Here is a 41,294-nt window from a genome sequence, read left to right as displayed (position 1 = left end):
CCTGGGGGGGGGCCCGCACCCCCGGGGGCCCCCGGCCCCCCCCCCCCCCCCCCCCCCCCCCCGCGCCCCCCCCCCCCCCGGGGGGGCCGGGCCGCTCGGGCATGCGCGTCAGCCCTTGACGAGGGTGATGTCCTGCTCTGCGGTGGCGTGGAAGAACGGCAGCGGCAGGCCGCCTTCGGGGCGCAGCTCCATGATCGTGGCCTCGACATGGGCCGCGCCGTGCCTGAGCTTCTCCGAGGTGACCCTGCCGGTGTTCTCCCAGTGGTGCTCGGAGCCGTCGCACACGGCCCGGGTGCCGCCGATGCCGTGCCGGTCGCTCGACGACTCCTGGCTGACCGACGAGCTGATGAACACCGGGCCCATGGCGCCGGTGCAGGTGTAGGTGCCGGAGAGGGTGACCGTACCGTCGGAGGCGAGACGACCGGTCGGGTCGACGGTGACGGACTCGGAGGAGGAGGCGGTCGCGGGGGCGACGGCGGCGCACAGCAGCGCGACGGAACCGAGGGCCGCGGCGAGGGCGGGGCGTACGGGCATGACTTCCTTCCCGGATCGGGGGGTGGGGGGCAAGCCCTGGATACCGGGCGGCCGAGGTACGACGCGTGACCGTCACCCCTTCGGTGGCGCGTCCCGGCGCGCCGGAACCGGCGGCGGTGTCCCGGAGGCGCGGCCACCGTCGTGGGAGCGTCCGGGAGTTGTCCGCGTGTTGTCACAGGTCACGGTGAGCGGTTCCCATGCGTTCACGGCGGGAGCATGGTCTGTGCATGGCTCCCGGCGAACACGCCGCAGGCAACCCGTGGAGGTGCGCCATGTGTTCACACCAGCTCCAGAGCGCTACGGCCGACCTCGGCCTTCCGCACATCGTCGCCGCCCACCCGGAGCAGGGCTGGACCCTGCTGTGCGACGGGGCGATCGTCTTCGACGACACGGGCGAGCTGCACGCCGACGGCAGCGTGGTCCCACCGCACCGCGCCCCGACCGACCGACTCACCGTCGCCGCCTGAACCACCCGATCGATCGGATCCACCCGATCCGCCGGATCCGGTTGCCGGGCGAGTCGCGCCACACCGCGACCCGGCCGACCGACTCACCGCCGCCTGAACCACCCGAACCACCCGAACCACCCGACCCGGTGCCGGGCGAGTCGCGGGGACCCCGGGTCGGGCCGCCGGCACAAAGGCGGGATGCCCCCCACCGGCATCGGACTGCGCGTCCACCGCGCCCCGGTCACCGCCGTCGACGCGGGGCTCGTCTGCTGCGCGGACCCCGCTTTCACGGACTCGCACCGGCGCTGGTCGCCGCCTGGGGGCGGGCCCCGCGGTCCTGACTCACATTCAGCCGGGCACCGAAGGTGACCAGCAGCGATGCCGGGGACCTAAAATGATCAACGTGTCCGAGCAACACGCCCCGAGGTCCCTCATCGTCACGCTCTACGGTGCGTACGGCCGCTTCCTGCCCGGCCCGGTGCCCGTCGCCGAGCTGATCCGGCTGCTGGCCGCCGTCGGCGTGGACGCCCCCTCCGTACGGTCGTCGGTGTCCCGGCTCAAACGCCGCGGGCTGCTGGCGCCGGCCCGCACCGCACAGGGCGCGGCCGGGTACGAGCTCTCCGCGGAGGCACGGCAGTTGCTCGACGACGGCGACCGCCGGGTGTACGCGGCGGCGCCGCCGGAGGACGAGGGCTGGGTGCTCGCGGTGTTCTCGGTGCCCGAGTCGGAGCGGCAGAAGCGGCATGTGCTGCGCTCGCGGCTGGCCGGGCTCGGCTTCGGCACGGCCGCGCCGGGGGTGTGGATCGCCCCGGCCCCGCTGTTCGAGGAGACCCGGCACACCCTGCGCCGGCTCGGCCTCGATCCGTACGTGGACTTCTTCCGCGGTGACCACCTCGGCTTCGCGCCCACCGTCGAGGCGGTCGCCCGCTGGTGGGACCTGACGGCCATCGCCAAGGCGCACGAGCAGTTCCTCGACGCCCACGAGCCGGTGCTGCGCGGCTGGGAGCACCGGACGGACACCCCGCCGGAGGACGCCTACCGCGACTATCTCCTGGCGCTCAACTCCTGGCGCCATCTGCCGTACACCGACCCCGGGCTGCCGACGAGCCTGCTGCCCGCCGACTGGCCGGGCACCCGCTCGGCCGCCGTCTTCCGGGCACTGCACGAGCGGCTGCGGGACGCGGGCGGCGCCTTCGTCGGCCTGTGAACCCGGCTGTGAACCCGGCCGTGAACGCACGGCCTTTTGTGAAATGTTCATTGCAGGACTGAGTGAACCCTTGCCCACCAGGAGTCACTCAGTCAAACCTCAGCTTCCTTGACCACTCCTCTCAGACTTCTTACCTACCCTTCGACAGGTCGTACGCGAGTTGGACGAACAGGTAAGGAAGAGGTCTGTTGCGCATGACCACCACGCCAAGGGCCCAGGGCGCCACGGTCTGGCTGACGGGGCTGCCGAGCGCGGGCAAGACGACGATCGCCCGCCTCCTCGGCGACCGGCTGAAGGCCCAGGGACATCGCGTGGAGGTCCTCGACGGCGACGAGATACGCCGTTTCCTCTCGGCCGGCCTCGGTTTCTCACGGGAGGACCGCAACACCAACGTCCAGCGCATCGGCCTGGTCTCCGAGGTGCTCGCGCGCAACGGAGTGCTCTCCGTGGTCCCGGTCATCGCCCCCTACGCCGACAGCCGCGAGGCGGTGCGCACCCGGCACGAGAAGAGCGGGACGCCATATCTGGAGGTGCATGTGGCGACCCCGGTCGAGGTGTGCAGCGAGCGGGATGTGAAGGGCCTGTACGCCAGGCAGGCCGCGGGGCGGATGACCGGGCTGACCGGTGTCGACGACCCGTACGAGCCGCCCGCCGACCCGGCGCTGGTGCTGCGCACCGAGCACCAGACCCCCCAGGAGTCGGCGGACGCGGTGCACGCGCTGCTGGTGGAGCGGGGGCTGGCATGAGCACCTTCACGCTGTCCCACCTGGACTCGCTGGAGTCCGAGGCGGTCCACATCTTCCGCGAGGTGGCGGGCGAGTTCGAGCGGCCGGTGATCCTGTTCTCCGGCGGCAAGGACTCCATCGTCATGCTGCACCTGGCGTTGAAGGCCTTCGCCCCGGCGCCGGTCCCCTTCTCCCTCCTCCACGTCGACACCGGCCACAACTTCCCCGAGGTCCTCGCCTACCGGGACCGCACGGTCGAGCAGCACGGACTGCGCCTGCATGTCGCCTCCGTGCAGGACTACATCGACCGGGGCGTGCTGCGCGAGCGGCCCGACGGGACCCGCAACCCGCTGCAGACGCTGCCGCTGACCGAGAAGATCCAGAGCGCGAAGTTCGACGCGGTCTTCGGCGGTGGCCGGCGCGACGAGGAGAAGGCCCGCGCCAAGGAGCGGGTGTTCTCCCTGCGCGACGAGTTCTCCCAGTGGGACCCGCGCCGCCAGCGCCCCGAGCTGTGGAACCTCTACAACGGCCGGCACGCCCCCGGCGAGCACGTCCGCGTGTTCCCGCTCTCCAACTGGACCGAGCTGGACGTCTGGCAGTACATCGCCCGCGAGGAGATCGAGCTGCCGCAGATCTACTACGCCCACCACCGCGAGGTGTTCCTGCGCGGCGGGATGTGGCTGACCGCCGGCGAGTGGGGCGGGCCCCGCGAGAACGAGACCGTCGAGAAGCGCCAGGTGCGCTACCGGACCGTCGGTGACATGTCCTGCACGGGTGCCGTCGACTCCGACGCCGACAGCATCGAGAAGGTGATCGCCGAGATCGCCGCCTCCCGGCTCACCGAGCGCGGCGCCACGCGTGCCGACGACAAGGTCTCCGAGGCCGCGATGGAAGACCGCAAGCGCGAGGGGTACTTCTAAGCATGAGCACGACCATCGACACCCTGCGGTTCGCGACCGCCGGTTCGGTCGACGACGGCAAGTCCACCCTCGTCGGACGGCTGCTGCACGACTCCAAGTCGGTCCTCGCCGACCAGCTGGAGGCGGTCGAGCAGGCCTCCCTCAGCCGTGGCAAGGACGCACCCGACCTGGCCCTCCTCACCGACGGGCTGCGCGCCGAGCGCGAGCAGGGCATCACGATCGACGTGGCCTACCGCTACTTCGCGACCCCGAAGCGCCGGTTCATCCTGGCCGACACCCCGGGTCATGTGCAGTACACCCGGAACATGGTCACCGGCGCCTCCACCGCCGAACTGGCGATCGTCCTGGTCGACGCCCGCAACGGGGTCGTCGAGCAGACCCGCCGGCACGCGGCCGTGGCCGCCCTGCTCCGGGTCCCGCAGGTCGTCCTCGCCGTCAACAAGATGGACCTGGTCGGCTACGAGCGGGCGGAGTTCGAGCGGATCGTCGCCGACTTCACCGCCCAGACCGCCGAGCTGGGGCTCCCCGAGGTCACCGCGATCCCGGTCTCCGCGCTGGTCGGGGACAACGTCGTCGACCGTTCCACGAACATGGACTGGTACGACGGCCCGGCGCTCCTGGAGTTCCTGGAGAACGTCCCGGTCGCGGCGGACGCGGCCGACGCCCCGGCCCGTTTCCCGGTCCAGTACGTCATCCGGCACGGTGACATCCGCCACTACGCGGGCCAGCTGGTCTCGGGCTCGCTGCGGGTCGGCGACCAAGTCACCGTCCACCCGTCCGGGGAGAGCTCCGAGATCACGGCGATCGACGTGCTCGGCACCGGGGTCGCCGCGGCCCACGCCCCGCAGTCCATCGGGATCCGCCTGGCCGACCAGCGGGACGTCTCGCGCGGCGACATGATCACCGCTGGACCGGAGGTGCCCGCCCTCACCCAGGACGTCACGGCGGCCGTGTGCCATCTGGCCGACCGGCCGCTCAGGGTCGGCGACCGGGTGCTGCTCAAGCACACCACCCGGACCGTCAAGGCGATCGTCCGGGACCTGGCGGGCGCGACCGAGCTGACCGCCAACGACCTGGGCCGGATCACCCTGCGCAGCGCCGAGCCGCTGCCCCTGGACGCCTACGCGGTGTCCCGTCGTACCGGCGCGTTCATCCTGATCGACCCGGCGGACGGCGCGACGCTGACCGCGGGGATGGTCGACCTGGCCTGACCTGCGAAAACACCGAGGAGCCCCTGGCGAGGACGCCGGGGGCTCCTTCGTGTTCGCCGCGGCCCCGGCGCCGGAGGGCCGTCACAAGGTCACGGCGTGTCAATAACGCGGTAACAGTGGAGCCGGATGTGCGAGACGGCCCGGCGGGCGGGGTAGCCACTCGTTACCGGGCCGAAGGTCCCGCGCCGGGGCCCGCCGACAGCCCCCGGAACGGGACCCGTACCATTCCTACAGTTGAAAGCAGGACAAGCAGTGATCGCCTGCTCCATGAACGGACCAGCCGTGTACGAACCACCTTCCTCCTCCGCCTCCTGGCGCATCGCGCTGCCGCACACCGTCGCGGCCGTGCCGGTCGCCCGTGCCCTGGTGCGTTCGGCGATGGAGGAGGCGGACCACGCGGCGGACGCCGACACCGCGGAGCTGCTCACGGCGGAGCTGGTGGCCAACGCCGTGGAGCACACCGCCGGCCGGGGGCCGATAGAGCTGGTCGTCGAGCTGATGCCGGGCGGCTGCAAGGTCGAGGTGCACGACCCCGACCCGGCCCCGCCGGCCCCTCTGACCCGGCCCACGATCGAGCCGCCGGACCCCTGGCAGGAGGGCGGGCGCGGCCTGCTGCTGATCCGCGCCCTGAGTTCGTCCTGCGGCCACCGCCCCACCGAGTCCGGCAAGGCGGTGTGGTTCAGGCTTCCTGTAGTACCGCGTCAGTGGCGTCCGGCGTAGTCACGGCGGCGGTGGCCAGCGTGGAGTTCCGGCGCCCGTAGCCGAGGTAGACCAGCAGGCCCACGACCAGGAAGACGGCGAACTGGATCCAGGTCGTCCACCCGGTCTCGTACATCAGGTACAGGCAGAAGCCGACGCCCAGCAGCGGCATGACCGGGTACAGCGGCACCCGGAAGGTGCGGGCGAGGCCCGGCTCGCGACGGCGCAGGGCGATCACCGCGATGTTCACCACGGCCATGATCGCGAGGGTGCCGATGGTGCACAGGTTCATCACCGCGTCCAGCGAGGCGAAGGCCGCCGGAAGCGCGAAGACGACCGCGACGATCAGGGTGCCGGAGACCGGTGTGGCGGTCCGCGGCGAGACCCGCTCGAAGACACGCGGGATCAGACCGTCCCGGGACATCGACATCAGGATGCGGGTCTGGCCGTACATCACGGCGAGCACCACGGAGGCGATGGCGACGACCGCGCCGAAGGCGATCACCCCGCCGCCGACCGTGGACCCGGTGACCTGGTTGACGACGTAGGAGAGGGCGGCGGGGCGGCCGGCGACCTGGTCGCCGCCGATGGCGCCGGTCGCGGCGAGGGCGACCGCGCAGTAGAGCAGGGTGACCACGCCCATGCAGACGAGGATCGCGACCGGGATGTCCCGGCGCGGGTTCTTCGCCTCCTCACCGGCGGTGGTGATCGCGTCGAAGCCGATGTACGAGAAGAACGCGGCGGTGGTGCCCGCGCCGATGCCGCCGAGACCGGCCGGGGAGAACGGCACCAGGTTGCCGTCCTTGAAGGCGCTGAAGCCGATCACGCAGAAGGCGACCAGGATGACCAGCTTCACGGCGGCCATCGCGGCGGTGGCCCGGGCGCTCTCCCGCACCCCGCGCACCAGCAGCAGGGCGGCCATGGCGATGACGATCACGGCGGGGAGGTTCACGATCCCGCCGTCGCCGGGGCCCGCGGCCAGGGCGTGCGGGAGCTGGAGGCCGGTGAGGCTGTGCAGCAGTTCGTCGACGTACTGGCTCCAGCCGACCGCGACGGCCGAGATCGAGACGCCGTACTCCAGGAGCAGGCACCAGCCGACCAGGAACGCGGTGGACTCACCGAGACCGGCGTAGGCGAAGGAGTACGACGATCCGGAGACCGGGATCGCACCGCCCAGCTCGGCGAAGGAGAGGGCGGTGAACACGCAGGTGACCGCGGCGAGGGCGAAGGAGACGACGACGGCCGGTCCGGCCTGGGCGACCGAGTCGGAGAGGCCGACGAAGATGCCGGTGCCGACGATCGCGCCGATGCCGAAGCAGATCAGCTGGAAGAGGCCCATGGTGCGGCGGAGGCCGTGGCCCGCCCGGTCGGCGCCGGATTCGGCGACCAGCAGGTGCGGGGACTTGATGCGGGGCATGCGGGTGGTGCTCGTTTCTGGTGGTGCGAACGTCCCTGATGGGGGCGTGGGTGCGGCCTCGGCAGGGGTGGCGCCGGGCCGCCGAAAGGATAGGGCCTGGTGAGGCCTTTGCGGTACGACGATCAGGCGAGCGTGGCCACCAGGACCGCCTTGATGGTGTGCATCCGGTTCTCGGCCTCGTCGAAGACGACCGAGTGCTCGGACTCGAACACCTCGTCGGTGACCTCCAGCTCGGTCAGTCCGTGCCGCTCGTGGATCTCGCGGCCGACGTCGGTGCCGAGGTCGTGGAAGGCAGGCAGGCAGTGCAGGAACTTGACGTCGGCGTTGCCGGTGGCGCGCAGCACGTCCATGGTGACGGCGTAGGGGCCGAGCAGCGCGATGCGCTCGTCCCAGACCGCCTTGGGCTCGCCCATCGACACCCAGACGTCGGTGGCGATGAAGTCGGCGCCGCGCACGCCCTCCTTCACGTCGTCGGTGAGCGTGATCCGGGCGCCGGACGCGCCGGCGAGCTGCTGGGCCAGCTCGATGATCGTGTCGTCCGGCCAAAGGAGCCGCGGGGCGACGATCCGGACGTCCATGCCGAGCAGGGCGCCGGTGACCAGGTAGGAGTTGCCCATGTTGTAGCGGGCGTCGCCGAGGTAGGCGAAGGCGATGTCGGTGAGCGGCTTGTCGCTGTGCTCGGTCATGGTGAGCACGTCGGCGAGCATCTGGGTGGGGTGCCACTCGTCGGTGAGGCCGTTGTAGACGGGGACCCCGGCGAACGCGGCCAGCTCCTCCACGACACCCTGGCCATGGCCGCGGTACTCGATCGCGTCGAACATCCGGCCGAGGACCCGGGCGGTGTCCTTCACCGACTCCTTGTGCCCGATCTGCGAGCCGGCCGGGTCGAGGTAGGTGGTGTGGGCGCCCTGGTCGGCGGCGGCGACCTCGAAGGCGCAGCGGGTGCGGGTGGAGGTCTTCTCGAAGACCAGCGCGATGTTCTTGCCGCGCAGGTGCTGCGTCTCGGTCCCGGCCTTCTTGGCCGCCTTCAGCTCGGCGGCCAGCTCGACCAGCCCGCGGAACTCCTCCTGGGTGAAGTCCAGCTCCTTGAGGAAGTGGCGGCCGGCGAGGGCGGTCGGGACTGTCGCCATGGGGGCGCTCCAGAGTACGGGTCGGCTTCAGGGACCATGGAAGTCTATACGATGCCTCACATTTCTATACAGTCGCCGTGGCGGCGGTTGCGTCACACCGCGTCCCGCTCCACCGGGCAGCTCATACAGCGCGGCCCGCCCCTGCCCCGGCCGAGCTCGCTGCCCGGGATCTCTATCACCTCGATGCCCTGCTTGCGCAGATGGGTGTTGGTGGTGGAGTTGCGTTCATAGGCGACGACGACACCGGGTTCGACGGCGAGCACGTTGCAGCCGTCGTCCCACTGCTCGCGCTCGGCCGCGTGCACGTCCTGGGTGGCGGTGAGGACCCGGATCTCACTGAGGCCGAGGGCGGCCGCGATCGCACGGTGCATGTGCTCCGGCGGATGGTCGGTGACCTTGAGCTCCTTGTCGGCCCCGCCCGGTTCGATGGTGTACGAGCGGAGCATGCCGAGCCCGGCGTACTGGGTGAAGGTGCCGCCGTCGACCATCGTCATCACGGTGTCGAGATGCATGAAGGCGCGCCCCTTCGGCATGTCGAGGGCCACGATCGTCCGCGCGGAGCCCGCCGCGAACAGCTTGTGCGCGAGCATCTCCACGGCCTGCGGGGTGGTGCGCTCGCTCATGCCGATCAGGACCGCGCCGTTGCCGATCACCAGGACGTCACCGCCCTCGATGGTGGAGGGGTAGGCGGCCTGCCCCTCCGACCAGACGTGGAACGTCTCGTCACGGAAGAGCGGGTGGTGCCGGTAGATCGCCTCGAAGTGCACGGTCTCGCGCTGCCGGGCGGGCCAGCGCATGGCGTTGATGGAGACCCCGTCGTAGACCCAGGCGGAGGTGTCGCGGGTGAAGAGGTGGTTGGGGAGCGGTTCGAGGAGGAAGTCGTCGAGGTCCATCACATGGAAGCGGACCGAGGTGGGCTCCTCGTGCGCGTCCAGGAACTCCCGCTTGGTCATGCCGCCGACCAGCGCCTCGGCCAGCTCGCGCGCGGGCAGCGCCTCGAAGGCGGCGCGCAGGTGGTCGGTGGCGAGGGGGCCGTACTCCTTCTCGTCGAAGACCCGGTCCAGGACGAGGGTGCGGGCGGCGGGGAGGTCCAGGGTCTCGGTGAGCAGGTCGCCGAAGAGATGGACGGCGACCCCGCGGTCGCGCAGCACGTCGGCGAAGCCGTCGTGCTCGGCCCGGGCCCGGCGCACCCAGAGGACGTCGTCGAAGAGAAGGGCGTCCTTGTTGCTCGGGGTGAGCCTTTTCAGCTCCAGGTCCGGCCGGTGCAGGATGACGCGGCGCAGCCGCCCGACCTCGGAGTCGACGTGGAATCCCATGTCTCCATCCTGACCATCGCCGACCGTCTTCACCCCCTGCTCGACCGTTTCTTGTTGTCGTCCCCTTGACGACAAACGAGAGCCAGGATTATGGTCATTATGACTCTAAAGACGAGGGGGCGGATTCGATGGCCGACATCACCCGCCGTCTGGGCTGGCGCCATCTGCGCGGGGCTCCGACGGCGCACGTCAGACACCACGGGGGCGGAAAGCTGCTGCACGACGGGCCGGGGCTCAGCTTCTGGTTCCGGGCGCTCAGCGCGGCGATCTCGGAAGTGCCGGTCGACGACCGCGAACTGGCCATGACCTTCCATGCCCGTACGGCCGACTTCCAGGACGTGGTGGTGCAGGCGACGGTCACCTACCGCGTCGGCGACCCGGCGGTGGCGGCCGCCCGCCTCGACTTCTCGATAGACCCGGACACGGGGGCCTGGCGGGGCACCCCGCTGGAACAGCTGGGCACCCTGCTCACGGAGACGGCCCAGCAGCACGCGCTGGACGTCCTGGCCCGGACCCTGCTGTCGGAGGCGCTGGTCGACGGGGTGGCGGCGGTGCGGGAGCAGGTCGCGGCCGGGCTGGCCGCCGAGCCCCGGCTGCCGGCGACCGGGATAGAGGTGGTGGCCGTCCGGGTGATGGCGCTGCGGCCCGAGCCGGAGGTGGAGCGGGCGCTGCGCACCCCGGCCCGCGAGCAGATCCAGCAGGAGGCCGACCGGGCGACCTACGAACGGCGGGCGGTGGCCGTCGAGCGGGAGCGGGCGATCGCCGAGAACGAGCTGGCCAGCCAGATCGAACTGGCCCGCCGTGAGGAGCAGTTGGTCGAGCAGCGGGGCACGAACGCCCGGCGCGAGGCGGAGGAGCACGCGGCGGCGGACGCGGTACGGGCGGAGGCGGAGGCGACCCGGACGGTGAAGCTGGCGGAGGCGGAAGCAACCAAGTCCGTGAAGTTCGCCGAGGCCGAAGCCACCCGGTCCGTGAAGCTGGCGGAGGCGGAAGCGGCCCGGTCCGTGAAGCTGGCCGACGCCGAGGCGGCGCGGTCCGTGAAGCTGGGTGAGGCCGAGGCGGCCCGGGCGGTCGCGCTCGCGCGGGCCGAGGCGGCGGGAGCGCGGGAGGTCGGCGAGGCCCGGGCCGCGGCACAGGCGGCCTGGCTGCGGGTGCACGGCGAGGTGGACGTGGCCACGCTGCACGCCCTCACGGGCACCCGGCTCGCGGAGAACCTCCCGCGCATCGACAGCCTGACCGTGTCGCCGGACGTGCTGACGGGGCTGCTGGCGAAGCTGGGCTCGGCGGAGGGGGCGTGAACACGGCGACCGGGTCCGCGGTCAGGGTCCGTACGGCGTGGCCGGCGGCCTCACCGGCCCCATGCGCACGGTTCCGCACTGCCGGCGAAACCGGGCTCGGCGCAGGGGGCATGAACACTGCGCCCGCGCCCGCGGTCAGGGTCCGTACGGCGTGGCCGGCGGCCTCGCCCGACCCGTCCGCCCGGTTCCGTCGAGTCCCGGAGGCGGCGCCATGAGCCTCGCGCCCCGTGCCGTGCTCGTCCACCGCACCAGCGAGTACGAGGAGTTGGTGGCCCACCACGGCACCCATGGCCAGGCCGCCTTCTTCCTCTCCTCCCGGGGACGGGACATCGAGGAGGTCGCCGAACGGCACCGGCGCACCCGGCGGGCGCTCGCCGAGGTGACCTCGGCGGTGCCGCTGACCTGGCGTCAGGCGCGGGTGGAGCGGGGCGACCTGGACCGTTTCCTGTTCGCCCCGGAGGACGTGGTCGTGGTGGTCGGCCAGGACGGGCTGGTGGCGAACGTGGCCAAGTACCTGGACGGCCAGCCGGTGATCGGGATCGACACCGACCCCGGCCGCAACCCCGGTGTCCTCGTACGGCACCGGCCCGCGGACGCGGCTGTGCTGCTGGGCTCGGCCGGGGCCACCGGCGTCGACGAGCTGACCATGGTCGAGGCGGTCGCCGACGACACTCAGCGGCTCGTGGCGCTCAACGAGATCTATCTGGGTACCGCCGGTCATCAGACCGCCCGATACCGCCTGGGCCTCGAGGACGACGGGGGTGTCGTCGAGGCCCAGGCCTCCTCCGGGGTGCTGGTGGGCACCGGCACCGGGGCCACCGGGTGGCTGCGCTCGCTGTGGCAGGAGCGCGGCGCCCGGCAGGCCCTGCCCTCCCCCACCGAGGACCGCCTGCTCTGGTTCGTCCGCGAGGCCTGGCCGTCCCCGGCGACCGGGACCTCCCTGGTCGCCGGGGAGCTCACGGCCTCCGCGGCCCTGACCCTCACGGTCGAGTCGGACCGCCTGATCGCCTTCGGCGACGGCATCGAGACGGACGCCCTGGAGCTGACCTGGGGGCAGACGGTCCGCGTCGGAGCCTGCGCCCGCAGGCTCCGGCTGGTCGGCTGACCTCAGAGCCGGGGGTCGACCGGCTCCGACTCCAGGGCCAGCACCCCGAACACCGCCTCGTGCACCCGCCACAGCGGCTCGCCGTCCGCGAGGCGGTCCAGGGCCTCCAGGCCCAGGGCGTACTCGCGGATCGCCAGGGACCGCTTGTGGTTGAGGAAGCGGCCCCGCAGGCGGGCCAGGTTGTCGGGGCGGGTGTACTCGGGACCGTAGATGATCCGCAGGTACTCGCGGCCCCGGCACTTGATGCCGGGCTGGACCAGCCGGCCGGCCGGGTCGCGCACGACCGCCCCGAGCGGTTTGACGACCATGCCCTCGCCGCCCCGGCCGGTCATCTCCAGCCACCAGTCGACACCGGCCCGCACCGACTCCGGGTCGCCGGTGTCGACGTACAGGCGGCGGGTGGTCTGCAGCAGACCCGTCGGGTCGTTCTCCACCAGCCGGTCCAGCAGGGCGAGTTGCTCGTCGTGCGGGAGCCCGGCGAGGCTGCGGCCCTGGACCGCGAGAAGCTGGAAGGGGGCGAGGCGCACCCCGTCCAGGCCCTCGGTGGTCCAGCAGTAACGCCGGTAGGCGTCGGTGAACGCGGCTGCGTCGGCGGCGCGGTCACGCTGCCGGTCCCGCAGCCCGCCGACGTCGACACCGCGCGCCGCCGCGCCCTCCAGGGCGGCCAGCGCACCCGGGAACACCGCGCGGGAGGCGGCGCCCACGGCCGCGTACTGCGAGCGCAGCAGTCCGGCGGCCTTGAGCGACCAGGGCAGCAGCTCGGCGTCCAACAGCAGCCAGTCGGTGGCGAGTTCGTCCCAGAGGCCGGCCACGTCCACCGCCGCGCGGATCCGGCCGAGGATCTCCTCGGTCACCGATTCGTCGTCGAAGAACGGGCGTCCGGTGCGGGTGTAGAGGGAACCGGTCGGCCCCGGGGCGATGCCGAAACGCTTGTGCGCCACCTCCGCGTCCCGGCACACCAGCGCCACCGCCCGCGAGCCCATGTGCTTCTCCTCGCACACGACCCGGGCGACCCCGCCCTCGGCGTACTGCGCGAACGCCTCCGCCGGGTGCTCCAGATAGCCCTCGACATGACTCGTGGCCGTGGGTGCCATGGTCGGCGGGAGGTACGGCAGCAGGCGCGGGTCGATCGCGAAGCGGCTCATGACCTCCAGAGCCGCCGCCGCGTTCTCCTCGCGGACGCCGACCCGGCCCTGGTGCCGGGTCTCGACGACCCGTCGGCCCTGGACGTCCGCCAGGTCCAGCGGCCGCCCGTCCTGACCGCCCGGCGCCTCGGCGCGCAGGGGCCGGGCCGGCTCGTACCAGACCCGCTCGGCCGGTACGTCGACCAGTTCCCGCTCCGGCCAGCGCAGCGCGGTCAGCTTGCCGCCGAAGACGGCGCCGGTGTCCAGGCAGATGGTGTTGTTGAGCCAGCTCGCCTCGGGGACGGGAGTGTGGCCGTAGACGACGGCCGCCCGGCCCCGGTAGTCCTCCGCCCACGGGTAGCGCACCGGCAGGCCGAACTCGTCGGTCTCGCCGGTGGTGTCGCCGTAGAGCGCGTGCGAGCGGACCCGGCCGGAGGTGCGGCCGTGGTACTTCTCGGGCAGCCCGGCGTGGCAGACGACCAGCTTCCCGCCGTCGAGGACGTAGTGGCTGACGAGCCCGTCGATGAACTCCCGTACCTGCTGGGTGAACTCCTCGCTCTCGCCGTCCATCTGCTCGATGGTCTCGGCGAGTCCGTGGGTGTGCTGGACCTTGCGGCCCTTGAGATAACGCCCGTACTTGTTCTCGTGGTTGCCGGGCACGCAGAGGGCGTTGCCCGACCGGACCATCGACATCACCCGGCGCAGCACGCCCGGGCTGTCCGGGCCGCGGTCGACGAGGTCGCCGACGAAGACGGCCGTACGGCCCTGCGGGTGCACGCCGTCCTGGTAGCCCAGCTTGGCGAGCAGGGTCTCCAGTTCCGAGGCGCAGCCGTGGATGTCGCCGACGATGTCGAAGGGACCGGTGAGGTGGGTCAGGTCGTTGAACCGCTTCTCGGTGACGACGGTCGCGGACTCGATCTCCTCGACACCGCGCAGGATGTGCACCTTGCGAAAGCCCTCGCGCTCCAAGTGCCTTATGGAACGACGGAGTTCGCGGATGTGGCGCTGGATGACCCGGCGCGGCATGTCGGCCCGGTCGATGCGGGCCGCGTTGCGCTCGGCGCATACCTCCTCGGGCACGTCGAGGACGACGGCGATGGGCAGCACGTCGTACTGCCGGGCCAGGTCGATCAGCTGCTTTCTCGACTCCTGCTGGACGCTGGTCGCGTCGACGACCGTGCGGCGGCCGGCGGCCAGTCGCTTGCCCGCGATGTAGTGCAGGACGTCGAAGGCGTCAGTCGTCGCGCTCTGGTCGTTCTCGTCGTCGGAGACCAGACCCCGGCAGAAGTCGGAGGAGATCACCTCGGTCGGCTTGAAGTGGCGGTGCGCGAAGGTGGACTTGCCGGAGCCGGAGGCGCCGACGAGAACGACCAGGGAGAGGTCGGTGACGGGGAGGACCCGTCCGGTGTGCTGTGCCTCGGTCATGCCGCCTTCGCCTCCTTCGCGGCGATCGTGGTGGTGCCGATCCCGAAAACGGCCATCTGGGTGGGTGGGCCGACCTCGGGGTCGTCCGGGCCCACAGGAGTGAACTCGACCTCGTAGCCGTGGAGTTCGGCGACCCGGTGGGCCCAGGCGCGGAACTCCTCGCGGGTCCACTCGAAGCGGTGGTCGCCGTGCCGCACATGTCCGGCGGGAAGGGTCTCCCAGCGGACGTTGTACTCGACGTTCGGCGTGGTCACCAGGACCGTGCGCGGGCGGGCGGCGCCGAACACGGCGTACTCCAGGGCGGGCAGCCGGGGCAGGTCGAGGTGCTCGATCACCTCGCTGAGCACAGCGGCGTCGTACCCCTTGAGCCGCTGGTCGGTGTAGGCCAGCGAGCCCTGGAAGAGCTTGACGCGGGCGGCCTGCCGCTCGCCCATACGGTCGAGCCCCAGCCGCCGGGAGGCGATGGTGAGCGCGCGCATCGACACGTCGACGCCGACGATCTCGGTGAAGGACGGGTCCTTCAGCAGCGCCTGCACCAACTGGCCCTGGCCGCAGCCGAGGTCGAGGACCCGGGCGGCACCGGAGCGCTTCAGCGCGCCGAGGATCGCCTCGCGCCGCTGCACGGCGAGCGGGGTCGGCTTCTCCTCCGCCTCGGTCTCCGCCTCGACCGCGTTGTCGAGTTCCTCGACCTCGCTGTCGTCGGACTCGGCGAGCCGCACCAGCTCCAGCCGCTCCATGGCCTGCCGGGTCAGCGACCAGCGGCGGGAGAGGTAACGGCTGGTGATGAGCTTCTGCTCCGGGTGGCCGGGCAGCCAGCCCTCGCCGGCGCGCAGCAGCTTGTCGACCTCCTCGGAGGAGACCCAGTAGTGCTTGGCGTCGTCGAGGACGGGGAGCAGGACGTAGAGGTGGCGCAGTGCCTCGGAGAGGGTGAGGGCCGAGGACTCCAGGACCAGGCCGACGTAGCGCGAGTCGCCCCACTCCGGGAACGCGGCGTCCAGGGCGACCGGTGCGGCGGTCACCGTCCAGCCGAGCGGCTCGAAGAGACGTCGTACCAGCTCCGGGCCGCCGCGGGCGGGCAGCGCGGGCACCTCGACGCGCAGCGGCAGCGGGGCTGCGGCCCGCTCGGGGCGGGCCTTGCACACACCGCGCATCGCGCTGGAGAAGACGTTGCCGATCGCCACGGCGAGCAGTGAGGAGGCCGCGTAGGGGCGGTCGTTGACGTACTGCGCGAGCGCCGCGTCGGGTGCCCCGCCACGGCCCTTGCCCTTGCCGCGCCGGACCAGCGCCACCGCGTCGACCTCCAGCAACAGCGCCGCCGTGCAGCGCGCGGTATCCGCCTCGGGGTAGAAGACGTGCGCGATGCCGTAGGAGGTCGAGAAGGTCTGCGCGTTGTCGGGGTGCTTGTGCAGCAGGAACCCGAGGTCGGTCGCGGGACGTTCGGCGGTGCCGGTGGTGGTGATCGTCAGGAACACGGTGGGTCGCCTCGAAAAGGGTCAGGGAAGGGTGCGAAAGCGCTGGTCGTGCGCTTGCCCGCGGTTCCAACGTACCTAGGTTCACGGGGCGGACGCGCGGAATTTTCCGCCGGGCCGGGCAGGTTCGGTTCGGCAGCGCCCCGAAGGGGCGCTGGGGGTACCCCCGGCCGAAGACTGGGGGAGGAACTGCACGACCCAGCCACGACGGCACCGCGGACGGCGGACGGCGGACGGCAGACGGCAGACGGCAGACGGCAGACGGCAGACGGCAGACGGCAGACGGCAGACGGCAGACGGCGAGCGGAACGATCAGCCGTCGGCTCGTTTCCAGGCACCGACGCCGAGTTTGCCCGTGGTACCGAGGTCCAGGCCCGGGGTGACCATCACGGGGTCGGCGCCGGGCTTCGCCAGGACACGGACGTAGGGCACGTTCACCGCGGTGCTGCCCGCCAGGGTGGTGTTGCGCCAGGTCAGGCCGGAGAGGGCGGTCTCACCGGGCTTGAGGGTGAGGGGAACGGGCGGTTCGTCGTAGCCGGTTCCCATGGCGATGGCGGCGCCTCCGTGCAGGACGCGTATGCCGTCGACGGGCCGGTGGTCCTCGTCGAGGAGGCTCAGCTCCGGATAGCCGTCGAGCGAGTAGTCCCGTTTCCCGCAGTTCTGCAGGTGGAGTCCTACGACACGCAGACCCATCGCGGCGTCGCCGTCGTCGGCCCACAGCCGTACTCCGGAGGAGGGGCAGGCGCCGGTCCGGTCCGGTGCCTCGTCGGCGGGGACCTTGGTGACCTGCTCGACCTTCACCCTGGTCACCGGGGAAGCGCTGGGGGTGAGCACGCCCAGGTCGACGGTTCCGCTCCGGCTGCGTCCGGGCGCGACCCCGGCCACGGTCACCTTCCTGTTCCCCATGACCGCGCCGGTGTCCGTGGTGAACGCGAAGATCACGGTGTAGGTCATGGCTTCGTCGCCGTCGTTGCTGACCTGGTAGGCGGCGGAGACACCCGAGTCACCGGGCAGCCGGTCCGCATGGACCGAGCCCGGCGAGGCGGACGGGGTCGGGGAGGCGGAGGGGATGGCGACCGAGGTGATCCGGACGCCGTCCACCGGGGGGTCGGTGACGGTGGCGCGGGGCGCCGGGACCGCCGCGCCGGGGCCGCCGCTCGTGCCCGCGTGCTCCCCGCCGCAGGCCGTGGCCAGGAGCAGGGCGGCGGCGGGGGCGAGGAGACGGGGGTGGGGTCTGCGCATCCGGTCACCTCATCAGGGCGGGCTCCGGACCACTGTGGTGGAAGCCACTCCTCCGGTCACAGCCGTGTCACAGCCGAACCGTGTCACAGCCGACCGGATGCGCGGACCCCCTTGCCGGTTACGACAGTTGGGACTGGACCTGGGCCGAGATCAGCTCCAGGTGGTCCAGGTCGGAGAGGTCGAGGATCTGGAGGTAGAAGCGCTGGGAGCCGATCTCGGCGTAGCGGCCGATCTTCTCGACGACCTCGGCCGGGGTACCGGCCAGGCCGTTCGTCTTCAGCTCGTCGACCTCGCGGCCGATGGCCGCGGCGCGGCGGGCGACCTCCTGGTCGTCCTTGCCGACACAGACCACGAGGGCGTTGGAGTAGGTCAGGTCGTCGGCCTTGCGGCCGGCCGCCTCGACGGCGGCGCGGACCCGGCCGAACTGGGTCTCGCTGTCCTCGACCGAGGCGAACGGCATGTTGAACTCGTCGGCGTGACGCGCCGTCAGCTTCGGGGTGCGGGTGGCGCCGTGACCGCCGATCAGCACCGGGATCCGCGCCTGGGCGGGCTTGGGCAGCGCGGGCGAGTCGGTCAGGTCGTAGTAGGTGCCGTGGAAGTCGAAGGTGTCGCCGAGCTTGGTCTCCCACAGGCCGGTGACGATCGCCAGCTGCTCCTCCAGACGGCCGAACTTCTCCTTCGGGAAGGGGATGCCGTACGCCTTGTGCTCCTCCTCGAACCAGCCGGCGCCCAGGCCGAGTTCGACGCGGCCGCCGGACATCTGGTCGACCTGGGCGACCTGGATGGCGAGCACGCCCGGCAGCCGGAACGTTCCGGCGGTCATCAGGGTGCCGAGGCGGATCCGCTTGGTCTCCCGGGCGAGACCGGCGAGGGTGATCCAGGCGTCGGTGGGGCCGGGCAGGCCGTCCACGTCGCCCATCTTCAGGTAGTGGTCGGAGCGGAAGAAGGCGTCGAAGCCGAGGTCCTCGGTGGCCTTGGCGACGGTGAGGAGGGTGTCGTAGCTCGCGCCCTGCTGGGGCTCGGTGAAGATGCGAAGATCCATGCTTCCATCCTGCCTGGCACGGGCCCCGTCAACAGCATTGGTACCGGCCGTCCCGCGCGTCCCCGCCCCGGGTGAATCTCGCCGACGGCGGGGCGTGGGGCGGGGCGGGCCAGTAATCTCCACGAGGAAGCGGGTCTTCCCTCCTCGGAATCCCAGGAGCGCCTCCGCAGTTCGGCGCGCGAATGACCATGCCGACGCCGGCCGCTCGTCGCGGTGGGCCGCCGTGAAGTTCCCCTTCCATCACGGCGATCCGGCGGCGAGGCCCAGCCACCCTCGTGATCGATCAGCGGAATCAGGCGGACGGCGTGCTGCTGAATATGACCATGTTGGTGCAGTCGTCGGGGTCGCCGATCCAGTCGTACAGTCGTGGATCCTCACGGTTGCCGCTGATGTCGAAGCCGGATCCGTAACCGTCCGAGCCGAGTTCGTAGTCATTGATCTCGGAGAAGGAGAGCGAGAGGTCCTGGTCGTCGGGGTCGGCCTCGTTGAGTTCCCAGCGACCGCTGCCTCTTCTCCCGTCCGTGGCTCCCGTCGCCCCTTCGAGGTCGGCGGGCCACGCGACCGTCGTGAAGGTGCCGTCGCCCCGCAGGGTCACGGTGCCTCCCCACGTGTTCCGGTAGCTGCCGACCAGGTCGTCGGCCTTCAGGCCGGCGGGGCGGCGGCCCTCCCCGGGACACGCCTCGTAACGAGCGAAGCACCCGGTCACCGTGGACGCGAGAACCACCATGACCGTGCAGAGCAACGCCCGATGTCCCCGCCGCATCGCACCCCCTCATACGTTCCGCCATGGATTCTTCCACGACGGACGAGAGGCTCAGCCGTCCCTGACCTCCTCCCGGGCCGCCAGTTTGCGGAGCATCTCCAGGACCCGGTCCCGGGATTCGTCGGCGGCGTCGATCGCCTCCATGCACTGCCAGTACGTCGTCTCGTCGGCCGCGGCGCTGGCCATGCCGACCAGCGCGATGCCGACCTCGGCGAGGAGGCCGCCGAGGGAGAGAAGCGTCTTGCGTGCGTCGTCCAGCTCCGTGAGCTGGGCGGCGCGCAGGGTGCCGGGGTCCAGGTCCGGGGTGGTGAGGACCCCGCAGCCCCGGCCCGCCAGCTCGGTCAGACCGAGGGCCTCGCCGCGCAGCTCGGGCGGGCCGGAGACGGCCAGCCTGCTGCCGATCGCCTGGGCCAGGGCCTGGGCCTGCCACACCTCGGTCATCAGTTCCGGTACACCCGCGCCGTGCGCCAGCGCCCGTCTGCTCGCCACGATGAGCCGCATCGCGTCCATCAGCCGCCCCGTCCCCGTCCGTCCGAACCGCCTTGCTGCACTCAGTAGTTCACTACCCAGAGTGAGGGCGTGCGAGACGTAAAGCCAGAGGAAGACGGAAATCTGTGGACAACAATTCGGATTCGGGCGAGGTTTTGGATACGGAGCGTTAAATCGGAGTGCGGTACTCCATCCCTGTCAGGCGGGCGGGAACCGCTTCTCGTTGCGGGCGATCTTCGCGTCCAGCGCGGCCAGCGGATCGATGCCGAGGACCTCGCAGAACTGCAGCAGATAGGACAGGACGTCGGCGACCTCGTCCGTGACCTTGTGGGCGGTGTCGGGGTCGTCCATCACCCGGGCCGACTCCTCCGGGGTCAACCACTGGAAGATCTCGACCAGTTCGGAGGCCTCCACGCTGAGGGCGGCCACCAGGTTCTTGGGCGTGTGGTACTGCCGCCAGTCGCGGGCGGCGGCGAACTCGGCCAGCCTGCGCTGGAGGTTCGCCACGTCGAGAGGTTCGTCGGTCACCCGTCCAGGTGTACCACCGTGATCGCTCCCCCTCCGACGGCCCAGGAGGCGTCGCTCAGCGCGCCGACAAAGCGGATGTGGCCGCGTTCGCCCATCAGGACTGCGGTGCGCAGGAGTTCGGTGCGCTGGCGGGGGTCGAGGCAGCGGTCGAAGCCGTCGGCGAGGACGGTGAGGCTGCGCATGGCGTCGGGGACCTCGCCGGGGGCGTCGACCTCCAGGACGCCGGGGCCGGTGAAGAGGACCAGTGCGAGGGCGAGCTGGCGCAGCTCGCCGTCGCCGAGCCGCGCCAGCTCCGAGCGGTGGCCGTCGCCCCGGTCGAGCAGCGCCCGTACCGTGCCGTCGCCCAGCGGTTCGGCGAGCAGGTCGGCGACGGGGCCGGCGCAGCCGGTGCGCACCGCGTCGACGAGCTGCGCGTGCCGTCGGCCGCATTCGGTACGGGTGCGCCACAGTACGTCGGCGAGGTTGCCGCACCCGCGCAGCAGGCGGCCGGAGCCGGTGCGGACGGGGGTGCGCATGTCTTCGGGCCGTGGATCGCAGGCGAACACCGACCGGAGGGCGACGACCATCTGTTCGGCGGCGGCGAGGACCTGCCGCTGGCCGTCCGTCTTCCCCGCCACCCGCAGGGGCAGCAACGCCGTACCGAGCCGGTCGTCAGGGAGCGGGGCCCGGGTCACGGGGGAGCTGCCCGCCGTGTGCCAGGCGGCCTGTACGGCGCGCCGGCCCGGGTCACGCAGGGCGGTCTCCAGGAGCACCAGGCCGCCGGCGGTCAGCCGCTCCCCCACGATCCGCAGTTCGGGCTCGGCCTGCACGGCGACGTCGAGCCGGACCGGGCCCTCGGCGCCGTCGGCCGTACACCCGATCCGAAACCCCCGCCGCCGCTGCGCGTCGGGCCGCGCCCGCTCCGGCACGAGTGCGACGGGATCGGGGAACACGTCCGCCAGCGCGGCCCCGCCCCCGAGCCGCGCCAGCGCCTCGTAGGCCGCGAGCACGGCGGACTTGCCACTGCCGCTGGGCCCCGTGAAGAGAGTCACCCGCCCCAGCGGAAAACTCGCACCCCGATGCCGGGCATAGGCAGAGAGCCGAAGCTCGATGACCCGGGGCCGGGGGTCACGGCGGGGGGTGGGGGCCGCGGGGGCGGCGTTCGTTGCCAGTGCGCGCGGTTGCTCGTCGGCAGCCGGCCCCCCTGGGCGGGCGCGCGGGACGGTCTGCGGCGACCGGCCGGACGTACCGGATCGGGACGGAGGAGGCCGTTCGGACGGCGGCGCCTCCGCCCCCGTCGGCATGCTCGCCGGCGCAGCGTCTTCCGGTGACGCGGACGGAACCGGCGTATCGCCCGGGGCGGGACGGGCGGGCGGAGAAGGACTGGACGCGGACGAGGTGGGGGGCACGGCCATATGCGGACCGTACGGGTCCGGCCGCCCGGCGAACCGTTCCGCCGTCCGGACCTTCCTACGATCGGGGGACGGCCACGCTCACTCGCCCTACGCCCGGGACCGGTGCACCCGGCCGCCCCGTACCCGGCCGGCGTCCCCGGGCGGCCTTCCGGTCGGTTGGGGCGGCTCAGCCGCCGGAGGCTCCCGCTCCCTCCATCAGGCCGCTGACCTCCGTGCCCGGCGGGGTCAGGAGGAAGACGTTGCGGTCGACCCGGTGCATTCCGCTGCCCAGACCGAAGACCACGCCCGTGCTGAAGTCGAGGACGCGCTTGGCGACCTCCGTCTCCGCGCTGGTCAGGTCGAGCAGGACCGGTATCCCCGCCATCAGCGTCTCCGCGACCTCGCGGGCGTCCGCGAAGACATTGACCCGCAGGACGACGAAACGGCGGCGCGTCTCGGTCTCCGCGTCCGGCAGCGCGCGATGGCCCACCGCCGAAGGCCACGCGTCGCGGCCCCGCAGCGGCACGACCTGGGCGAGCCCCTCCCACTGTTCATCGGTGACGTCGTAACGGCTCACCGGCTCCCCCTGACCTGACTCGCACTCAATGCCTGCACCAGCCAATTCTTACGCCAAGTCACCCGTTCGGCCCAACAGCGACACGAAGCGCGAGCGAATACGCGGGGCACTTGGTCACAGAAGCGGAGATCTTCCTACTATTCAGCCGATTGCCGCGCATTAGAGGCTTCTTACCGGCCTCTCACCGGACTCTTCTCCTCCGGCCATGCCCCGCTCACCACCCGCGATTACCGTCCGGTGCGTGCACTTGGCAGAAACACAACAGGTGACACCCGACCGGCGGACACAGTCGGCGGTGTCCGCCGCTCCGGGCAACTCCGGAGCCCCAGCGCAATGGCACCGCGTTCTGACGGTTCTCGCAGACATCAGTCTGTTCGTCGGCACCCGCTCGATCTGGACGCAGGCGGCGACGCACCACCTGCTCCTGGCGGCCATGATCTCGGTCTGCTACGCCTCGATCCTGGTGTCCGGCGTGCTGACGCTGACCGTCCGCACGACCCGGTCACTGGCCCGCCTCGACCTGGTGATCCTGGTCACGGCGGTGGTCCTCGCCCTGTGCGGCTGGGCGCTGAACCACAGCGGCGGCGACGAGGGCGTCCTCACCACCCAGGCCGCCAAGGCGATCGTGGCCGGCCACCCGGTGTACGGACAGCCCTGGCCCTGGCTGTTCGGCGGCAAGGGCGTCGCCCTCACGCCGACGATAGGCGGGAGCTACGACTACACGTACGGCTATCCCCCGCTGGCCCCGCTGCTGGCCGCCCCGCTGTTGTGGCTCGGCCACGACGGTGCCCCGGCCACGGCACTGTGCACGGGCGCGCTGATCGCCGGCACGATCGCGCTGTGGCGGATGCTCCCGGCACCGTGGCGGTCGGCGGCGACGCTGGCCTGCCTGGGCTTCGGTTTCCTGCCGACGTACGCCCGGGTCGGCTACCCGGCGATCATCGGCCTGGCGCTGCTGATCCCGGTGGTGGTGCGCTGGCCGCGGATCGGCGCGGGCGGCCGGCTGGGCGCGGCCGGGATCGCGCGGGCCGCGTGTCTGGGGGCCGCGTGCGCGGCGCAGCAGCTGCCGTGGTTCGTCACGCCGTTCCTGCTGGCCGGGATCTACGCGGTGCGGCGCGGTGAACTCGGTGGCCGGGCGGCCGCTGTGGTGGTCCTGCGGATCGTGGGCGTGGCGGCCACGGTCTGGCTGCTGATCAACACGTACTTCATCGTGTCCGAGCCCGGCCGCTGGCTGCGCGGGATCGCGCTGCCGCTGACCCAGGGTGCCGTGGTGCACGGCCAGGGTCTGGTGGACATCACGCTGTACTACACGAACGGCAGCGACCGCATCGACTGGTACTCACACGCCAGCATGCTCTTCGCGGCGGGCCTGCTCGCCCTGTTCGTGCTGTTCGTACGGCGGCTCGGCCCGGCCGCGACCGTGCTGCCCTGGCTGGCCTTCTACCTGGCGACCCGCTCCCAGGACGGCTACTACCTGATGATGACCCCGCTGTGGCTGACGGCCGCCGTCACCGCTCCGCTGCCGGAGTTCGAGCGGGCCTGGCAGCCGCGCCCGGCCTTCCTGACCGGGCCCCGCCGCCGCACCGCCCTGGTCGCCGCCGTCGTCCTGCTGCTCACCCCGGCGCTCGCGAGCGCGGTCGTCGCGGTGTCCGGCAGGCCGCCGCTGCGGATGACGATCACCGCCCTGCGCCGGGACAGGCAGTCGCCGGACGTCGTCAGGGAGATGACCCTGAAGGTGGTCAACACGGGGAGCGCCGCGCTCACCCCGCACTACACGATCACCACCGGTCAGGGCATGAGCATGTACTGGCAGCTGGTGCGGGGTCCGGCGACGATCCCGGGACACGGCACGGCGAGCGTCGAACTCAAGCCGCCGAAGGGCCGCTTCGGCGTTCCGGGCAAGCCGAGCACCCGGCTGCGGCTGCGCGCCTTCACGGCCGATCCGCAGACTTTGTCCAGCCAGGACGTCAAGATCCGCAGCACGGCGCGTTAGCAGGACGACGGGCCAGCAGGACGACGGGTCGGCAGGACCACGGCTCAGACCGCCGCGCGCGTGAAGCGGAGGGTCGCGACCACCGTGGTCGGGCCGCCCATCATGCCCATCTGGTTGAACGTGACGCCGAACTCCTCGCGCACCACCTGGAACTCGGCCTCCAGCGTGAGCCCCTCGGCGTCCGCCGAGACCAGCTTCGCGGTGACCTTCTGGGGCCTGCTGATGCCCCGGACGGTCAGCTGACCGTCGACCTGCACCACGTCACCCGCGCCCCGCTCGGCACCGCGCACCGCGAAGGTGATCTCCGGGTGGTTGTCGGCGTCGAAGAAGTCGGCCGAGCGCAGGTGGTCGTCGCGCTTCTTGTTCTTGGTGTCGAGCGAGGTCGCGTCGATCACCAGGGTGCCGGCGGCGGTGCCGTCGGCGGACACCTCGCCCCGGCCGCTGACGCCCGTGAAGGTGCCCTTGACGGTGACCAGGCCCCAGAAGGACTTGTGCCGGACGGCGACGGCGGAGGCGGTCGGGTCGAGCTGCCAGAGGCCGGTTTCCACGGTGACGGTCATGGCCGCACTCCGATCAATTGATGGTTCAAATTTGGATGACCTCACGCTAGCCCAATATTCAAATTTGGACAACAGGTAGAATCGACGGCATGGCCGCGCCCGAGGAACACCCCGCCGAGCTGCCCGAATGCCCGTCCGTCACGGGCGGCGGGCTGCTCCCCGCCGAGCTGCGCGCCTGGATGCTGCTGCTGGCCGCGACGGGCGCGGTGGAGCAGCGGCTGCGGTCGGTCGTGAAGGAGACGCTGGACGTCTCGCACGACGAGTTCCTGATCCTGTGCCTGCTGGCCGAGCGGCCTCGCGAGGGGCTGCGCATGACCCGGATCGCCGAGCTCCTGGGCCGCCCCAAGACCCGCCTCACGTACCAGATCGCCTGCCTCCAGCACGCCGGTCTCGTCACCCGCAAGGCCGCCTGCGGCGACAAGCGGGGCATCGAGGTCACCCTCACCGACAAGGCGCGCCGGCACTTCCAGGACGCCTCCGCCGCCCTCGCCGAGGCGGTCGGGCAGGCGGTCGGCCATGTCATCGGTCCGGAGCAGCGCGAGGCGCTGACCGCGCTGATACCGGAGCTCGCCGACGACACGCCCTGACGGTACGAATCCGGCCACTTCACCCCCGGGAGGCCCAGGTCACAGCCACGGAGAGGGCAAGGTCACAGCCCCGTCACCCGTGCACTTCTGACGGTCTGGCCTAGCATCCGAGCATGACGGTCCTGCCTGACGACGGGCTCCCACTGGCCGCCGAGTTCCCTGACGCGACACACGAGCAGTGGCAACGCCTCGTCGAGGGTGTGCTGCGCAAGTCGGGCAAGGAAGTCTCGGGCGAGGCCGCTGAGGACGCCCTGTCCACGACGCTGGAGGACGGGCTGCGCACCCGTCCCCTCTACACCGCGCGCGACACCGCGCCCGACCCCGGCCTGCCCGGCTTCGCGCCGTTCGTGCGCGGTGGCCGTCCCGAGGGCGGCGCCGAAGGCGGCTGGGACATAAGGCAGCGGCACGCGGCGGCTCCGGACGGCGCGGTCCTGACCGACCTGGAGAACGGCGTCTCCTCGCTCTGGCTCGTACTGGGCGAGGGCGGTATCCCCGTCGACGGGCTGGGCCGGGCGCTGGAGGGCGTCTACCTCGACCTGGCGCCGGTCGTCCTGGACGCGGGCCGGGAGGTCGAAGCGGCCGCCGGCGCGTTGTTCCGGGTGTACGACGAGAAGGGCGTCGACCCCAAGGCCGTCCGCGGCAATCTGGGCGCCGACCCGCTCGGGTACGAGGCGCGCACCGGTACCGCCCTCCCCTTCGCTCCCGTCGCCGAGCTGGCGAAGCGGTGCGCCGAGGAGTACCCGGGGCTGCGGGCGCTGACCGTGGACGCGCTGCCGTACCACGAGGCCGGCGGCTCCGCCGCGCAGGAACTCGGCGCCTCGCTGGCCACCGGGGTGGCATATCTGCGGGAGCTGACGGAGGCCGGGCTGGGCATCGAACAGGCCCTGGCCCAGCTGGAGTTCCGGTACGCGGCGACCGCCGACCAGTTCCTGACGATCGCCAAGCTGCGCGCCGCGCGCCGGCTGTGGGCGCGGGTCGCCGAGGTGAGCGGGGCGGCCGACGCGGGCGCCCAGGTGCAGCACGCCGTCACCTCGCCGGTGATGATGAGCCGCCGCGACCCATGGGTGAACATGCTGCGGACGACGGTCGCGACGCTGGCCGCCGGGGTGGGCGGTGCCGACTCCGTGACCGTGCTGCCGTTCGACCATGCCCTCGGCCTGCCGGACGCGTTCGCCCGCCGGATCGCCCGCAACACCTCGACGATCCTGGTCGAGGAGTCGCACCTGGCCCGGGTGATCGACCCGGCCGGCGGTTCCTGGTACGTCGAAAAGCTGACCGACGAACTCGCCCACGCGGGCTGGGAGTTCTTCCGGACGATCGAGCGCGACGGCGGCCAGGCCGCCGTACTGCGCTCCGGCCGGCTGCGCACCGACCTCGCGACGACCTGGGCCGAGCGCTCCAAGAAGCTCGCCAAGCGCCGCGAACCCATCACCGGCGTCAGCGAGTTCCCGCTGCTGACCGAGAAGCCGGTGGAGCGCGAGCCCGCGCCCGAGCCGCCGTCGGGAGGCCTGCCCCGGGTCCGCCGGGACGAGGCGTACGAGGAGCTGCGCGCTCGCTCGGACGCCCATCTCGCGGCCACCGGCGCCCGCCCCCGGATCTACCTGGCGACGCTCGGCTCGGCCACCGAGTACACGGGCCGCGCGACCTTCGCCTCGAACCTCTTCCAGGCCGGCGGCATCGAGCCGGTCACCGGGGGAAGCTTCGAGGAGAGCGGTGCCACCGAGGCGGTGCTCTGCTCCAGCGACGCGCAGTACGCCGAACAGGCCGCACGGACGGCCGAGTCGCTGAAGGCGGCCGGTGCCCGGCACGTGGTGCTCGCCGGCCGGGGCGACCACGCCGGCATCGACTCGTACGTCTTCGCGGGCTGCGACGCCGTCGCCGTGCTGTCCGAGACCCTCGACCGCATGGGAGTGTCCTGATGGGAATCCCCGACTTCTCCGGCATCGAACTGGGGACCCCCGTCACCGAGGGCAGCGCCGAGGAATGGCGGGCGGCCGGCGGTGACCTGCCCCTGTGGGAGACCCCGGAGGGCATCGGGGTCAAGCCGCTCTACACCGGCCGCGACCTGGAGGGCCTGGACTTCCTGGGCACCTACCCGGGCATCGCGCCGTATCTGCGCGGCCCCTACCCGACGATGTACGTCAACCAGCCCTGGACCATCCGCCAGTACGCGGGCTTCTCCACCGCCGAGGAGTCCAACGCGTTCTACCGGCGCAACCTGGCGGCCGGCCAGAAGGGCCTGTCGGTCGCCTTCGACCTGCCCACGCACCGGGGTTACGACAGCGACCACCCGCGGGTGACCGGTGACGTCGGCATGGCGGGCGTGGCCATCGACTCGATTCTCGACATGCGCCAGCTCTTCGACGGCATCCCGCTGGACCGGATGACCGTGTCGATGACGATGAACGGCGCGGTGCTGCCCGTGCTGGCGCTGTACATCGTGGCGGCGGAGGAACAGGGCGTCGCGCCCGAGAAGCTGGCCGGGACCATCCAGAACGACATCCTCAAGGAGTTCATGGTCCGCAACACCTACATCTATCCGCCGAAGCCGTCGATGCGGATCATCTCCGACATCTTCGCGTACACCTCGCAGCGGATGCCCCGCTACAACTCGATCTCCATCTCCGGGTACCACATCCAGGAGGCGGGCGCGACGGCCGACCTGGAGCTGGCGTACACGCTCGCGGACGGCGTCGAGTACATCCGGGCGGGACGCGAAGCCGGCCTGGACGTGGACGCGTTCGCGCCCCGGCTCTCCTTCTTCTGGGCGATCGGCATGAACTTCTTCATGGAGATCGCGAAGTTGCGGGCGGCCCGTCTGCTGTGGGCCAAGCTGGTCTCGCAGTTCGAGCCGAAGAACTCCAAGTCCCTCTCCCTGCGCACCCATTCGCAGACCTCGGGCTGGTCGCTGACCGCGCAGGACGTCTTCAACAACGTCACGCGTACGGCCGTGGAGGCGATGGCCGCCACCCAGGGCCACACCCAGTCGCTGCACACCAACGCCCTGGACGAGGCGCTGGCCCTGCCCACCGACTTCTCGGCGCGGATCGCCCGCAACACCCAGCTGCTCATCCAGCAGGAGTCGGGGACGACCCGGGTCATCGACCCGTGGGGCGGCAGCGCGTACGTGGAGAGGCTGACGTACGACCTCGCCCGCAAGGCCTGGGCGCACATCCAGGAGGTCGAGGCGGCCGGTGGCATGGCCAAGGCGATCGACGCCGGCATTCCCAAGCTGCGCATCGAGGAGGCGGCGGCCCGCACCCAGGCCCGGATCGACTCCGGACGCCAGCCGGTGATCGGCGTCAACAAGTACCGCGTCGAGAACGACGAGGCGATCGAGGTCCTCAAGGTCGACAACTCCTCCGTACGCGCCCAGCAGATCGAGAAGCTGCGGCGGCTGCGCGCGGAGCGGGACGAGACGGTGTGCCGGGACGCGCTGGACGCGCTGACCCGGGCGGCGGACGGCGACGGCAACCTGCTGGAGCTGGCCGTGCACGCGGCCCGCGCCAAGGCGACCGTCGGCGAGATCTCGGACGCCCTGGAGAAGGTGTACGGCCGGCACGCGAGCCAGATCCGTACGATCTCCGGTGTGTACCGCAACGAAGCAGGCGAGTCCCCGAACGTGGACCGCACCCGCGCCCTGGTCGACGCGTTCGACGAGGCCGAGGGGCGCCGCCCGCGCATCCTGGTCGCCAAGATGGGCCAGGACGGCCACGACCGCGGCCAGAAAGTGATCGCGACCGCCTTCGCCGACCTCGGCTTCGACGTCGACGTCGGCCCGCTGTTCCAGACCCCGGAGGAGGTCGCCCGCCAGGCGGTGGAGGCGGACGTCCACGTGGTCGGCGTGTCCTCGCTGGCGGCCGGCCACCTCACCCTCGTACCGGCGCTGCGCGAGCAGCTCGCCGAGGAGGGCCGGGAGGACATCATGATCGTGGTCGGCGGAGTCATCCCGCCGCAGGACGTGCCGACCCTCCTGGAGATGGGCGCAACGGCCGTGTTCCCGCCCGGGACGGTGATCCCGGACGCGGCCTACGACCTGGTCCAGCGGCTGTCGGCGGAACTCGGGCACGACCTGTGATCGATGTCGACGCCTATGTGAAGGGTGTGCTCGACGGGAAGCGCGCGGTCATCGCCCGCGCCATCACCCTCGTCGAGTCCACCCGTCCACAACACCGGGCGCTGGCACAGGAGTTGCTCACCGAGCTGCTCCCGCACAGCGGCAAGGCGCGGCGGATCGGCGTCAGCGGGGTGCCGGGCGTGGGCAAGTCGACGTTCATCGACGCGTTCGGCACGATGCTGACCGGGCTGGGGTACCGGGTGGCGGTGCTGGCCGTGGACCCCTCGTCCACCCGGACCGGCGGCTCGATCCTGGGCGACAAGACGCGGATGGAGCGGCTGGCCGTCGACCCGAACGCCTTCGTCCGGCCCTCCCCCAGCGCGGGCACCCTCGGCGGCGTAGCGAAGGCGACGCGCGAGTCGATGGTGGTCATGGAGGCCGCCGGGTACGACGTGATCCTGGTCGAGACCGTCGGTGTCGGTCAGTCGGAGACGGCGGTCGCCGACATGGTCGACTCCTTCCTGCTGCTCAGCCTGGCCCGTACCGGCGATCAGCTCCAGGGCATCAAGAAGGGTGTCCTGGAACTCGCCGACGTGATCGCCGTCAACAAGGCGGACGGCCCGCACGAGCGCGACGCGCGGTCCGCGGCACGGGAGTTGGCGAGTGCGCTGCGGTTGATGCACGGCAAGGACGCGGCCTGGACTCCGCCGGTGCTGAGCTGCAGCGCGCGGGAGTCGACCGGCCTGGAGCTGGTCTGGGAACGCCTGGAACAGCACCGGACGTTGCTCGACTCCACCGGGCGGCTCTCGGACAAGCGCCGTGAGCAGCAGGTGGGTTGGACCTGGGCCATGGTGCGGGACGAGCTGCTCGGACGGCTGTACGCCCACCCCGCGGTGCGCGCGGCCGCCCCCGACCTGGAACGACAGGTCAGGGACGGCTCGTTGACGGCGACGCTGGCCGCCGAACACATCCTCAAGGCCTTCGAGGAGTCCCCGGACGGCCCTCAGGCCAACTGATCCTGGAGCGCCTCGCGGGCCCGGGCCACCCGGGAGCGGACCGTGCCGACGGGACAGTCGCTGACCTCGGCGGCCTCGGCGTAGGGCAGCCCGACGAGTTGGGTGAGGACGAACGCCTCGCGCCGCTCGTCGGGCAGCGCCGCAAGGAGATCCAGCAGCACAACCCCCTCGTCGAAGCCGGGCAGCCCGTGCGGCTGGGCCCGTTCGACGGCGAGTTGCCAGTCGGGGACGTCCGCCGGGCGCGGCCGGGCGGCGGCGTACCGATGACTGTCCACGACGGCCCGGCGGGCGATCGACAGCAGCCAGGAGCGGGCCGAACTGCGGCCCTCGAAGCGGTGCAGGCTGCCGAGCGCGCGCAGGAACGTGTCCTGTGCGAGATCGTCGACCGCCTGCGGGTCGGCGCAGAGATGGGCGACGTACCGCAGGACGTCGCGGTGCAGGGCCCGTACGAACGCGTCCACGGCAACCGTGTCGCCGGACCGGGCGGCAAGGGCCCAGGCCGTGATCGACTCGTCGCGTTTCTCGGTCGCGTCAGGGCGTGCGGGCAGGACAGAAGTGATCACTCGGTGTCCTCGGTGAGGAAGAGGAAAGGGGAGACGGCCCGGTGGCGCTCGTGGTGCTCGTGGTGCTCGTCGAGCGGGCGTACGGCCGCCGTGTTCGTCCGGGCCGCACAGGGGCGGTCCCGGAACACCAGCTGTCGTCAGGCGACAGCCGTCCGCACGGGCGGACCCCGAGAAGTGATCGCGTGGACGAGGAGAAGGAGCCGCGGTGCCCGGTCCGAACGGCGGCGGCGCAGCCGGGGGCGCGGCCGCTCGGGGGTGACGGGCAGGGCGAGCAGCAGCCGTAGCGGGGCGACGAGACGGCCGGCGAGGGCCCGCAGGATGCGGAACGCCGCGCGTTCGCCGTGGCCGAGCCAGAGGCCGCACAGCAGCGCGGCGAGGAGGTGGGCGGCGAGCATGCCGGTGGAGGCGGTGCCGCCGGTGCCGAAGCCGAGGTATTCGACCGGGTCCATATGGGCGGGGCCCATATGCATGGAAGCCATGCCGCCGGCCGCGTCCATGTGCATGGCGCCCATGGGTGTGGTCCTGGTGGTCCACACCTGGGCCGCGGAGAAGCCGGAGTGCAGCGCCGTCTGGGCGCCGACCGCGGCGGACACGACGAGCGGCAGCCCGCGTTCGCGTGCCGACAGGGCCCAGCCGAGAGCGGCGGTGACCGCCATGCCTGCGGCCAGGGCCCAGCCGGGCACCGTGCTGCCGGACATCATGACGTGGCCCAAGGCGGCGAGCAGCACACAGACGGCCGCGAACACCGCGGACCGTATTGTGCGCGCGCACCAACCTGCCGTCATGGCGCATCATCCTTGCATCCGGCGGCGACCTGTCCAGGGAGTGGTACGGAGATCCACAGGTGGCGTGCTCAACTCACAGGTGGGGAGGGCTGGTTCACAGTCGACTGCGGGCCGGTGGGGGCTGGTCGCGCCCACGCGGCGGAGCCGCAAATCGATTGGGCCGCGCCCCTGACGGGGCGCTCCTCAGCCGCTTCTCTTCAGTCCCGCCCATGGACCATCCGGAACCCCCGGCCGCACCCGCTCCCCCGTCACGTCCACCACGATCGTGCGGTCGTCGTCCAGGTCGGATCTGACTCGGCGCAGGTGGCCTGCTCTGTCGATCCAGTACGTCAGGGGCGATTCATCGGGCATGGGCGTCGGCGGCTGCGCGGAGAAGACGTCGTACGTCCGGCCGTCGATGCGGTCCTCACCCAGATGGCGTGGCCCCGACCTGGTGAGCAGCCGGGTGCTGTCCGGGCGGGCGGCGGCCAGGCTCAGCGTCAGCCGGAGGGCGGTGTCCAGCGAAGCGGGCCCGTACTGGCGGTGGATCCAGGCCCCCGGCTTCACCCGCGCCGCGTCCCGTACCGCCTCCGCCAGCGACGCCGGTCTGGCCAGGGGGCCCGCGCTGCCGTCGATCCTGGGGCGGGCGATCGCCAGCCCGGTGCCGTCCCACACCAGCAGCCCCCGCTCCGCCGCGTCCCCCGTGTCGAACCAGCCCACCGCCCGGTGCCGGTGCTCGTCGACCACCGCGCGGATCACGGCCGTACCGCCGGGCAGCGGCGCCTGCACCATCACCTGTTCCGGGCTGTCCCGGTAGGCCTCGAACCGGGTGCGGGCCATCCGCCGCGCCTCGGCCGCCGAGAGGGGGCGGGGATCGTCACCGCCGCCGACGACGAACGGCAGCGTCCCGCACACTCCGGCCACCACGGTGAGGGCCGCCCAGGTCCAGGGGGATCGCATCCGTGCTCGTACTCGTGCCGCTGTCCGCATGGCAACGTACCTACACGCGGACGGGCCGCGCCCGGTCGACACCGGTGCGCGGCCCTCTCGGCATCACCCTTGCGGGGTGTGCCGTTTACTCCGTAGCGAGGCTCCGGACGGCCTCCCGGATCAGGTCGGCGACCTTCTTCGGGTGCGCGAGCATGACCAGGTGGGACGAGTCGACCTCGACCGTGGTCATACCGGCGCGCTCGTAGCCGTAGCGCTCGACGTCGGGGTTGATGGTGCGGTCGGCGGACGACACCAGGCCCCAGGACGGCTTGGTCTTCCAGGCGGCGACCGGGGCCGCCTCGGCGAAGGCCGCGCCGGCCAGCGGGCGTTGGGAGACGGCGAGCACCGCGGCCAGGTCCGGGTCCACGTCGGCGGCGAAGATCGCGGGGAACCTGTCGGTCTCGACGGTCACATCGGTGCCGGGCTCGTCCGAACCCGTGACCGGGAACGGGGTGTACACCAGCGCCGAGGCGAGCTCGGAGTCGGGGAAACGGCCCTGCAGTTCGCCGAGGCTCTCGCCCTCTTCCAGGGCGTAACCGGCCAGGAAGACAAGTGCCTTCACGTTCTCCTCGACGCCCGCGACGGTGATGACGGCGCCGCCGTAGGAGTGCCCCACCAGGACGACGGGACCGGGAATCGTCCGGAGGACCGAGGCGATGTAGTCGGCGTCGCCGGTCAGGCTGCGGTTGGGCACGGCCGGGGCGAGCACCTTCAGGCCGTCGGCCAGCAGTTCCGGGACGACCCGGGCGAAGCTGGACGCGTCGGCGAAGGCACCGTGCACCAGGACGACGGTGGGTGTGGGCGTGGGGGTGGTCATGGGAGTTCCTTGTCGGCTGTCCGAGGACTGACGGGGGGCCGGCCTAGCGCGGGTCGACGCCGATGTCCGCGTCCACGTCGTAGGCGGCCTCCCCGTGGTCGGGAGCGGGGTGCCCGATGTCCGCCCCCAGGTCGAAGGCCGCCGCCCCGATGGCCTCCGCCAGCTCGGCCTCCTCGCGTTCCGCCCTGGTCCGGCGGTGGTGCTCGGTCAGCTGTTCCCTGAGGTGGCCGAGGTGCGGGTGGCCGTCGTGCGCGGGCGGCTCGCTCGTGGTCATACCGGTACCCGGATCAGGCGGTGTGCAGGGCCGTGTGCAGGGTGCGTACGGCCAGGGAGATGGCGGCCTCGGCGGCGTGGGTCCCGCGCAGGGCGTTGAGCATCACGAAGTCGTGGATGATGCCCTGGAAGCGGACGGCGGTGACGGGCACGCCGGCCTCGCGCAGCTTGTTGGCGTAGGCCTCGCCCTCGTCGCGCAGCACGTCGGCCTCGGCGACGACGACCAGGGCCGGGGGCAGGTCCTTGAGCTGCTCGGTGGTGGCGCGCAGCGGGGACGCGGTGATCTGGGCGCGCTCGGCCTCGTCGGTCGTGTACTGGTCCCAGAACCAGAACATGCCGTCGCGGCGCAGGAAGTAGCCCTCGGCGAACTGGTGGTAGGAGGCGGTGTCGAAGCTCGCGTCGGTGACCGGGTAGAACAGCACCTGCTGGAGCAGCGGGACGCCGCCGCGCTCCTTGGCCATCAGGGTCAGCGCGATCGTCATGTTGCCGCCGACCGAGTCACCGGCCACCGCGATCCGGGTGCCGTCCAGGTCCTTGGTCGCGCCCTGCTCCACGACCCACTTCGCGACGGTCCAGTTCTGCTCGATGGCGACCGGGTAGCGGACCTCGGGAGAGAGGTCGTACTCGGGGAAGACGACGGCGGCGTTCGCGCCGACGGCGAGTTCGCGGACCAGGCGGTCGTGGGTGTGGGCGTTGCCGAAGACCCAGCCGGCACCGTGGATGTAGATGATCACCGGGAGGGTGCCGGTGGCGCCGGCGGGCTTGACGATGCGGGCCCGGACAGTGCCGGTGGGGCCGCCGGAGACCGTGATCCACTCCTCGTCGACCGCCGGCTTGGCGATCTCGCCGGACTGCACCTCGTCGACGGCCTTGCGGCCCTCCGCCGGGGCGAGGTCGAAGAGGTAGGGCGGGTTGGCGGTGGCCTCCACGAAGGCCTGGGCGGCGGGCTCCAGTACCGGTGTGACGGGCGTGAAGGCTTCGGACATGCAGCACTCCTGGGATCACATGAGGCACGCCGGCCCTTCCGGCGGCGCCGCGGCTCACGGTAGGGGCCAGGTGGACCGGGCAGTTGCCTCAGAGCGCACTCCCGGCGTCCCGGGAGCGCACGCGCGACCGCGGGCACCGGTGATCTCCTCATCAGATGACTGATATCCCCGACCATCGCCGCGGAGAGGGAAGCATCGCGGCCGGCGGCGCGCTGTGCACGGTGAGAGTTACGCCTCCTGTGAGGAAGGTCCCCGTGTCCCAGACGCCGTCCGAAGTCAACTCCCCGCGCGGGAAGACAGCCGTCGAGCCCGCCCACGGGGTGCCGGGCTGGCTGATCGCGCTGTTCGCCGTCGCCTCCGGTATGACCGTCGCCAACCTGTACTACGCACAGCCGCTGCTGTCCGAGCTGCGCGGCGTCTTCCACATCGGCACCGCCACCGCGGGCGCGCTGATCACGCTGACCCAGGTCGGCTATGTGATCGGCATGGTCTTCCTGGTCCCGCTCGGCGACCGGCTGGAGAAGCGGAGCCTGATCACCGCCCTGCTGACGGTCACCACGCTCGCCCTGGTGGCGGCAGGCCTCGCGACCGGGTTCCCGATGCTGCTGGCCGCGTCCCTGATCAGCGGTGCCACGTCGGTGGTCGCGCAGATACTCGTCCCGTTCGCCGCGAGCCTGGCGCCCGACCACGCCCGGGGCCGGATCGTGGGCCGGGTGATGAGCGGCCTGCTCACCGGCATCTTGCTGTCCCGCACGCTGAGCAGCCTGGTCTCCGGCGTCGCGGGCTGGCGGGTCGTCTACCTCGGCTCGGCCCTCCTGATGGCCCTGCTGGGCGTGGCCCTGCGGCTGGCCCTGCCCCGGCAGGCGCCGACCACGTCCGTGCCGTACCACCACGTGCTGCGCTCCACCGCGGCCCTGGTGCGCACGCACCCCGCGCTGCTGCGCCGCGGCCTCTACCAGGCGGCGATGTTCGGCGCCTTCAGCGCCTTCTGGACCACCGTCTCGTACGTCCTGACCGGGCCGCGCTTCCACTACTCCGCCGTCGGCGTCGGCGTCTTCGCCCTCGTCGGGGCGGCCGGTGCGGCCGTCGCCCCGCTCGCCGGGCACTGGGCCGACCGCGGGCTGACCCGGCCGATGACCGGTGCCGCGTTCGCCGTGGCCGCGCTGGCCTTCGCCACAGCGGGCCTCGGGCAGCACAGTGTCGTACTGATCGCGCTCGCGGCCGTCGCCCTGGACATGGCCGTGCAGACCACGCTCATCCTCGGCCAGCACACCGTCTACCAGCTCGATCCCCTCGCCCGGGCCCGTCTCAACAGCGCCTTCATCGCGATCTTCTTCATCGGCGGCGCCCTCGGCTCGCAGCTCGGCTCGATGGCCTACCGAGCCGACGGCTGGAGCGCGGTCAGCCTCTTCGGGACCGCCCTGCCGGTGCTGGCGCTGCTGTACTGGCTGACCGAGCGGCGGCGGGGCGCGGTGCGGGCGGCGTAGGGCCGCCGCCCGGGCCGGGGCCACGCCGACTCGCCCGCGGTCCGCGCCCGGCCGGAGCGGGCGCCTGCCTAGGATGCGGCGGAGATCGCCGCCGTGCCGAGGCGGGCGCTGCGCCACCGGGAGCGGATGATGGACCTGCGGCAGATGGAGGTCGTGGTCGCCGTGGCGGACGCGGGCGGGTTCACGGCGGCGGCGCGGCGGCTGCACGTGGTCCAGTCCGCCGTCTCCGGCACGGTCCGCGCCCTGGAACGCGAGCTGGGCACCCCGCTGTTCACCCGGACCACGCACCGGGTCGCGCTCACCCCGGCCGGTGAGGCGTTCGTCCCGGCGGCACGGCAGGCGTTGCGCGCCGCCGAGCTGGCCCGTGAGGCGGTCGACGCGGCCAAGGGAGAACTGCGCGGCCGGGTGACGGTCGGCACGATGCAGGGCGTCTGGGCGAACCTGCACCATGCACTGGGCGCGCTGCGGGCGGAACATCCGGGCGTGGTGGTCCGGTTGCGGCAGGCTGCGGTCTCCGACATCCGGCAGGCGCTGCGCGAGGGCACGGTGGACCTGGCGGTGGTGGCGCTGGACCGCGGGCAGCAACGCGGGCTGGTGACCAGGCTGCTGTCGCGCGAGGAGATGGTCCTGGTGGCCTCGCCCCGCCGTGCCCTCGGCACGAGCGGCACCGAGGGCACGGTCGAGCTGGCGGACGTCGCCGAGCTGCCGCAGGTGGAGTTCACCCCCGGCTGGGCCATCCGCGACGCGGCCGACCGCGCGTTCCGCGCGGCCGGCGTCGAACGCGTCACGACCTTCGAGGTCAACGACATCGTGGCCGCGTCCGAACTGGTCCGGGGCGACCTCGGCGTCTGCATCATGCCGCCGACCATCGCCGGCCGCTTCCCGGACCTGACGACCTACCGGTTCACCCGGCACGCGCCGAGCTGGCGGGTGATGGTGGTACGACCGCCGGGCGAGCCCCCGGCGACGGTCGCGGCGCTGCTGCGGCACATCAGCTGACGCGGGAGGCCGGCCGACGGATCGCGGGGACGGCGTCCATCCGTCCCCGCGCCGGGCCCAGCGCTGGGCCCGGCGCGGCCCGGCCCGGCCCAGCCCAGCCCGCGGGCCCGCCCTCCCGTCAGAAGTTCTCGGACTCCGGGATCACATGCATCGCGGCCTCCTCCGCCGACGCCCCGGCGCCGTCCAGGCCCCGGTCGGAGGCGAAGAGGTCGGAATCGGTGACCTCGTGCGCTCCCTCGTCCGGCGCGAGGAGCCGTCCGGCACGGTCGTCGCCGACCTCGTCGTCGATGAGCTCGCCGTCCGTGTCCCAGGAGTCGCCGAGGTCGTCGCCCTCCGGGACGCCGATGTCCGGCACCTCCTCGGCGAGGCGCTCGTCGAGGGTCTCCCCGCGCCGCCCCTCCGCGGCCGTGACGCCCGTGTGCTCCACGGCCCAGGGCCGCTCCGGCGGCGAGTAGCCCTCGTCCAGGGCCTCCTCGCCGGCCCGGTAGTCCAGGGTGTCCGAGGCGTCCAGCAGCCCCGCGTCGTCCTGCACCTCCGAACCGTCCGGCTGGTAGACCTCGTCACCCATCGCCTCGTCGGTCATGCGTGCTCCATCGTCACTCGGGCCGTCAGTTCGATCCGGCCGTCAACCGGAAAGCGTAGGAGGCGGGATCGCGTTCGGGCAGTGCGATCACGAAAGCGGTGCATGAAGACCCGGGGCGGGGGCGATCGGTCCCGGCGCGTCCCCGGAGCGGGCCGTCGGTCCCAGCTCGGCCGCCGCCGTACGCCACTGCGTGGGTGACATGCCGTACGTCTCGCGGAAGGCCCGGCTGAAGTGGGCGGGGCTGGTGAAGCCCCAGCGGGCGGCCACCGCGGCGATCGGCCGGTGGGCGGCGCCGGGCCGGGCGAGTTCCTCGTGGGCCGCCGCCAGCCGGCGCGTACGCACCCAGGCGCCCACGGTGGTGCCGTGGCGCTGGAAGAGGCGGTGCAGGTAGCGCAGCGAGATGGCGTGCCGGTCGGCGATGTCCTGCGGGGTGAGTCCGGGGTCGCCCAGCCGGGCCTGGGCCTGGAGGGACGCCGTGATCCGCTCCCACAGGGCCGGCTCGGGCGGCCGCGCGGACTGTTCCAGGGCCACGGTGGCCAGGATCTCCACGACCGTACGGGCGAGTTGTTCACGTCCGTACGCGGTGGCCCGGACGACCTCGTCGACGAGTCCGTCGAGCAGCGGCAGCAGCAGGCCCGCCGCGCCCGCGCCCGCGTCGTCGACCACGGTGGCGGTGAGGGCGTGCAGCTGCCGTTCCTCCAGCCGGAGCAGGGCCCGCGGCACCATGAGGATCCGGGCCCGCTGCCGCTCGGGAAGCAGGATCCGGTACGGGCGACGGGCGTCGTGGAAGGCCAGGCTGCCGGGGTGGAGTTCGGCGGTGCGGCCGTCCTGGAGCAGCAGGGCGGTGCCCTCCAGTTGCCGGCGCACCAGGATGTGGGTGCGGGGGTCGGCGGTCACCGAGCGGGCGCCGCGCAGGATCGTTCCGGGGCCGAACTCCTCGGTGGCGATCTGGAGGGCGCCGAGGCGTTCGGCGGTCAGTTCGCCGGTCCACGGGCGGACGGGCTCCACGGTGACCTCGACGTCCACGAAGGTCCGCGAGAGGGCGCGCTGCCAGGAGACGACGCGGTCGCCGGGGGCCAGGTCCCGGGTGGAGCAGGTCACGGCCGTCAGCACGGTGCCTCTCCCGTCCGTACCCGGTCCAGCCAGTCCGTCGGCGACTGCCCGTAGGAGCTGCGGAAGGCCTTGCCGAACGCGGCGGGGCCGGCGAACCCCCAGCGCCGGGCGACCTGGCCCAGGCTGACGGAACCCGGCGGCTGCGCGGCGAGTTCCCGGCGGCATTCCCGCAGGCGCTGGTCGCGGATCCACCGGCACACGGTGCTGCTCTCGGCCGCGAACAGCCGGTGCAGACAGCGGACCGAGATGCCGTGGGCCGCGGCGACCACGGACGGGGTCAGGCCGGGGTCCGACAGGTGCCAGCGGATGTACGTCCGGATGCGCCGCAGCAGGACACCGTCGGCACCCGGCAGTTCGGCGGGGTCCTCCCCGAGCTGGTCCGCCGCCGTGGCCGCGACCATGTCGATGACGCTCTCGGCCAGCCGCTCGGCGGTCGGTGAGGCATACGAGTCGGAGGTGTCCGCCAGCCGCTCCAGCAACCGTGCGAGCAGGGCGGGGAGGCCGCCGCCCGGGCGCACGGCCCGCCCGGTGAGCCGGCGCAGGCCGGCCTCCGGAAGTTCCAGTCGCCGGCGCGGGATCGCGAAGATCTTCAGCCGGAAGTGTTCCGGGAAGGTGGTGCGGAACGGCCGTACGGTCTCGAAGAACCCGATGTCGCCGGTCCGCAGTTCGGCGGTGCGGCCGTCCTGTTCGATCTGGGCCCGGCCGGTGCTCTGGACGGCCACGAAGACCTGCCTGCCGTCGCCGCGGGCGATGAAGCGCGGTGCCCGGTGGACCCGGCCCGGGTCGGCCTCCACCGTGATGATCTGCAGGTCCCCGAGGCGGTCGGTGCGCAGGGTCGCGTCGTAGGTGCGCCCTTCGGTGGCGATGTCCATCCCCACCAGGGTGTCGAGCACGGCGTCGTGCCAGTAGTCCAGGCTCTCGCTCGGCGGCACCGAGCGCGTGGTCAGCACCCTGGTCCGCTCGCCCGCCGGACTCGCGTACCGCGGGATCCGCTCGGTCTCGCCGTCCCGGCCGCGGACGGTGGGGTCCTCGCCCGTCGTGAACTGCTGCGGCTGGACCGTCATTCACGTACTCCCACGGCGGTTCGCGTTCTCCCTGACCAGGATCATCATCGCGGAGACCGGGGCGGGCCGCTTCTGTCACATGACCAGTCACCCGTTTCCGGACCCGCGGGCCGCCGCTGGCACTATGGCCAGGTCAACGGCTCGACGACGAAGGAACGCTGCATGCACGCCGGCACCGGCACCCACCAACCCTCCGATCCGGGCATCCTGGGCCGGGACGCCGAGCTGGCCCGCCTCGACCGGCTCCTCGCAGCGGTGGACGGCAGCGGGCCGCAGGTGCTGGTGCTGACCGGGGAGCCCGGAGCGGGCAAGAGCACCCTCGTCGACCGGGCGGCCGAACGGGGCCGGTCCCGGGGCCTGAGGATCCTGCGGGTGCGCGGCAGCGAGGGCGAGACGGGCCTCGGTCTGTCGGGCGTGCATCAGCTGCTGCACCCGCTGCTGCCCGGAGACACTCTGCCCACCGGGCAGCGGGAGGCCCTGGAGCGCGCCTTCGGGGCCGGGGCGGCGCGGTACGAACTGGGACTCGATCAGCTGTCCCTGTGTGTCAGCGTGCTCGGGCTGATCACCGAGGCCGCCGCTCACGGGCCCCTGCTTCTGCTGGTGGACGACGTCCAGTGGCTGGACCTCGGCTCGGTGGACGTGCTGGCCTTCCTCGCCCGGCGGCTGGAGAGCAAGCCGGTGGTGCTGCTGCTGGCCGCCCGTGAGGAGAGCGTGCCGGCCCGCTTCGACCGGGACTTTCCGCAGGTGACCGTGGGCCCGCTGAGCCGTACCGCGGCCGGGCAGCTCCTGGACGCCCAGCCGGATCCGCCCCGGGGCAAGGCCCGGGCCGAGATACTCCAGCAGGCGGCCGGCAATCCGCTCGCCCTGATCGAGCTGCCGCGGGCCCTGGCCAGGGGCCGGACCGGGAGCGCCGGGGGCGCGGGCGGAATCGGAGGCGTAGGGGGAATCGGGGGCGCGGGGGGTGCCGGAGGTGCTGCCCTGCCGCTCACCGCGCGCCTGGAGAACCTGTTCGCCGCCGACCTGCCCGCCCTGCCCGCGCCCACCCGGGAGGCCCTGCTCCTGGTGGCCGCGGCCGGCGCGGCCCGGCTGACCGAGCTCATGCGCGCCGCCCCGGCGCTGGACGTCCTGCGGGCGCTGGACCCTGCCGAGCGCGCGGGGCTGGTCCGGGTGGAGAACGGCCAGGTGCTGCCGCGCCACCCGCTGGTCCGCTCGGCGGTCTACCACGCGGCCTCTTTCCATGAGCGGCGCCAGGCGCATCTCGCCCTGGCCGTCGCGCTGGCCGACGAACCGGATCGCCGGGCCTGGCAGCTGGCCGCCGCGGCGACCGGCGAGGACGCGGAGGTCGCCGACGCACTCGCCGAGAGCGCCGAACGCGCCCGTGGCCGGGGCGGTTACGCGG

Annotated in this window: 40 protein-coding genes (1 of these 40 only partly in view); 16 read left to right on the top strand and 24 right to left on the bottom strand. The window is 72.4% G+C overall.

Annotated features, from left to right (window positions below):
* Window positions 1-108 precede the first annotated feature (108 nt).
* Window positions 109-534, bottom strand: coding sequence for a DUF6299 family protein (locus ACIRR9_RS15300; protein WP_403751383.1), 426 nt, complete (start codon window positions 532-534; stop codon window positions 109-111).
* Between the two features lie 272 nt (window positions 535-806).
* Here ACIRR9_RS15300 and ACIRR9_RS15295 point away from each other — a divergent pair, with 272 nt between their 5' ends.
* The 6 genes from ACIRR9_RS15295 to ACIRR9_RS15270 all read left to right on the top strand — a co-directional run bounded on the left by ACIRR9_RS15295 (window position 807) and on the right by ACIRR9_RS15270 (window position 5,766).
* Window positions 807-1,001, top strand: a complete 195-nt coding sequence (locus ACIRR9_RS15295) for a DUF5999 family protein (protein WP_365346144.1) — start codon at window positions 807-809, stop codon at window positions 999-1,001.
* A 376-nt stretch (window positions 1,002-1,377) separates the two neighbouring features.
* Complete coding sequence (locus ACIRR9_RS15290; RefSeq protein ID WP_403751381.1) at window positions 1,378-2,190, top strand: PaaX family transcriptional regulator C-terminal domain-containing protein; 813 nt, start codon at window positions 1,378-1,380, stop codon at window positions 2,188-2,190.
* 194 nt (window positions 2,191-2,384) lie between these two features.
* Complete coding sequence (gene cysC / locus ACIRR9_RS15285; protein ID WP_403751379.1) at window positions 2,385-2,936, top strand: adenylyl-sulfate kinase; 552 nt, start codon at window positions 2,385-2,387, stop codon at window positions 2,934-2,936.
* Window positions 2,933-3,835, top strand: coding sequence for a sulfate adenylyltransferase subunit CysD (gene cysD / locus ACIRR9_RS15280; protein ID WP_403751377.1), 903 nt, complete (start codon window positions 2,933-2,935; stop codon window positions 3,833-3,835). The genes cysC and cysD overlap by 4 nt, the downstream gene beginning before the upstream one ends.
* Before the next feature lie 2 nt (window positions 3,836-3,837).
* Window positions 3,838-5,046 (top strand): sulfate adenylyltransferase subunit 1, encoded by a 1,209-nt coding sequence (locus ACIRR9_RS15275; protein WP_403751375.1) that lies wholly within the window; start codon window positions 3,838-3,840, stop codon window positions 5,044-5,046.
* A 267-nt stretch (window positions 5,047-5,313) separates the two neighbouring features.
* Window positions 5,314-5,766, top strand: a complete 453-nt coding sequence (locus ACIRR9_RS15270; protein WP_365346132.1) for an ATP-binding protein — start codon at window positions 5,314-5,316, stop codon at window positions 5,764-5,766.
* On the opposite strand, the gene ACIRR9_RS15265 is transcribed toward ACIRR9_RS15270, so the two are convergent.
* From ACIRR9_RS15265 to ACIRR9_RS15255, 3 genes are all read right to left on the bottom strand, one after another.
* Window positions 5,726-7,162, bottom strand: coding sequence for an amino acid permease (locus ACIRR9_RS15265; protein WP_365346130.1), 1,437 nt, complete (start codon window positions 7,160-7,162; stop codon window positions 5,726-5,728). The two genes, ACIRR9_RS15270 and ACIRR9_RS15265, sit on opposite strands and share 41 nt — an antisense overlap.
* 122 nt (window positions 7,163-7,284) lie before the next feature.
* A complete protein-coding gene (argF, locus tag ACIRR9_RS15260; protein ID WP_403751373.1) occupies window positions 7,285-8,292 on the bottom strand; it encodes an ornithine carbamoyltransferase in 1,008 nt (335 codons plus the stop codon).
* Window positions 8,293-8,384: 92 nt separating this feature from the next.
* Entirely contained in the window at window positions 8,385-9,608 is a 1,224-nt protein-coding gene (locus ACIRR9_RS15255; protein ID WP_403751371.1) for an arginine deiminase, read from the bottom strand.
* 128 nt (window positions 9,609-9,736) lie between these two features.
* Here ACIRR9_RS15255 and ACIRR9_RS15250 point away from each other — a divergent pair, with 128 nt between their 5' ends.
* On the top strand, window positions 9,737-10,906 hold the full coding sequence (locus tag ACIRR9_RS15250; protein WP_403751369.1) for an SPFH domain-containing protein: 1,170 nt from the start codon (window positions 9,737-9,739) through the stop codon (window positions 10,904-10,906).
* Window positions 10,907-11,117: 211 nt separating this feature from the next.
* A complete protein-coding gene (locus ACIRR9_RS15245; protein ID WP_384575899.1) occupies window positions 11,118-12,011 on the top strand; it encodes a hypothetical protein in 894 nt (297 codons plus the stop codon).
* A 2-nt stretch (window positions 12,012-12,013) separates the two neighbouring features.
* Here the strand turns inward: ACIRR9_RS15245 and ACIRR9_RS15240 are convergent, their stop codons facing one another.
* From ACIRR9_RS15240 to ACIRR9_RS15200, 9 genes are all read right to left on the bottom strand, one after another.
* Window positions 12,014-14,560, bottom strand: coding sequence for a polynucleotide kinase-phosphatase (locus ACIRR9_RS15240; RefSeq protein WP_403751367.1), 2,547 nt, complete (start codon window positions 14,558-14,560; stop codon window positions 12,014-12,016).
* Window positions 14,557-16,032 (bottom strand): 3' terminal RNA ribose 2'-O-methyltransferase Hen1, encoded by a 1,476-nt coding sequence (locus tag ACIRR9_RS15235; RefSeq protein ID WP_403751365.1) that lies wholly within the window; start codon window positions 16,030-16,032, stop codon window positions 14,557-14,559. The genes ACIRR9_RS15240 and ACIRR9_RS15235 overlap by 4 nt, the downstream gene beginning before the upstream one ends.
* Window positions 16,033-16,341: 309 nt before the next feature.
* Window positions 16,342-17,271 carry a DUF4232 domain-containing protein gene (locus ACIRR9_RS15230; protein WP_403751363.1) on the bottom strand — a complete coding sequence of 310 codons (930 nt, stop codon included), beginning with the start codon at window positions 17,269-17,271 and terminating at the stop codon, window positions 16,342-16,344.
* A 118-nt stretch (window positions 17,272-17,389) separates the two neighbouring features.
* On the bottom strand, window positions 17,390-18,313 hold the full coding sequence (locus tag ACIRR9_RS15225) for an LLM class F420-dependent oxidoreductase (RefSeq protein WP_403751361.1): 924 nt from the start codon (window positions 18,311-18,313) through the stop codon (window positions 17,390-17,392).
* Between the two features lie 292 nt (window positions 18,314-18,605).
* Window positions 18,606-19,040 (bottom strand): hypothetical protein, encoded by a 435-nt coding sequence (locus tag ACIRR9_RS15220; protein ID WP_403751359.1) that lies wholly within the window; start codon window positions 19,038-19,040, stop codon window positions 18,606-18,608.
* A gap of 87 nt (window positions 19,041-19,127) precedes the next feature.
* Entirely contained in the window at window positions 19,128-19,586 is a 459-nt protein-coding gene (locus ACIRR9_RS15215) for a DUF6099 family protein (protein WP_185149071.1), read from the bottom strand.
* Window positions 19,587-19,763: 177 nt separating this feature from the next.
* Window positions 19,764-20,093 carry a nucleotide pyrophosphohydrolase gene (locus ACIRR9_RS15210; RefSeq protein ID WP_384575920.1) on the bottom strand — a complete coding sequence of 110 codons (330 nt, stop codon included), beginning with the start codon at window positions 20,091-20,093 and terminating at the stop codon, window positions 19,764-19,766.
* A complete protein-coding gene (locus ACIRR9_RS15205) occupies window positions 20,090-21,376 on the bottom strand; it encodes an ATP-binding protein (protein WP_403751357.1) in 1,287 nt (428 codons plus the stop codon). The genes ACIRR9_RS15210 and ACIRR9_RS15205 overlap by 4 nt, the downstream gene beginning before the upstream one ends.
* A gap of 277 nt (window positions 21,377-21,653) precedes the next feature.
* Window positions 21,654-22,043: a cell division protein SepF gene (locus ACIRR9_RS15200; RefSeq protein WP_123973377.1), complete on the bottom strand. Its 390-nt coding sequence runs from the start codon at window positions 22,041-22,043 to the stop codon at window positions 21,654-21,656.
* Between the two features lie 241 nt (window positions 22,044-22,284).
* On the opposite strand from ACIRR9_RS15200, the gene ACIRR9_RS15195 reads away from it, so the two are divergent.
* Complete coding sequence (locus tag ACIRR9_RS15195; protein WP_403751355.1) at window positions 22,285-24,036, top strand: hypothetical protein; 1,752 nt, start codon at window positions 22,285-22,287, stop codon at window positions 24,034-24,036.
* Window positions 24,037-24,080: 44 nt separating this feature from the next.
* Here the strand turns inward: ACIRR9_RS15195 and ACIRR9_RS15190 are convergent, their stop codons facing one another.
* Window positions 24,081-24,596 carry a YceI family protein gene (locus ACIRR9_RS15190; protein ID WP_403751353.1) on the bottom strand — a complete coding sequence of 172 codons (516 nt, stop codon included), beginning with the start codon at window positions 24,594-24,596 and terminating at the stop codon, window positions 24,081-24,083.
* Between the two features lie 89 nt (window positions 24,597-24,685).
* On the opposite strand from ACIRR9_RS15190, the gene ACIRR9_RS15185 reads away from it, so the two are divergent.
* The 4 genes from ACIRR9_RS15185 (at window position 24,686) to meaB (ending at window position 30,256) form a co-directional block, all read left to right on the top strand.
* Window positions 24,686-25,183, top strand: a complete 498-nt coding sequence (locus ACIRR9_RS15185) for a MarR family winged helix-turn-helix transcriptional regulator (RefSeq protein WP_403751351.1) — start codon at window positions 24,686-24,688, stop codon at window positions 25,181-25,183.
* Between the two features lie 113 nt (window positions 25,184-25,296).
* The gene (locus ACIRR9_RS15180) at window positions 25,297-27,102 is read left to right on the top strand and encodes a methylmalonyl-CoA mutase family protein (protein WP_403751349.1); all 1,806 of its coding nucleotides are present in this window, start codon (window positions 25,297-25,299) and stop codon (window positions 27,100-27,102) included.
* Window positions 27,102-29,261, top strand: a complete 2,160-nt coding sequence (gene scpA / locus ACIRR9_RS15175; protein WP_403751347.1) for a methylmalonyl-CoA mutase — start codon at window positions 27,102-27,104, stop codon at window positions 29,259-29,261. Before ACIRR9_RS15180 ends, scpA begins: the two co-directional genes overlap by 1 nt.
* Complete coding sequence (meaB, locus tag ACIRR9_RS15170) at window positions 29,258-30,256, top strand: methylmalonyl Co-A mutase-associated GTPase MeaB (protein WP_403751345.1); 999 nt, start codon at window positions 29,258-29,260, stop codon at window positions 30,254-30,256. The genes scpA and meaB overlap by 4 nt, the downstream gene beginning before the upstream one ends.
* Here meaB and ACIRR9_RS15165 read toward each other — a convergent pair.
* From ACIRR9_RS15165 to ACIRR9_RS15135, 7 genes are all read right to left on the bottom strand, one after another.
* Window positions 30,244-30,819, bottom strand: a complete 576-nt coding sequence (locus ACIRR9_RS15165; RefSeq protein ID WP_123973383.1) for a sigma-70 family RNA polymerase sigma factor — start codon at window positions 30,817-30,819, stop codon at window positions 30,244-30,246. The genes meaB and ACIRR9_RS15165 overlap by 13 nt on opposite strands.
* On the bottom strand, window positions 30,816-30,947 hold the full coding sequence (locus tag ACIRR9_RS15160; protein ID WP_365349302.1) for a hypothetical protein: 132 nt from the start codon (window positions 30,945-30,947) through the stop codon (window positions 30,816-30,818). Before ACIRR9_RS15160 ends, ACIRR9_RS15165 begins: the two co-directional genes overlap by 4 nt.
* Before the next feature lie 9 nt (window positions 30,948-30,956).
* Entirely contained in the window at window positions 30,957-31,604 is a 648-nt protein-coding gene (locus ACIRR9_RS15155; protein WP_403751343.1) for a hypothetical protein, read from the bottom strand.
* Window positions 31,605-31,787: 183 nt separating this feature from the next.
* Window positions 31,788-32,543, bottom strand: a complete 756-nt coding sequence (locus tag ACIRR9_RS15150) for a hypothetical protein (protein WP_403751341.1) — start codon at window positions 32,541-32,543, stop codon at window positions 31,788-31,790.
* Between the two features lie 115 nt (window positions 32,544-32,658).
* On the bottom strand, window positions 32,659-33,390 hold the full coding sequence (locus ACIRR9_RS15145; protein ID WP_403751339.1) for an alpha/beta fold hydrolase: 732 nt from the start codon (window positions 33,388-33,390) through the stop codon (window positions 32,659-32,661).
* Between the two features lie 43 nt (window positions 33,391-33,433).
* Window positions 33,434-33,664, bottom strand: a complete 231-nt coding sequence (locus ACIRR9_RS15140; RefSeq protein WP_403751337.1) for a hypothetical protein — start codon at window positions 33,662-33,664, stop codon at window positions 33,434-33,436.
* 13 nt (window positions 33,665-33,677) lie between these two features.
* The gene (locus ACIRR9_RS15135) at window positions 33,678-34,649 is read right to left on the bottom strand and encodes an alpha/beta hydrolase (protein ID WP_403751335.1); all 972 of its coding nucleotides are present in this window, start codon (window positions 34,647-34,649) and stop codon (window positions 33,678-33,680) included.
* A gap of 254 nt (window positions 34,650-34,903) precedes the next feature.
* On the opposite strand from ACIRR9_RS15135, the gene ACIRR9_RS15130 reads away from it, so the two are divergent.
* Window positions 34,904-36,136, top strand: a complete 1,233-nt coding sequence (locus ACIRR9_RS15130; protein ID WP_403751333.1) for an MFS transporter — start codon at window positions 34,904-34,906, stop codon at window positions 36,134-36,136.
* Between the two features lie 93 nt (window positions 36,137-36,229).
* Complete coding sequence (locus ACIRR9_RS15125; RefSeq protein WP_403751331.1) at window positions 36,230-37,135, top strand: LysR family transcriptional regulator; 906 nt, start codon at window positions 36,230-36,232, stop codon at window positions 37,133-37,135.
* A gap of 118 nt (window positions 37,136-37,253) precedes the next feature.
* Here the strand turns inward: ACIRR9_RS15125 and ACIRR9_RS15120 are convergent, their stop codons facing one another.
* The 3 genes from ACIRR9_RS15120 to ACIRR9_RS15110 form a co-directional block, all read right to left on the bottom strand.
* The gene (locus ACIRR9_RS15120; protein WP_384557863.1) at window positions 37,254-37,718 is read right to left on the bottom strand and encodes a DUF5709 domain-containing protein; all 465 of its coding nucleotides are present in this window, start codon (window positions 37,716-37,718) and stop codon (window positions 37,254-37,256) included.
* An 87-nt stretch (window positions 37,719-37,805) separates the two neighbouring features.
* Complete coding sequence (locus ACIRR9_RS15115; protein WP_403751329.1) at window positions 37,806-38,831, bottom strand: helix-turn-helix domain-containing protein; 1,026 nt, start codon at window positions 38,829-38,831, stop codon at window positions 37,806-37,808.
* Window positions 38,825-39,895 carry a helix-turn-helix domain-containing protein gene (locus tag ACIRR9_RS15110; protein ID WP_403751327.1) on the bottom strand — a complete coding sequence of 357 codons (1,071 nt, stop codon included), beginning with the start codon at window positions 39,893-39,895 and terminating at the stop codon, window positions 38,825-38,827. The genes ACIRR9_RS15115 and ACIRR9_RS15110 overlap by 7 nt, the downstream gene beginning before the upstream one ends.
* 162 nt (window positions 39,896-40,057) lie before the next feature.
* Between ACIRR9_RS15110 and ACIRR9_RS15105 the strand changes: the two genes are divergently transcribed.
* On the top strand, window positions 40,058-41,294 hold the start of the coding sequence (locus ACIRR9_RS15105; RefSeq protein WP_403751325.1) for an AAA family ATPase. The gene runs 1,598 nt beyond the window's last position; 1,237 of the gene's 2,835 nt are visible here — the first part of the coding sequence; its start codon is at window positions 40,058-40,060; its stop codon lies beyond the right edge, outside the window.

It is taken from the genome of Streptomyces sp. NPDC101234, assembly GCF_044767525.1.
GTDB classification, from domain to species: Bacteria; Actinomycetota; Actinomycetes; order Streptomycetales; family Streptomycetaceae; genus Streptomyces; species Streptomyces sasae.
The sequence above is the reverse complement of the archived record's forward strand: the minus strand, read 5'-3'. Positions and strand labels throughout refer to the sequence as shown.

What these genes read in the sequence shown, in the direction of transcription:
- ACIRR9_RS15270 (WP_365346132.1), top strand. Translation starts at nt 5,314, where the DNA reads ATGAACGGACCAGCCGTGTACGAACCACCTTCCTCCTCCGCCTCCTGG.
- ACIRR9_RS15230 (WP_403751363.1), bottom strand. Translation starts at nt 17,271, where the DNA reads ATGCGCAGACCCCACCCCCGTCTCCTCGCCCCCGCCGCCGCCCTGCTC.
- ACIRR9_RS15265 (WP_365346130.1), bottom strand. Translation starts at nt 7,162, where the DNA reads ATGCCCCGCATCAAGTCCCCGCACCTGCTGGTCGCCGAATCCGGCGCC.
- ACIRR9_RS15150 (WP_403751341.1), bottom strand. Translation starts at nt 32,543, where the DNA reads ATGCGATCCCCCTGGACCTGGGCGGCCCTCACCGTGGTGGCCGGAGTG.
- ACIRR9_RS15215 (WP_185149071.1), bottom strand. Translation starts at nt 19,586, where the DNA reads ATGGACGCGATGCGGCTCATCGTGGCGAGCAGACGGGCGCTGGCGCAC.
- cysC (WP_403751379.1), top strand. Translation starts at nt 2,385, where the DNA reads ATGACCACCACGCCAAGGGCCCAGGGCGCCACGGTCTGGCTGACGGGG.
- ACIRR9_RS15240 (WP_403751367.1), bottom strand. Translation starts at nt 14,560, where the DNA reads ATGACCGAGGCACAGCACACCGGACGGGTCCTCCCCGTCACCGACCTC.
- ACIRR9_RS15300 (WP_403751383.1), bottom strand. Translation starts at nt 534, where the DNA reads ATGCCCGTACGCCCCGCCCTCGCCGCGGCCCTCGGTTCCGTCGCGCTG.
- ACIRR9_RS15185 (WP_403751351.1), top strand. Translation starts at nt 24,686, where the DNA reads ATGGCCGCGCCCGAGGAACACCCCGCCGAGCTGCCCGAATGCCCGTCC.
- ACIRR9_RS15145 (WP_403751339.1), bottom strand. Translation starts at nt 33,390, where the DNA reads ATGACCACCCCCACGCCCACACCCACCGTCGTCCTGGTGCACGGTGCC.
- ACIRR9_RS15250 (WP_403751369.1), top strand. Translation starts at nt 9,737, where the DNA reads ATGGCCGACATCACCCGCCGTCTGGGCTGGCGCCATCTGCGCGGGGCT.
- ACIRR9_RS15245 (WP_384575899.1), top strand. Translation starts at nt 11,118, where the DNA reads ATGAGCCTCGCGCCCCGTGCCGTGCTCGTCCACCGCACCAGCGAGTAC.
- ACIRR9_RS15205 (WP_403751357.1), bottom strand. Translation starts at nt 21,376, where the DNA reads ATGCCGACGGGGGCGGAGGCGCCGCCGTCCGAACGGCCTCCTCCGTCC.
- ACIRR9_RS15220 (WP_403751359.1), bottom strand. Translation starts at nt 19,040, where the DNA reads ATGGTGGTTCTCGCGTCCACGGTGACCGGGTGCTTCGCTCGTTACGAG.
- ACIRR9_RS15135 (WP_403751335.1), bottom strand. Translation starts at nt 34,649, where the DNA reads ATGTCCGAAGCCTTCACGCCCGTCACACCGGTACTGGAGCCCGCCGCC.
- ACIRR9_RS15110 (WP_403751327.1), bottom strand. Translation starts at nt 39,895, where the DNA reads ATGACGGTCCAGCCGCAGCAGTTCACGACGGGCGAGGACCCCACCGTC.
- ACIRR9_RS15140 (WP_403751337.1), bottom strand. Translation starts at nt 33,664, where the DNA reads ATGACCACGAGCGAGCCGCCCGCGCACGACGGCCACCCGCACCTCGGC.
- cysD (WP_403751377.1), top strand. Translation starts at nt 2,933, where the DNA reads ATGAGCACCTTCACGCTGTCCCACCTGGACTCGCTGGAGTCCGAGGCG.
- ACIRR9_RS15275 (WP_403751375.1), top strand. Translation starts at nt 3,838, where the DNA reads ATGAGCACGACCATCGACACCCTGCGGTTCGCGACCGCCGGTTCGGTC.
- ACIRR9_RS15155 (WP_403751343.1), bottom strand. Translation starts at nt 31,604, where the DNA reads ATGACGGCAGGTTGGTGCGCGCGCACAATACGGTCCGCGGTGTTCGCG.
- ACIRR9_RS15290 (WP_403751381.1), top strand. Translation starts at nt 1,378, where the DNA reads ATGATCAACGTGTCCGAGCAACACGCCCCGAGGTCCCTCATCGTCACG.
- ACIRR9_RS15120 (WP_384557863.1), bottom strand. Translation starts at nt 37,718, where the DNA reads ATGACCGACGAGGCGATGGGTGACGAGGTCTACCAGCCGGACGGTTCG.
- ACIRR9_RS15255 (WP_403751371.1), bottom strand. Translation starts at nt 9,608, where the DNA reads ATGGGATTCCACGTCGACTCCGAGGTCGGGCGGCTGCGCCGCGTCATC.
- scpA (WP_403751347.1), top strand. Translation starts at nt 27,102, where the DNA reads ATGGGAATCCCCGACTTCTCCGGCATCGAACTGGGGACCCCCGTCACC.
- ACIRR9_RS15180 (WP_403751349.1), top strand. Translation starts at nt 25,297, where the DNA reads ATGACGGTCCTGCCTGACGACGGGCTCCCACTGGCCGCCGAGTTCCCT.
- ACIRR9_RS15295 (WP_365346144.1), top strand. Translation starts at nt 807, where the DNA reads ATGTGTTCACACCAGCTCCAGAGCGCTACGGCCGACCTCGGCCTTCCG.
- ACIRR9_RS15190 (WP_403751353.1), bottom strand. Translation starts at nt 24,596, where the DNA reads ATGACCGTCACCGTGGAAACCGGCCTCTGGCAGCTCGACCCGACCGCC.
- ACIRR9_RS15225 (WP_403751361.1), bottom strand. Translation starts at nt 18,313, where the DNA reads ATGGATCTTCGCATCTTCACCGAGCCCCAGCAGGGCGCGAGCTACGAC.
- argF (WP_403751373.1), bottom strand. Translation starts at nt 8,292, where the DNA reads ATGGCGACAGTCCCGACCGCCCTCGCCGGCCGCCACTTCCTCAAGGAG.